Genomic DNA, 57,671 nt, shown 5'->3' with positions numbered 1-57,671 from the left:
GTTGGCCCGAAAGGAGATCAGCCCCATCACTGACAGCGTGTTCCCGCTCGCGGAGGCGGCCGACGCGCAGCGGCACCTGATCGAGGGCGGTCCGTTCGGCCGTGTCCTGCTTGCCGTGTAACGGTGACGCAGCGTCCACAGTGCACACGAAAGGCTTAACCTGACGGCCGATACGTGCAGTTCGCCCGTGTCCGGGTAGGCCTCGGTGAACGACAGAAGCTCTAGCTTCCTGGAGGTCACCATGTCCAACCCCGGTCGGCCGGTCGTCCTGCTCTCGGCCCTGCTGCTGGTGGCGGCCGCGCAGGCCACCGCCAATGCCGCCCCCGAGGATGGCGATCACGAGATGGGTTCGCAGATCGCACTGGTGGAGGGCCGGGCGATGCCGGCATCCCAACCGCTGACCGCGCAGGTCGCGCAGACGCCCGGCATGGACGTCAGCAGCCACCAGGGCAACATCGACTGGAAGGCGGTGGCCGGCAAGGGCGGCAAGTTCGTCTATGTCAAGGCGACCGAGGCGACGACGTACACGAACCCGAACTTCGCCCAGCAGTACACGGGCGCGTTCGGCGCGGGCCTCCTGCACGGGGCCTACCACTTCGCGGTGCCCAACCAGTCCAGCGGCCAGGCGCAGGCCGACTACTTCGTCGACCACGGCGGTGCCTGGTCGCGTGACGGCATGACGCTGCCGCCGGCGCTGGACATCGAGTACAACCCCTACGGCGCCAACTGTTACGGCCTGAGCCAGGCGGCGATGGTGGCCTGGGTGCACGCGTTCAGCGACCGGGTGGTGGCCAGGACCAAGCGGTACCCGACGATCTACACCAGCACCAAGTGGTGGACCCAGTGCACCGGCAACAACGGCGGGTTCGGCGCGAACAATCCGCTGTGGACGCCGTTCTACGGCAGCTCGGTCGGCGCGCTGCCGGCCGGCTGGGGCTTCCTGACCGTCTGGCAGTACGCGGACAAGGGCACCTTCCCCGGCGACCAGGACCGGTTCAACGGCGCCTACGACCGGCTGAAGGCGCTGGCCAACGGCTGACCGGCACGGACGACAGCGAGGCCCGCTCGGCCATCACCGCGAGCGGGCCTCGTGTTCTATCTGCTGGGCGTAGCGCAGGGCTTCCAGTCGGATGCGGTTGGCCTCGTCGCACACCAGACGCAGCAGCCGACTCGGCACGTCCGGGCCGCCGGCGCCGGCGGCGAGGCGCTGGTAGGCGCCGATCAGCTGGCTGCGCAGTTCGGACACCTCCTCCGCGAGCTCGTCCCGCTCGGCCTTCAGCGCCCGGACCTGTTGGCGCAGCTCCCAAACTCGTCGCGCCGGCACGCGGCCGGGGACGGCATCGAACGCCTCGCTGACGGACATGCTGCAGCGTGCCCCAACCGCGGCCGACTACTCCGCGCGACCCGCAAACCACTCGATCGAGGAGTGCTCGGTTGTTTCCGCACGCAACCGCCGGGGGATTTCACAAGAGAGGAAAGGGGGCTGCCATGCGGCGTCCGTGGTTGGTGACCAAGCTGATCGTGGCCTGTGTGGCGGCCGGTGTCTGCCTTGCCGGACTGGCGTTTCCGGCCGCGGCCGGCCTCGGGCTGCTGTCCAACGCGACCGGGGACGCGGTGCATTCGCTGGCGCTCGCGCTGGAGAGAGGCAGACCGCCCTACGCCTCGATCCTGGAGGCGACCGACGGCACTCCGATCGCCTATCTGTACGACCAGTACCGGCTGGACACGCCGTCCGAGCGCATCTCGCCGAACATGAAGGTCGCCATGGTGGCCATCGAGGACAAGCGCTTCTACAGCCATCACGGCATCGACCCGGCCGGCACGATGCGGGCGCTGGTCAGCAACGGCGCCGCGGGCGAGACCACCCAGGGCGCCTCGACACTGACCCAGCAGTACGTGAAGAACTACCAGATTCTGGTCACGGCCAGGAACGACAAGAAGGCGCAGGAACAGGCCCGAGCGGTGACCGCCGTGCGCAAGGTGCGCGAGGCGAGGGTGGCCGTCGAGCTGGACAGCCGGCTGACCAAGGACGAGATCCTCACCCGCTACCTGAATCTCGTGACCTTCGTGGGCAACGTGGACGGCATCGCCGCCGGCGCGCAGGTGTTCTTCGAGACCACCCCGGACAAGTTGACCGTCACGCAGGCCGCGCTGCTGGCCGGCGTGGTGAACAATCCCGTCGCCTACAACCCGTGGAACCACCCGCAGGCGGCAACCGTGCGCCGCAATGCCGTGCTGGACGCCGAGGTGTCGATCGGCAAGCTCGACCAGGACGTCGCCGACCGAGCCAAGAAGCAGCCACTCGGCATCGTCGCCGAGCCGCGGATCCCGGCCAGCGACTGCGTCGGCGTCCAGCCGGGCTACGGCTTCTTCTGCGACTACGTGCGGGATTACCTGCTGTCCAACGGGTTCACCCGAGACCAGCTGCAGACCGGCGGCTACCGGATCCGCACCACGGTCGACGCCGGACTGACCGGCCTGGCCAAGCGGGCCGTCGACGAGAACGTGCCGCGGCGCACGCCGGGCATCGCCAACACCATGGTCGTCATCCGGCCCGGCAGCCAGGCGCACGAGGTGGCCGCGATGGTGGCCAATCGCGAGTACGGCGTGGACGCCGGCCAGTCCATGACCAACCTGCCGGTCGAGGTCAGCGATCCCTTCGGCGCGGGTTCCATCTTCAAGCTGTTCACCACGGCCGCGGCGATGGAGCAGGGCAAGGTCGGGCTGAACACCCCACTGTCCAATCCGAACAGCCAGTGCTTCATGCCGCCGATCGTCAAGGACTACACCGTCTGTCACACCGTGCAGAACGACTACGTCGGCTACCCGAACCCGATCACGCTGGAGAACGCCCTGGCCACCTCGCCCAACGTGGCGTTCACCGACCTGGAGCTGCGGGCCGGGCTGCCGCAGGTGCTGACCATGGCCTACCGGTTGGGACTTCGCCGCACGCTGGCCGCCTCCGAGGCGGGCAGCCCGCCGACCACCGACCCGTCCGACGAGCGCGCCACGAAAGCCGAGTACAACTCGCCTCAGCGGGAGTACTTCAACAACAACCCGTCCTTCACGCTGGGTGTCAGCGCGGTGAGCCCGCTGGAGCTGGCCAACGTGATGGCGACCTTGGACGACGGCGGCAAGTGGTGCCCGCCGACGCCGGTGCGGCAGCTGTTGGATCACGACGGGCACCCGGTCGCGCTGCCCCACCAGCAGTGCGAGCAGGTCGTCGCGCCGGCGCTGGCCGACACGATGATGCGGGGGCTGGCCAAGGACACCGTCTCGGGCACCTCGGCGACCTCGGCGCTGAAGGCCCACTGGAAGCGCGAGCTCGCCGGCAAGACCGGGACCACGGAGTACAACGAGTCCGTCGGCTTCGTGGCCGGCCTGCGGAACTACGCGGTGTCCTCGCTGGTGTTCGCGGACGGGTCCGCTCCGGCGCCGATCTGCGCTTCGAAGCCGCCCCGACTCGACTCCGACGACAGCGGATGTGCCGGCGCCTTCGGCGGTTCGCTGGCCTCGCCGCCGTTCTTCGCGGCGTTCGCGAAGCTGCTCGGCACTGCGCCGGACCTGGGACTGCCGGCCGCGGATCCCGGCTACCTCGACGCGAGGCCGCACGGGCCGACCGTGCCGTGGGTCGTCGGCAGCGGCATGACGGCCGCGCGGGACACCCTGCGACAGGCCGGTTACACGCGAGTGGATGTGACCGCGCAGGAGTCGAACAGTCCGAACGGGACGGTGCTCGGTCAGTCGCACGCCGGGGCGTTCCCCACCGACACGGGGATCACCCTGATCGTCAGCGCCGGCCACGACGTGCCTCGTTGACCACCCACATGGGTGGCATGCGCGCGGGTTTGACGGGGAAACCACCTGGTGGACGAAGGAGCCCAAGATGCTGATCGACGAGGTATCGAAGCGACAGCCGCGTGTTTTCCGGGTCCGGTTCCGGGGTTACGCCCGCGACCAGGTCGACGACGAGATGACCGCGGTGGACGACGAGCTGCGCACCGTGCGGGCCGACCTGGAGGCGACCACCCGCCGCTGCGAGCACCTGACCGAGACGCTGGAGCAGACCCGGTCCGACCGCGACGCCGTGCTGCGGCAGTACCAGGAGCTGGCCCAGCGGGCCGAGCAGATGCAGTCCGAACTGGACCGGCTGCGCCCCGACCCGGACAAGCGGCGGGCCCAGACGCCGGCCGCGCAGCACATGCAGGTGATGCTGGAGAACGCCGAGCAGGAGGCCAACCTCATTCGCAAGGCGGCCATCGAGCAGTCCGAGCAGCTGCGCGACCGGGCCGAGCAGCTGCTGCGGCAGCGGGTCGAGCTGGTCGAGCAGACCGAGCAGGAGACCCAGCGCTGCCTGGCCAAGGCGGCCGAGCAGGCCGGCCAGATCGTGCAGCAGGCGGTCGAGCAGTCGCAGCTGCTGCTCAAGGAGATCCAGGACCGGCAGCAGGCGTTCGACGCCGGCTACTCGACCTTCGAGGCGCCCGAGGTGCCGGCGCAGCGGCAGGACCAGGAGCTGCCGGTCGACGCGTGACATCGCGGTGACGGGCCGACGCGGGCCGCGGGTCCGGCCGCCTCTCTCGTGAGGCGTGCCGGACCCGGCCGGTCACCGGCGGTTCGGTACGACCGTGATGTGCGCGGACAGCGCCTGGAGGAAATCGGGCGCGTCGAAGATCTGGCCGGCGGAGGCGACGCCGGTCGCCTTGGTCTGCCCGTCGAGGATGCGCTGGACCGCTTCCACCGCGAGCGGCGCGGTGACGGCGTAGATGTCCTGGCCGCTGGCGACAACGCGTCGTTCCGCGTCGCCGGATCGCACGACGACCTCGACGAGGAAGGTCTGCGCGGACCGGCCGCGTTCGTCGATCGCGGTCGGGGCCGAGGTGTCCGGAGCTGACAGGTCCGTGGCCGCCTCGGCCGTCATGTACGTGCGCACCTCGGGGATGGACAGGTGGCTGGGGATGGTGACGACGTCGCTCATCGTGAACTCGCCGATGACGGTCCGGGTGCCCAGCGGGGCGGGGAACGTCCACTCCAGGGTCGGCGGGGCGTCGTCGCGGTACTCCAGCTGTCCGTTGGTGTAGCGGATGCGCCGGCCGTTGCGCCGCTCACGGGAGACCTTGCCGGCCAGGCGCGTTCCGGCCGTGGGGCGCCAGCTGCTCAGCCCGTACGCGATGTGCGCCTCGTCGGCCGTCGTCCAGTCGCCCATCGACGCGGTGACCAGCAGGTCGCCGAGGCCGCCGTAGAAGGCCATCGCGGGGACCACCACCGCGCCGGCGGCGTGGGCCCGGTCCGCGAAGTTGGCGAACGTGTCGATGTTGGCCTCGATCTCGGCCGCCACATCCACGTACGGGACGGCGGCGCGCAGTGCCGCCTCGATCACCGGGGCCGCGGTCGCCGCGAAGGGCCCGGCGCAGTTGATGACGGCCGCCGCGCCGTCCAGCGCGCGGTCGAGGGCGGCCGGGTCGTCGACCGGCGCCGGCCGGATGTCGAGACCCGGGTGGCACGCCGCCAGCTTGGCGGCGTCGCGACCGGACGCAACCGGCACGAGTCCACGCTCGCGCAGCTCGGCCACCACGAACCGCCCGGTGTGCCCGTAAGCGCCGTACACCACCACCTTCTGGCCCGATCCGCTCGGTTGCACCGCCGTGCTCAAGTGATCCACAGTGGACATCCTGACGATGGTGGCCGCCCGGCGCGAGTGTCCGGAACGCCAAGATGCGTACAATTCCGGACATGAGCACTGTCGCGCTGGCCGCCGCCGACGGGATGCGGCACCTGGAGCTGGCCGTGGCGTGCGAAGTCTTCGGCGCCGACCTGTCCGGGGTGGTCGCCCCCTGGTACGAGGTGGTCGTCTGCGCCTCGGACACCGTGCGGATCGGCCGGTTTCGACTGGAGCCCGACCACGGGCTCGACCGGCTGGCCCACGCCGACACGGTGATCGTTCCCGCGCTGGCCGACGTCGACGCCGACCCGCCCGCCGACCTGGTCGACGCGGTGCGGGCGGCCCACGAGGCGGGCGCGCGGGTGGTCTCCCTGTGCACCGGCGCGTTCGTGCTGGCCGCCGCCGGCCTGCTGGACGGGCGGCGGGCGACCACGCACTGGGCTCACACCGGGGCACTGGCCGCCCGTCATCCCCGGGTGGAGGTCGACCCGGACGTGCTCTACGTCGACAGCGGCAGCGTCCTCACCTCCGCCGGCAAGGCCGCCGCGATGGACCTGTGCCTGCACCTGGTCCGCTCCGACCACGGCTCGGCGATCGCCAACACGATCGCCCGCAGCCTGGTCGTGCCGCCGCACCGGGCCGGCGGCCAGGCGCAGTTCGTCACCGCCCCGGTGCCCGCCCAGGACAACCACCCCTTGGCCGAGCTGTTGCCCTGGGCGACGCAACGGCTGGACCAGCCGATGACCGTGGAGGACCTGGCCCGCCGGGCCAACATGAGCTCACGGAACCTGGGGCGTCACTTCCGGTCCGTGACCGGGGCCACCCCGCTGCAATGGCTGCTGACCCAGCGGATTCGCCACGCCCAGGAGCTGCTGGAGACCACCGACGACAGTGTCGACGCCATCGCGGCGGCAGTGGGCATGGGCACCGCCGCGACGCTGCGCCGGCACTTCAACCGCACCGTCGGCGTGCCCCCGGACGCCTACCGCCGCACCTTCCGCAGCTCGTCACCGTCCTGAGGCTGGGCGGCATTCTCTGCCCACGCCGTGCCCGCCTGGTCACGGGGTTTCCCGCTGGGAGTCACCATCAGTGCCACCGCGGCTGACGATGTGTGCCAGGGCTCACTTGACCGAGTGAACAGGTCTGTCTAGTCTCAGTCCCAGTCGATTGAACAGACCTGTCTACTCATTCACGGAGTGTGTGCCATGACCCAGGCCATCACGCGGACCCGCGCCGATCGCCGCACGGTCGACGCGGCGGCCCGATCGGGGACACGGGGCCGCCGCTCCGGCACGGCGACGCTGCTGCTGCTCGCCTCGCTGGTCGTGTCGCTGCTGGCCGCGTCCAGCGCGCCGACCCCGATCTACGCCATCTACCAGGCCGAATGGGGCTTCTCGCCGATCACCACGACCATCGTGTTCGGGGTGTACGCGGTCTCGGTGCTGGTCTCGCTGCTGATCTTCGGCAAGCTGTCCGACCACGTCGGCCGCAAGCCGGTCCTCCTGGTCACGCTGGTCGTCGAGGCGGCCACGATGATCGTGCTGGCCACCGCGGGCGGCGTCCCGGCGCTGCTGGTCGCCCGCATCGTGCAGGGCCTCGCGACCGGCGCCGCGGTGGGCGCGATCGGGGCGATGATGCTGGACATCGACGCCAAGCGCGGTCAGCTCGCCAACGCCCTCACCCCGGGCATCGGCACCGGATCCGGCGCGCTGCTCTCGGCGCTGCTGGTCAGCTTCCTGCCGGCGCCCACCCACCTCGTCTACTACGTGCTGGTCGCCCTGTTCCTGCTCCAGGCGTTGGGCGTCACCTTCATCCGTGAGACGGTCACCCGCGCCCCCGGCGCGCTGGCCAGCCTGCGGCCGGAGATCGCCCTGCCCCGTTCGGTGCGGGCCCACCTGATCGCCGCGGCCCCGGTGCTGTTCGCCGCGTGGGCGCTGGCCGGCCTGTACGGCGCGCTCGGCCCGGCCCTGCTGGGCAAGCTGCTCGGCGGCAACAACACCATTCTGGCCGGTGTGCTGCTGGTCGCCTTCGCCGGCGTCGCCAGCGCGATGGTGCTGGTACTGCGTTCGGTCAGCGCGACGGCGGTGATGCTGACCGGTTCGATCACCTTGTTCGCGGGCGTCGCCGTCACGCTGGCATCGCTCGGACTCGGCTCGGTGGCGCTGTTCTTCGTCGGCACCGTGATCTCCGGCGCGGGCTTCGGCGCCGGCTTTCCAGGGCGGCATCCGGATCGTGGTCCCGCAGGTCGCGCCGCACGAGCGGTGCCGGCACGCTGTCTCTGCTTGTACGTGGTGTCCTACCTCGGCTTCGGGGTGCCCGCGGTGGTCGCCGGCGTGCTGACCGTGGACGGCCCCGGCCTGTTCGGCGCGGCGACCGCCTACGGTGTCGCCGTGATGGTGCTCGCCCTGGCCACCGATCTGCAGCATTGGTGCGGGCACGTCGGACCAGCGTGGGTAAACTGAACAGATCTGTCTGGTATGAGGGAGTGGATGTCAATGCCGACGACCACGGGGCGTGTGTCAGCGCGTGAGCGTCTGTTGGCGGCGGCCGACGAGCTGTTCTACAACGAGGGTGTGCACACGGTCGGCATCGACCGGATCATCGAGCACGCCGGTGTCGCCAAGGCCTCGCTGTACAACACGTTCGGCAGCAAGGACGAGCTGATCCACGCCTACCTCAAGGGCCGCCAGCACCAGGTCGCCGAGCGGATCCAGGTCGCGGTCGACGCCGCCGACACGCCGCGGGAGAAGGTGCTGGCGGTGTTCGAGGGCCAGATCGCCGTGTACGCCGAGTCCGGCTACCAGGGCTGCGCCTTCCACCGGGCCAGCGCCGAGTCCCGCCCCGGCGACCGGATCGACCTGACGACGCGGGAGTACCGGGCCTGGGTGCGCAGCCTGTTCACCGAGCTGGCCGAGCAGGCCGGCGCCCCCGACCCGGTCATGCTGGCCACTCAGCTGCACATGGTCTTCGACGGCAACGGCATGGCCACCCGCAACGACCGCGGCCCGGACAGCATGCCCATCGCCCGGGCCGCCGCGACCATCCTGCTCGACGCCGCCCTGAACTGAGTCGCCGCGCCGGAGAAGATCCCGTCAGCAGTCGCGGGCGAACTGCCACGCGCCTTCCTGGTTCGCGCCGGGAACGGCGTTGTAGTTCCACCACTTCGCCACCCAGAGATGGCCGTTGTAGGCCACGATCGAGCCGCCCTCGTACGCCGTGTCACGCCGCCATTCGGTCGTGACGCACCGGCGGGTGGTCGTCGGCCGGGGCGTGGTTGTTGTTGTCGTGACGGCGTGTGTCGTCGTCGTGGTGCGGGTGGTCGTGGTGATGCGCCGCGGCGTCGTCGACGTCGGTGCTGCCGTCGTCGTCGTTGTCGTCGGTGGGGGAGCGGTGGTCGTTGTCGTCGTGGTGGTGGTGATCGTCGACGAGGCGGCCAGCGGCAGGGCCGTGGTGGGCGCCGGCTCCGCGACGGGATCGGCGTCGAAGAACGAGTTCGTCGCCAGGAAGATCAGCGCGGAGCAACTCAGCGCGCCGACGGTCGCGGCCCAGACCAGTAGCCGGTCGTGCCGGTGGGAGTCGCCGCCCGGGGGCTCGGGATCCAACGGGTCCATCGGGGCGGGAGCATACGCTCGGGGTCGCGGCGTCCCACGGCCGACTCGCCGGTGACGATCCGGCCGACCGCGGCCGGAGTTGCGGTAACGGCCGTCACGTGCCCGTCCAAAGGGGTAGTCGAGACAACCTCACGCGTACCTGGCGCCTAGGTTGTCGTGATTGCCGCCATTAGCGTCGGACTCGGAGTTTCCCCCGCGAAGGAGTCCGAAAATGAAGCGCAGACTTGCCGGCCTCTTCGCCAGCCTCACACTGTTGGCGACAGCCCAGACCGCTTATTCGGCACCCGGTTCCGACCTTGCGGATCAGGCCAATGCCGGCTGGTTCGCCGCCACCGCCCAATTGATTTCCGTGCAGCCGCACGCCGTGGTGAAGACCGCCGGCGGCAGCGCGCTCATGGTCAGCGGATTCGCCCAGCCCCGGGCCAACGGTGTGTTCGGCATCGCCAGTAATCCCGATCCGGCGCAGTTGGCCCGTTTCGCCGACGAATTGCCGTCCTTCAACCAGCCGTGGGTCCTTCGCGTGCGCGGCGACGTCTCCGCCAACCCGGTCGCCGCCGCGCACGGGCTGAACACCGTCGACCACCGTTCCCTCACGGCGCTGCCGGCCACCGAATACCGTCCGCTCATCGGCTCGCCGGCCGGCGTCACCGTGCGTCGCGTCGACGGCTCGGCCGCCTCGACCTTCCTCGACATCGCCGTCGCCGCCACCGGTGTCCCCGCCGACAGCGTGCGCAACCAGTTCATTCCCGCCGTCTTCGACTCGCCGGCCGCCAGCCCGTACCTGGTCTACGTCGACGGAAAGCCTGTCGCCTCGGCCCTCGCCGTCCGCGGCGGCAATGCCGTCATCACCAGCTACCTGTTCACGCTGCCCGCTTACGCCGCCCACGGCTACAACGTGCTGGCCGCCTCGGCCGCCCTCCGTGACGCCTTCATCCACGGCGCCAAGCTCGCCGTCGCCCCCAGCGACCCCGACGTCCAGCCCGTCCTCGACGCACTGCACTTCCGCGCCGTCGACACCTGGACCACGTTCTCCTGAGCCAGGAGTGGGGAAGCGCCGGCGGTCCTCCGCCGGCGCCTCACTCGACTCAGTGCTCGACGAACATCTCGAAATCGTTGTGCCCGTCGCAGAGCACCCGCCGTTCCGGCTGGTTCACCAGTTCGTGCCAGTAGTTGTTGGTGTCCAGCGCCCAGATGCCCTCCCGGTTGATGGCGACGCACTTCTGCCGCCCCGGCGGGGTGTTGGGCGTGGTGACCGTCAGCGTGAGGCTGGTGAGCTGGTCCCAGTGGATGTGCTGGCCCGGCTTGGGGCCGCCCAGCAGGTTGACCCTGGTGTAGGTGTTCTGGAAGTCGCCCCAGGCCTGCAGGTGCGTCTGGTCGGCCTCGCAGCCGTTGTTGTTGGTCCTGACCAGCTGCGTCCAGGTGTCGCTGCCCGAGCCCGGGTCCCGGTAGCGCGCGGTCACCCAGGACGGGATGCACGCGTTGGTGTTGGACAGCTCCCCGATGTCGAACCACATGGTGAACTCTTTGAAGTCCTCGCTGCCCGATAGCGCGGTCTTCGCGTTGCCGGCCCCGGCCGGCTGCGCCGACGCCGATGCGGCGCTCGCGATGCCGGTGAACAACAGCGCCATCGCCATGACCACCGACGCCGCCCGCTTGCTGCCCCTCATGATCTCCTCCGTCCGCGCGCCTGATCGATGCGCATGATCGAGAATTCGTGTTCCTCGACGGTAGGAACGAGGCCGATAGGACGGCATCGGGCGTGCTACCTTATTTTTCTTAGGGGCCGCCAACCTGGGGGCGGGTGGGGTCGTGGTCAGCCACGTCAGGGTCGGCAGCCCGCGTTTCATCGGGCGTCGCGAAGAACTCGACGCGGCGCGGGAATTCACCGAACACGTGCGGCGCAGCGGCCGCGGCGGCGTGCTGTTGATCAGCGGTGCCGCCGGCGTCGGCAAGTCCCGTCTGCTGGCCGAGATCTGCGACGAGCACGTGGCGTCCGGTGGCGTCGCCCTGCGCGGTGCATGCCCGCCGGTGGGTGACTACCCGATCCCGTACGCGCCCATTGTCGAGGCGCTGCACGGACACGTGGCGGAACTGCTGTCGCCGCCCGGCCACGAGCTGCGGCTGGATCCGCAGGCCCGGTCCGAGCTGTTCGAACACGTCGCCACCGTGTTGGTCGATGCCGCTCCGGTGCTGTTGGGTCTGGACGACCTGCACTGGGCCGATCCGTCCACGGTGAGCCTGCTGGGTTTCCTTTCCGTGCGGTTGCGGGCCACGCCCGTGGTGTTGGTGTGCGTGTACCGCGACGACGAGTTGGACGCCGGCCATCCGACCCGCCGGCTGCTGGCCGAACTGGTCCGTCACGACCAGGCCGCCACGGTCGCGCTGCACGGCCTCACCCTCCGCGAGACCGGGGAGCAGGTGCTCGACCTGCTCGGCCGCACCCCGGGGCCGGTTGTTGTGCGCCGGATTTTCGAGCGCTCCCAAGGGAATCCGTTCCTGACCGAGGTACTGGCCGGCATGGACCCGCCCGGTCACGGCGACGTGCCGCCCTCGGTGGCCGACCTGGTTCTCCGGCACGCGCACCAACTCTCGGAGTCGGCGTTGTCCGCGTTGCGCATCGCCGCCGTGGCCGGGCCGACGATCAGCGACGACCTGTTCGCCGCCCTGTGGGAGGACCACGCGGCGGTGCGGGAATGCGTGCGGTGCCACCTACTTGTGCGAACAGACGGCGGATATCGGTTCCGGCACGGGTTGATCGCCGAGACGATGTACGCGGACCTGCTGCCGGCCGAACGCCGGCGGATCCACGCCACGTTGGCCGAATTGCTGAGCTCGAATTCGCAGTGGGCCGACGATGCTCCCGCCGGGGCCGCAGCCCAGATAGCCCGGCACTGGCATGCCGCCGGCGACCGTCCGCGGGCTTTGACCGCCGCCGTCCACGCCGCCTTCGCCGCGGCCGAAGTACACGCGCATGAGGAAACGCTGCGTCACCTGGAGCACGCCGTCGCCCTGTGGCCGGAGGTCCCGGATGCCGACCAGCTCGTGGGTCTGGACTGCGGGCATTTGTTGCAGCAGGCCGCTTTGTACGCCGATCGGCTGGGCGACGGGAAACGGGCCATCGAGCTGATGCGGACCGCCATCGCCCACGTGCCCAGTGTTCGTGAACCCGAACGCATCCTGCGCATGTGCCTGTTGCTGAGCGACTATCACTTGTGCGAGAGCCAGGAATCGGAGGCCGTAGCCACGCTCGACCTGGCCGAGCAGCTCCTGCCGAGCGATCCTCCCGCCGCGTGGCTGGCCGAGCTCGCCGCCAGCCGGGCCTGGCTGGCGATCCGCCGCGACCAGCCGGCCGAGGCCCGTCGCCTCGGCGCGGAGGCGATCACCCTCGGCCGGGCCGGCGGCGTCTGGCAGGCCGAGCAGATGGGGCATCTGGCGCTGGGGCACGGTTTGGCCGAGGACGACCGTCACGAGGAGGGGATCGCCTCGTTGCGGACCGCGGTGCGGATGGCCGCCGAGCTGGCCGTGTCGCCGGATGCCTACGGCGAGCACCTGTACCTGACTTCCGCGCTGCGCCATGCCAATCGGCTCGACGAGGCCGTGGCGGCGGCCCTGGCCGGGCGCGTGGAGCTCGACGCCGTCGGGGCCGGTGCCACCGGCGGCGCCAGTCTCCTCAGCAGCGCCGCCGACATCGAGATTCTGCGTGGCAACTGGGATTGCGCCGACCGCTTGCTGGTTGAGGCCGATGCGTGCGATCCAGGTTCGTACGTCGCGGCCGCGCTCGATCTGGTCCGCGTCCGCTTGGCCGTCCTGCGCGGCGATCTGGTTGGCGGCCGAGCGTTGCTCTCGCGCCTCGACGCCGTGATCAGCCTCGACACCGCGCGTCCCTCCACCGTCGCCCGCGTGTTGGGTCTCCAGGCCGAACTCGCCGGCTGGGAAGGAAAGTTCACCGTTGTGCGAGGGCTGGTCGACACCGCCCTGACCCGGCTGGCCGGCACCTCCGCCGAGCGTCGGCTCGGCGGTCTTCTCGTCCTTGGCCTGTGGGCCGAGGACGAGTTGTCCGTCGTCGCCGGCCGCTGTGAGCCGGTCCATGCCGACCGCATCGTCGCCGCCGTGTCCAAGCTCTGCGCCGAGCCCGAGCAGCAGGCCCACGCCGCCCTCTGCCACGCCTTGGCCGCCGACGTCCGCCGCTCTCCCGACCCCGACACCTGGTCCGCCGCCGTGAGCCGTTGGCAGCATGTCGGTCAGCCCTTTGTTGTTGCCTTCGCCCAGTGGCGCTCCGCCGAGTCCTTGCTCGGCCAGTCGTCGAGCGACCGCAGCGCCCTCCTCCTCCGCGACGCCCACCGCTCCGCTCAGGCCCTTGGCGCTTCTGCCTTGCAGGCGGCGATTGTGCGTACCGCCGGCCGGTATCGGATCCCCCTCGCCGAGGTGCTGCCCCCTCCCGCTGCCTCCCACGCCGGCTTGACCGCCCGGGAACTGGAGATCCTGAGCCACCTCCGCGCCGGCCGCTCGAACGGCGAGATCGCCGCCGCCCTGGTCATCAGCCCCAAGACCGTCAGCGTCCACGTCACCAACATCCTCCGGAAGCTCAAGGTCTCCCGCCGTGCCGACGCGGCCAAGGCCCTCGATCTGCTGGAAGCCGACCGTTAGAGGCCGTGCACGGCCTGGTGGGTGGCGGCGTCGATGACGCGGCGGTTGGCCAGCTCGTCGGCGCCGAGCAGGGGGGTGGCGGCGGTGACGATGCCCTGGATGAGGCGGGCGCGTAGGTCGGGGTGGTCGATGCCGAGGTCGGAGAGGGCGGAGACGAGGGGAGCGAACAGGCGGGCGTGCTCGGCCATGATGCGGTCCTGGGCGGCGGGGCCGAGGGCGTGGCCGGCGAGCACGACCAGGGCGGTGTGGCGGCCGTCGGAGAGCATGCGGAGCTGGGTGTGGACGAAGGCGGCGATGCGGTCGGCCGGCGCGGAGTGGCGGTGGACCTCGGCCTCGAGCTCGGTGATCCAGCGGGGGAGCTCGTCCTCGACCATGGCTGCGACGAGGTCGTCGCGAGAGCGGAAGTACTCGTAGAGGCTGGGCCGGGAGAGACCGACCTGGGTGGCGAGGGCGGACAGGGTGAGCGCGTCGGGGCCCTGCTCGGCGACCAGCACGCGGGCGGCCTCCAGCAGCGCGCGCAGCCGCTGAGCACGGTGTTCGGCGACGGTGGGGGCGCTGATCTTAGGCACGAGACCGAGTCTACCGGGTGTTGCCTACGTCACGTCGGAAAAGCGGGCACGGGTTCCCGACGCCGTGTTGGAATAGTTGCCGACAAGGTGTCGGAAAGAGGTGCTCATGCGGTTTCTCGCCTGGCGGGAGGTGCGCCACGCGCCGGTCAGGTTCGGCCTGATCGCGGGCCTGGTCGCGCTGACGGCCTTCCTGGTTTTTGTCCTGACGGGACTGACGGTCGGCCTGGGCGCGGCGGACGTGTCGGGCCTGCAAAGGCTGCCGGTCGACGGTGTCGTGTACGCCAAAGGCGCGGACGGGGATCTCTCCCGCAGCAGCCTCCCGACCAGCGACAAGGCGCTGATCGAAGGCGTCGACGGCGTGACGGACGTGCAGCCGCTCGGGTTCACGATGGCCTCGCTCACGGCGGGTCAGCGCAGCGTACCGGTGGCACTGCTCGCCACGGACAACGCCGAAAGCGGTGTGGTGCTGGACAATCAGGCCCGCGACAAGGGCCTGAGCCCCGGTGACGAGGTCCGGGCGCAGCCGGGCAACGTGCCGCTGAAGATCACCGGCTTCGCCGACCTGGGCAGCATCCAACATGCGGCGGTGGCCTCGCTGCCGCTCAAGGACTGGCAGCGCCTGCGCGACGCGGCCGGAGTCAGCGCCTACATGGTGTCCACAAAGGACGACGAGACCCTGGCGGCGATCGCGAAGGCGTTGCCGGACACGGAACCGCTGACCAAGGCGGCGGCGATCGACGCGGTCCCCGGCTACCAGGCGGAAACGGGCACGATCGGCATGATCAGGACCTTCCTGTACGCCGGGGCGGCGCTGCTGATCGGCGTCGTGTTCTGGATCCTGACCCTGCAGAAGGAAGGCCCGCTCGCGGTGCTCCGGGCCACGGGGGCGTCCCGGCGGCTGCTGGTCGGCGCGTACGTCACGCAGGTGCTGGCCACGGCCCTGACCGGCGTGCTCCTCGGCGCGGCGGCCGGCGTGGCCATGGGTGCCGTGATGCCGTCGAACGTCTTCGTGCTGCCGCCGGGCGAAGCGGCCGCCGCCGGCGCGTTGCTGCTGGTCGTGGCGCTGGTCGGCGCGGCGGCCTCGGTACGCCGGCTGTTCACCGTGGATCCGCTGCTCAGCCTGGGAAGGACCGCCTGATGGGCGCCAACGCCGCCGTCCTGCACGACATCCGCCACGGCTACGGCGACGTCGAGGTGCTGCACGGCATCGACCTCGACCTGCCGGCCGGCCAACTGGTCGCCCTGCTGGGCCCGAGCGGCTCCGGAAAGACGACCCTGCTGGCCATCGCGGGCGGATTGCTCACCCCGACCGCCGGCGTCGTACAGATCAAGGAGTCGCCGCTCTACGTGAACGGCAAGGTGAATCGGAAGGCGGCCAGTGACACCGCCTATGTGCTCCAGGCGTCGGCCCTGATCGGTTTCCTGACGGTGATGGACAATCTGCTGGTTCGGGACATCACCGCCGGCAGAAGAACGACCGACGCCGATCGTGAACGGGCCGAAGAGTTACTCGAAGCCGTGGACCTCAAAGCGAAAGCGCATCGCTATCCGGGGCAGTTGTCCGGTGGTGAACGGCAGCGGGCGGCGGTCGCGGCGGCGCTCTACACGCGGGCTCCGGTGATTCTCGCGGACGAGCCGACGGCGGCGCTGGACCGTGAGCGGGGTCGTGCGGTGATGTCGCTGCTGGCCGCCCACGCCCACGAGCGCGGGGCCGCGGTGCTGGTCGTGACCCACGACGAACGGGCCCTCGACCTGGCTGATCGGGTCGTGCGCATCGAGGACGGCAAGCTGAACTGACAAAGCTTTGTTCGGCTTCGTCCCGGATTTGCCAGACAAGCAGCCCCTGTTCAACGATCGAGGGCAACGAACATCGGGGGGTGTCTGGCCATGCCACGAAGCGAGCGGCCGCTCGACCCGGGCGACACGCCGCTGCTGCGGTTCGCCGCGGATCTCCGCAAACTGCGGGAATCGGCCGGCAGTCCGGTCTATCGGGAACTGAGCGTTAAAGCGCATTACTCGGTGGCCGTGTTGTCGGAGGCGGCGAGCGGCCGGAAACTGCCCTCGCTCTCGGTGACCCTGGCCTATGTCGACGCCTGCGCCGGCGACCTGGCCGAATGGGAGCGGAAATGGCGTGACGTGGCGGAGGCACAGGAAGCCCCCGCCGATCCGGACGGCGGACAGCCGCCCTATCTCGGCCTGTCGGCGTTCCAGATCGAGGACGCGACGAGATTTCACGGCCGGGGCGCGCTGCTGGCCCATTTGTCGAACCAGATCCTCAATCGCCGGCTGGTGGTGGTGTTCGGCGCCTCCGGCGCCGGCAAGTCGTCGCTGCTGCGGGCGGGACTCGCCGCGGCCGGCCTGCGGGACGGCGTGGACGGCCTCGGTCCGCAGCCGACCGTCGTCTTCACGCCCGGCGCGCACCCGATCGACGAGTGCGCGCTGGGCCTGGCCGGGCCGATCGGCGCACCGGCCACCGAGCTGCGGGCCGAGCTGCGGGCCGATCCGACTGCGCTGCACCTGAGGCTGCGGCAGGTCGTGGCCGAGGAACCCGCCGGCCGGGACGCGCTGGTCATCGTCGACCAGTTCGAGGAGGTCTTCACCCTCTGCGTCGACGAGGAGGAGCGGCTGCCGTCATCACCGCCCTCATGCACGTGGCCGCCGCGCCGTCCAGCCGCGCCCGGCTCGTGTGGGCGTCCGCGCCGACTTCTTCGGCCACTGCCTGCAATATCCGCAGCTGCGCCAGGTGCTCGGCGAAGGCCCGGTGCTGGTGGGCGCGATGACCTCCGACGAGCTGCGCCTGGCCATCACCAAGCCGGCCATCGACCTCGGTTACACCGTCGAGACGGCGCTGGTCACGCGCCTGGTCGCCGAGGTCACCAACCAGCCCGGCGTGCTGCCGCTGATGTCGCACGCCCTGCTGGAGACCTGGCGTCGCCGCCAGGGCATCACCCTCACCGCCGCCGGCTATGACGCCGCCGGCGGCATCAGCCATGCCCTCAGCCGCACCGCCGAATCCGTCTATAGTGGACTCACCGAGGCGCAGCAAGCCGTTGCCCGTCAAGTGTTCCTGCGCCTGACCGCGCTCGGTGACGGCACGGAGGACACCCGCCGCCGCGTCGACCGAACCGAACTCGAACACGTCGAGGGCCTCGACGAGGTGCTGGACGCCCTGGTCGCGGCCCGGCTGATCACCGTCGACCGGGACAGCGTCGACATCGCCCACGAGGCCCTGATCAGCCACTGGCCGCGGCTGCGGGAGTGGCTGACCGAGGACCGCGACAGCCTGCGCGTCCACCGCCAGCTCACCGAGGCCGCCGAGATCTGGGACGGCCTCACCCGCGACGACGGCGCCCTCTACCGCGGCGCCCGCCTCCAGCTCGCCCGCGACTGGGTCCGCTCCTGCACCCCGTCGCTTTCCCACCGCGAGCAGGCCTTCTACGACCGCAGCGTCTCCGTCCGCGAGCAGGAGCTGCTGTCCGCCCAGCGCCAGACCCGCCGTCAGCGCCGGTTCATCGCCCTGCTGGTGGTGCTCCTGGTCGCCCTGTCCGGCACGACGGCCTATTCGCTGATCAGCCAGCAAACCGTGGCCAGGCAACGCGACGAGGCCGTCGTCCGAAACGTCATCGACCAGATCTCGACCACCGCGCTCAGCGACCCGCGTGGGGCCGCCAAGCTCGCGCTGGCCGCTTATCGCAGCGAGCCGTCGCCCCGCACCCGCGGCCTCGTGCTGAGCTCGTTCACCAACAGCCTCCAGTACGCCTCGGCCGGGCAGTCCGATTTCGCCGAATCCCTGGACGTCGCGCTCAAGCGCCATGCCTACGCGCAAGGGGACGCGGTCGAAGTGGAGGAGCTGAGGCCGGTCGGCGGGAGTTCGGAGTGGGCGAAACTGCCCAGGCCGCCGGAGGTCACCGGGAAGATCACGTTCTGCGTGCTGTCGCCCGACGGCCGCCGCGTCGCCGTGGTGTATGCGGCCAGCGAGTCCGCCAACACGGTGTCGCTGTGGGACGTCGCCAGTATGGCCCACCCTCAGATGCTTCGGATCTATCGGACGGATGCGGCGGTCGGGGTCGCCTTCAGCCCGGACGGCCGCCTGCTGGCGATCGGCAGCCTCGGCGCGACCGAGATCGACCACCAGACCGGTGGCAAGACGGGGCACGGACCGGACGACCAGCGCACGTTCCTGTGGGACACCACGAACGCCGCCGCCGCCGAACCGCTGGCGGTGCTGCCGATCTCGCCGTCGGCCATGCAGTTCTCCGCCGACGGCCGCACCCTGGTCACCGCTCCGGTCGCCGTTCCCGCACCGGCCGGCCACAAGTCTTGGGAGCCCGACATCATCGCGGCCCCGGCCAAGGTCTGGGACGTGCCGCAGATCCTGAGCGGCAAGCCGGCCAAGCCGATTGATCTCGACGGTGTCGACCTGCACGACGCCGCGGCGGTGTCGCCGGACGGCCGGCTGATCGCCGTGGCCCACCGCGAGGGACAGGACGGATACGTCACGCTGTGGCGGCGCACGCCGGAAGGCGCGATCACGAAGATCCGCGACGTGGCCACCGCCATTGCTCCCGCGCTGCCGGTGTTCAGCGCTGACGGCCGTTACCTGGCCACGGCGGAAGGCGACAACACGGTCGTGTTGCGGGATGTCAGCGATCCCACGCGGCCGGTGGACTATGCCGTGCTGCCCGGGCCGGAAACGGGTGCCCACGTGCTCGCTTTCGGCACCGAGAACCGCATCGCCGCCGCTGCCGGCACGGTCCTGATCCGAGGCCTCGACGTCGACCTCGCGGCCAAGGAGATCTGCACCCCGCCGCGGGTGATGGGTCCGGGGGAGCACGGCGGGTTTCCGTCGCCCGATCTGCCCGATCCCTGCCCGTCCGGAGGCTAGCCCTGCCACTCCCAGGAAACGCGGGGTGCATCCACCACGCTCGTCGTCGCGGCAAGCTGGAGAAGCAAGACGGAGACGACGAAAGGGAAGAGCGATGAGTCTGGGCGGTGGCACTTTCACGCCGGCGGAGGGCCTGACGCTGACCCGCATGGGGTACGGCGCGATGCAGCTGGCGGGGCGGGGGGTGTTCGGCCCGCCGAAGGACCGCGGCGCGGCGGTCGAGGTGCTGCGCGCGGTGGTGACGGCGGGCATCAACCACATCGACACGGCCGACTTCTACGGGCCGGTGGTGACCAACGAGCTGATCAAGGAGGCGCTGCACCCGTACGGGGACGGCCTGCACATCGTGACGAAGGTCGGCGCCCGGCGCGCGGCCGACGGCGGCTGGGTGCCGATCCTGCACCCGGCGGACCTGAAGGCGCAGGTGCACGACAACCTGCGCAACCTGGGCCTGGACGCGCTGGACGTGGTCAACCTGCGGGTGGCCGGCCACGATGAGTCGGACGACGAGCCGATCAGCGACCAGTTCGGGGCGCTGGCCGAGCTGCGCGAGCAGGGCCTGATCGGGCACCTCGGGCTGAGCGGCGTCAATGCCCGCCAGCTCAAGGAGGCGCAGGCGATCGCGCCGGTGGTGACGGTGCAGAACCTGTACAACATCGCCGACCGCCGGCACGAGGCGCTGCTCAACCAGTGCGAGCAGGAGAACATCCTGTTCGTGCCGTTCTTCCCGCTGGGCGGCTTCTCCCCGTTGCAGTCGGACGCGCTGACGGCCGTGGCCGAGCGGCTCGGGGCGTCGCGGCAGCAGGTGGCGCTGGCCTGGCTGTTGCAGCGGTCGCCGGCCATCGGCGTCATCCCGGGCACGTCCTCGGTGGCGCACCTGCGGGAGAACATCGCCGCCGCCGACCTGCGCCTGGACGCCGAGGTCGTGGCCGAGCTCAACGCGATCGGGGCGTGACGTGACCGCGGTGGGCTTTGTCGGCCTCGGCGACCAGGGCGCGCCGATCGCGCGGGCCATCGCGGAACGCTTCGAGCTGCACGTGTGGGCCCGCCGGCCGGGTGCTGGCCGGTAAGAGGACCCGGATGCCCTTGAGGTGGCGGTGAACGGCGGCCTGCTGGCGGCGATGCGGCCCGGCACCGTGCTGGTGCAGCACGCCACCGGGCTGCGTCGATCGGCGTTGGCCAAGGACCTGGACCTACCGATGGATCTGTTCGCCGGCGCGGTGGAGTCGTTGGGGGACAAGGCGAAGGCTGTGGTCCGGCAGGCCGTGGACGGCGCTGGAGGGCCTGCCGGAGCTCACCAGGGTGATCGGCTAGCGCTGCACGGTGAACTGGTCGACGGCGGTGCCGTCCTCGGTCAGCGACCGGACGGTCATCTTCGCCGGTGTGGTCGCCGTCGCCGGCACGACGTCGACGGCGACCAGGCAGTAGCCGGTGTAGCGGACCCGGGACCAGGACACCTTGACCGTCTTGTCGTGACCGTCCTCATCGGACACCTTCATCGGCTGCGTGCCGTCGTTGGCGGTCTCGTGGCCCATGTAGGTGTCCGAGCCGGGGAACTTGTAGATGCCGCCGCCCCCGCCGCCGGCCACCACGTAGGTGGTGCCGTCCTTGGCGGGGGTGACGGTGTCCCCGGAGGCCAGCTTGCGGGTCGGCTTGCCGGCGCGGATGGGGTCGGTGCGCTCGTAGATGTGGTTGTGCCCGTTGAGCACCACGTCCACTTTGTACTGATCGAACAGCGGGGCCCACTGCTGCTGCGCGCCGAGTTCGGCCCCGTTGTCCTGGCACGTGGAGTACAGGCACTGGTGGAAGTACACCACGATGAAGTCGATGGAGGCGTCGGCCCGCATCGCCTTGAGCGTGGCCTTCAGCCAGGACAGCTGCTTTCCCTTGGTGTAGTTGAGGTTCGTCGGCGTGTTGTAGCAGATGTCGTTGCCGTCCAGGCTGATCAGGCCGACGTTCTGGTACCGCCACGAGTAGATGCCGGTCGAACCGCTCCAGGCGTTGTCCGGCATGGTGAACCGGGCCCGCACGCCGCCGTAGCCGTCGGCCGCGTACCACGGCTCCATCTCGTGGTTGCCGATCGCCATCATCCACGGGATCTGCGCCGCCGCCGGCTCGTTCTGGTTGAAGAAGGTGTCCCAGATCCGGGCGTCGTAGGAGTCGGTGGTGTCCCCGCCGCCGCTGGAGTTGGCGTAGCTGAGGTCGCCCATGTGCAGGTGGAAGGCGGGGGACAGGCCGGCGATCAGGCCGGTCGTGGCCGTCGCGTTGTAGCCGACGCCCTGGTCGCCGAACGCCGTGAAGCCGAAGCCGGCGCCCTTGCCGACCGCCGGCGCCGTGCGGAAGGTGGCGACGCCGTCCAGCCGGCCCGCCGGGTCGTAACCCTGGTGGCCCAACACGTAGTAGTAGGCGGTGTCCGGGACGAGGTGGTCCAGCCGGGCGTGCAGGTAGTACTGCACCACGGTCTTCGGCTTGACCAGTGGCTCGTCCTCGGTCGGCTTCTGCCAGGACAGCTGGCTCGTCAGCGTGCGCACCTCGACCGGCAGGGCCGCGCCGAGATCGGTCGGGCTGGTGCCGATCCGGATGAACGGCGCCGTCACCGCGGCCGGCACCTGCCAGGACACGACCACCTGTTGCGACGGGTCCGCGCCGAAGGCGATGTGCCGCCCGAACGGCCGCACCGCCGAGCCCGAGACCTTGTCCGTGGCCTTGGTCATCGGCACGTTCGTGGCGGCCGAGGCGGTCGCGGGCAGCACTCCGCCCACCGCCAGCGCCGCCCCGCCCACCGCCCCGGCGCGGAACAGCGTGCGCCGTGAGTACCGAGCCGTGTACTGCTCATGTTGCTCGGCCAACGTGAGCCGACGTCCAGTTGTCTCCCGCATGATGAAAAAGTTAGGAAAGTTTCCTATTTAGTGTCAAGGGTCACATCGGCCGGCCCGATCGGCCGTTGGCCGCCCGGAGCAGCCCGGAACCGGTGCCGAAAATTCCTGACGATGGTCACGCTTGATCGAGTCCGCGCTGACCTGGGCCGATGTCGGGTTGGCGGCCGTTGTGGGATCGGCTTTTCTTTCCGTGGTAGCGATTGTCGGTCGAACGACGACGGCCGTGAGCCGACGAAGCCGGCAAAGCTACGATGTCCGGCAATGCCAGGGCCGTAGCGCAGAGGCAGGCGCATTGGACTGCGGATCCGAAGCACGCCGGTTCGAATCCGGCCGCCCTGGCAGGTCGCGGTCTCATGATGCAGGGAAGGACGCCTTACCCGCGTTCAACGAGGGTAAGGCGTCCTTCCCTGCATGAAGAGGGGGGAGCATGGTCAGCGAGGGGGAGTTGAAGGCGTTCCACGACACCGTGGCGCGGCTGCGGGCGCTGCCGGCGGACGATCCGGTGCGGCTGAAGGCGGAGCGGGTGGCGGAATCGTTCGCCCGTGACGGCAAGCAGCGCCGCAAGAAGGTGCGTTCGGCCGAACGTGCGCAGGCGGATGCGGCGATCGACGCCACGACGGCGACGGGCGGTACGGACCGGCGTGAGGACGCGCCGCTGAGGCACGATCCGGAGGCGCCGGCCATGCCGCTGGCGCGAACCCGCCGCTGCTACATCTGCAAGGAGGCCTACCAACTCGCGGATGCCTTCTATCACCGGCTTTGTCCGGATTGCGCGCGGGAGAACGCCTCAAGGCGCAGCGCCCGGGCCGATCTGACCGGGCGGCGGGCGCTGCTGACCGGCGGCCGGGTGAAGATCGGGTTCCAGCTGGCGCTGATGCTGCTGCGGGACGGGGCAGAGCTCCTGGTCACGACCCGCTTCCCGCGCGATGCGCGGCGGCGCTTCGAGGAGGCGCCAGGCAGCGCGGACTGGCTGGACCGGCTCACGCTCGTCGGCATTGACCTGCGTGATCCACGGCAGGTGCTCGGGCTGGCGGAGTCGCTGCGCGAGGACGGCCGGCCGCTGGACATCCTCGTCAACAACGCGGCCCAGACCGTGCGCCGGCCGCCCGAATCCTACGCGGCGCTGATCGGCGGCGAGGTCGGTGCGTTGCCGTCGAACGTCATGGCGGCGCCGGGATTCAGCCCCATGCTCGCGCTGGGCCAGAGCCACGGCGCGCTGGCGCTGGCCGAGATCGACGAGGCGGGGCTGCTGCCGGACACCGCGCCGGTGAACTCCTGGTCGGCTCGCGTCGGCGAGCTCGACGCGGCCGAGGTGCTGGAGACGCAGCTGGTCAACGCGTTGGCGCCGACCCTGCTGTGCGACCGGCTGCTGCCGTTGCTGCTGGCTTCGCCGCGGCCACGCCGCTACGTCGTCAACGTGACGGCGGTCGAGGGACGGTTCGCCGTGCGGAACAAGACCTCCGGGCATCCGCACACCAACATGGCCAAGGCCGCGTTGAACATGCTCACCCGCACCAGCGGGCCCGAGCTCGCGGAGCGGGGCGTGTACATGTGCTCGGTCGACACCGGCTGGATCACCGACGAGAACCCCGCTCCGAAGAAGGCCCACCTGGCCGACAACGGCTTCCGCACGCCACTGGACATTGTGGACGGTGCGGCCCGGGTGTACGACCCGGTCGTGCGGGGCGAGCGGGGTGTCCCGGTGGCCGGCGTGTTCCTCAAGGATTACAGGGAGGCGGCGTGGTGAGCGAGCTCGAACCTCTGCTGGCCTGGCTGCGTACCGGCACGGCGACCACGGAGCGGCTGGACTTCCCGACCGGCACCGCGCTGCCCGACGGCCGGCTCGATCTGTGCAAGCAGGCGCTGGGGCCGGACGGCGCGTCGCTGGTGGCAGAGGCGCTGCAACCCGGCGTGGTCCGGCATCTGCTGTTGGGCACCGACGGCTTGGGGGACGGGGCGGCCGAAGTGGCGGCGGAGGCCGTCCAGCACGAGGTCGAGACCCTGTACCTCGGCTGCAACGGCATCACCGCCGGCGGCGCGTGCCGCATTGCAGACCAGCTGAGGATGTCGCCGCAGGCCAGCGCCGTCACCGGCATCTGGCTCAAGCGCAACCCCATCGGCGACGGCGACGCGGCGGCCGCGATCATCGAGTCCGCACGGTCGCTGCGCACCATCGACCTGGTGCAGACCAACCTCGACGCCGACGCCGTCGGCCGTGTGGTCGACGGCATCCTGGCCGCCACCACCGCCGGCCGTCGGATCGAACGTCTTTATGTCGGCGGCAATCCGCTCGGCCCGGCCGGTGCCGGACACCTGGCCGCGTTGGTGGCCGCCGATGCCGTGAGCGAGCTGTACGTCTCGGCCGCCCAGCTCAGCGACGAAGGCGCCTACGCCATTGCCGGTGCGTTGCGGCCCGGCCGGCTGCGCAGGATCTCCTTGGCCAGCAACGGCATCGGCCCGCAGGCGGCCGCGGCGCTGGTCGTCGCGGCCGCTCAGGCCGGTGTCGAGACGTGCGATCTCGGGCGCGTGAAGGCCGCCGGGGTCCTTGGGGCTCAAGGAAACCGCCTCGACGAGGCCGCCACGACCGCCATCGCCGATGCGCTTTCTTCGAGCCCACATCGCCTGCGGCACCTCGTGTTGAGCAACACCGGCCTCGACAGCCGCGCCGCGCACCGCCTCCTGGACGGTGCCCGGATGATGTCTGTACTTCCCCACTTTTTGGTTGGCAAGGGGATCGCCACCAGCGTTCGTCGCAGGCTCGACGCCCTCAGCCTCGCGATCCCCGAACGGCCTTCGGTGTCAGCCGATGTGGTGGCCGTGCGTAGCGTGCACCGACAGTCGCGGGCTTAGCGCGGCATGTTCCCGAACACCTCGATCCAGAACCGCTGCCGGTCCTCGGCCACGCCGACCAGGTAGGTGGCCCGGAGTTTGGGCGGCAGCAGGGCGACCAGCCGTGGGACGACCTTGCGGTGCCGGCGCAGCTGGGACAGTTCGGCGTTGGCCAGCACCTGGTGCACGACGTCGCCGGCGTCGCCGCCCTCGGGCGACGCCGACTCGGCCCGCAGCCGGGCCTCCCAGCCGTTCACGTCGGCGGCCAGCTCGCCGAGGCCGGTTACCTTGCGGTTGGCCAGCCGTTCGATCAGGGCGGTCAGCGGAACCGGCGCGTACTCGCCGTCGCCGAGGTAGATCGTGCCCAGCTCCAGCGGCAGGCCGCGCTGGTGCAGCTTGACGAACCGCTCCAGGGTCCGCTTGGTGATCCACTCCCGGCCCTCGTCGTCGATGTCGTTCTTCCACCACTCCAGCACGGTCTCGGCCACGCCGCCGTACCGCTTGATCAGCCACTCGTTGGCCGGGATGTCGGCCGGCTCGACCTGGAGCGACACGGTGAAGCGGGTGGCCTGGGCGATGTTGTTGCGAGACACCAGAAGCTTGCGCCCGAGGTGGTACGGCGGATTCTGGATCGCGACCTGGGCCCGCAGGTTGCGGATCGGCTGCCCGGCCAGCGACCACTCCTGGGTGACCTCCATCAGCCGGGCGAAGGCGGCCTTGTCCTTGGGCCGGTTGTACTCGTCCCACACGATCGCCTTGGGCTCGCCGCCGGTGAACGGCCGTGACAACAGGTTCTCCAGCGTGCCGTCCGCGGTCGGCAGCGGCACGCACAGATCCTCGACATTCGTTACCGGCAAAGAGAAGTACAGTGGTTCGCGGCCGAGCTCGGCCCGGATCGTCTCACGTACGAGCTCCGTCTTGCCGCAGCCGGGCGGCCCCTGCAACAGCACGCACCAGCGGTTGCGCACCGCGGCCCGCAGCACCTGCCGGACCGGATCCGGGATGGTGTCAGGGTTTCGTACGCCGAGCGCGGCGGCCAGCCTGTCGAGGATCTCGGCGGTGCGGTTGACGGTCCGCCGGCTGTGCGTGTCCTCCAGCCGAAGCCGCTCGCCGTTGACGAGTGGAAGCGCCCAGCGCAACGGGAATCCCTCGCGGGCGTTGGCCAGGATGTGCTCCATCGTCCGTGGCGACAACAACTCCCGCAGCTCCGGGCCGAGCGAGTTCCACACGGCGAAGAACGGGCCCAGGTCCCAGTCGCGGTGGCGGGCGGCCAGCGTGGTGCGCCATGCCGTGTCGTTCGCGGTCATCCGCACGGTCACCATGCGGTCGAGGATCGCGAGGTCTCCGCGCCGCGCGGAGGTCTCGGCCAGGGACTCGTTGTCGGTCAGGAAGACACCTATACAGCCGAGTTCACGCAGATCGTGCTCGCCCAGCGTCCAGTTGCAGGCGATCTGCATGAGCTGCGACTGGATCGTCTCGCCGGCCTGCAACGAGTCGTCGATCAGCAGCACGAACGGCTTGCCCGGCCGCAGCTGGCTCATCACCAGCTGCCGCAGCACGAGCTCGCCGTCCTCCCGCACCGGGGCGTTGACCAGCAGGTCGTCCGGCGTGAGATTGGCCGCGGGCACGAACACCAGCGCCGCGTCCGGATGGGCCTCGGCGATGTGCGAGAAGAAGGTCGCGGTCTTGCCGATGCCGTGCGGGCCGAAGATCTGCCCGGTCTGTCCGATGTCGATCATCGTGTCGATGAACGCGGCCAGCCGGGACGGGTCCTCGGGCGGGGTCCGGTAGGTGGCGTTCTGCCGGGTGGTCGTCATCGGTCTCTTCCGTTCACGGGCCGCACTCGGTGGCAGGCCATGGCTGGGGTGTGCGCGTCGGGCCAGTCGTCGCCGCCCTCGGTGATCAGCCAGATCCACTTGTCCGGCTCGGCCGGTGTCACGTGTCCGCCATGGCCGTCGGTGAGCACGATGACGGCGTCAGGCCGCTCCTCGAAGTGCTTTCCGTCCACTGTGGACCGCCCCTCGACGTACTCCATCACGGCGTAGAAGCTCGTGCCGCCACCGCCGCGCACCTGATCACCGGGCTTGAACGGCATCACGACCCAGTCGAACGACAGCCAGTGCGCCTGCACGCCGTCGATCCCGCCGACCAGCTCGACCATCCAGTCCACCACGCTCTGCGGCATCGACCCGGACGTGTCGAGGGCGATGACCAACACCTTGTCCCGCACCGGTCCGCTTCGCGACAGCATCGGCTCATGGCCGAGCATGGCCAGCACCGCGCCACGCTTCTTCGGATACACCAACCGTTCGCCGGCACGCAGCTTGGACCCCAGCACGTCAATCAGCCACCGTTGCCACCAGTCGACCTTGCCGGTGCGAGCAGTCTCGCCGCGCAGCATGCCGGCGCCGAGCTTGCCCCAGATCTTGCTGGCGGTGTCCTCGGTGCGCCCCATCAGGTCGAGCATCTCCGACTCGGCCCTGCTGTTGCCGCGACGGGCCGCCAGCAGCGAGTTCAGCAGCACCGACTGGACAACCCCGTCCACCGTCTGCTGATCCTGCTGGAGGTCGTGCGTGACGTGGACGCACGATGTGTCCGGCACCGGCGGTTGTCTCATGCGCTTGAGTTCGGCGTAGACGGTCATGTCGGTGCGGACGAAGTCCTCATAGGACAGGGGATCCAGGTGCTGCGCGGTCAGATCCGCTTCGTACATCGCATGGATGCCGTTCGGGTCGATGCCGGTGGGTCTCCGGTTCACCGTCGGCAGGCCGCGACCCAGCCGGGTCTTCACGACGTGGTTGATCGACACCTCGGCCGCGAGCGTGAAGACCGGGTCGTCCCGCAGTTCCCGGTCCGTGAACAGGTGGCGGTGCACGAGGTGCCGCGCCTCGTGGAAGAGCACGAACTTGACGCCGTCCAGTCCGATGCCGACGAAGAAGTCGGGGTTGAACAGCAGCAGACAGGCGCCGTCGCCGGAGGCGACGACCGCGGCGGTCTCGATCGCCGTGGTGACGATCTGGTGCCGGCACTTGGCGAACAGCCACGAGCCGACCACCGACTCGGCCAGCCCGAAATCGAGCAGCGCGGCCTCCTTGAGCCGCTCCGCCTCGGCGATCACCTCGGGCGCGGCCGGCTGCCAGTCGGCCAGCGCCCGTCGATCGCGCAGGTCGACGACCGGCAACCGCTTGCGGTGCTCCATTTCTCCCTCTGTAAGATCGATGTCGACGGGTCGTAGCGCAGAGGCAGTCGCACCACTACGGCATGGTGGCCACGCTGGTTCGAATCCAGCCGCCCGTCCTCACACCGTCGCCACGGCGCCGCTCGTGCTGATCAGCTCCGGCGCCGTGCCGGCGAACGTCGGCAACAACTGGGCCAGCACCGCCCACGCGTCCAGGTTCGTCCCGATCTCGGCCCGCACCAACGGGGCCAGCAGCGCGGCGGCCTCGGCCGCCCGCTGCGGGAACAGTTGGGTGCCGCAGTGCAGCACGCCCAACACCTGGCGCGGCGGTCGGCCGCGTTCGACATAATCCCGCAGCTCGACGATGCCGGCCTGACGCAGCCGGTGGACGAACTTGGGGTGCTGGCCGAACTGCGCACGCAGCTCCGGCGGGCAGTCGATCCGCACGGCCAGCGCCCAGCGGGCGTAGCCGGGGAGCGGCTGCTCCCGGTCCGCCTCCGCGACCTGAGCCCAGAGGCTCCAGTCGACCGCGCGCGCCGCCACCCGGCCCGCCCCCATCGTGCTCGCCTCGCGCAGTTCACCGATAACTCCGCGCCGGCCGACCGGGATCACCGGTTCCTCGTGCAGGCAGCCTCGTTGCCCGCAGTGCGGCAGCCGCCGCCGCAGTAGCCGCGGCTTCGTGCCGCCGAACGGCTGTCCACGCAGGATGTCCCGTTTGAGCACATCGGGAATGTCGTGCCGGTGGAACACCAGCTGGTTGACGGCCGGATCGTTCTGCTCCATCATCCACAGCCACGCCGACCGAGGTGCGCTCAGCCGTTCGAGCTGCCACAGTGCCATCTCGCCGCTCTGGGTCCTCGACACGCCCAACCCGAGCCGCCGCCGCACCGCCGCCGCGTCCTCCGGCTTGATCAGCGAAAGCAGGAAGTGAACCCCCGCCTGGTCGTCCCCTCTGTTCACGGCGGCGATTATCGCAGAGCGCCCGCCGCCGCCACGCCGGATTTCCGCCACCGGCGGCGTTTGAGCAGCGTCGACGGGGTACCCGATGGGCATGACGAGCCCACCTGACCCGGACCTGACCACCAGCGAGCAGCTCGACGAGGACGAGCTGGGCAAGGATCCGCTGGAGGAGGGCGTCGAGCCGCCCGAGGACTGGGCGGCGGCGGACCGGTTCGGCATGACGCCCCGCGAGGAGCGCGAGGGGGAGACCCTGGACGAGCGGCTCGCCGAGGAAGAACCCGACGTGTACGGCAACCCGAGAGAGGCAGTGATGTCCGAGCAGCTGCGCGGCCGCACGGTCGCGATTCTCGCCACCGACGGCGTCGAGCAGGTGGAACTGACCGAGCCCAAGGCGGCGGTCGAGCGGGCCGGCGGCAAGGCCTTGCTGGTGTCGTTGGAGGACGGAGAGATCCAGGCGATGAACGCCGACGTCAACCCGGCCGACACGTTCGCCGTCGACGTGACCGTGGACCGGGCCGACGCGGACGACTTCGACGCGTTGATCCTGCCCGGCGGCACCACGAATCCCGACAAACTGCGGCAGAACGGCCTGGCCGTGTCGCTCGTGCACGATTTCTTCGAGGCCGGCAAGCCGGTCGCGGCGATCTGCCACGGCCCGTGGTTGCTGGTCGAGGCCGACGTGGTGCGCGGGCGGACGCTGACGTCGTACCCGAGCGTGCGCACGGACATCCGCAACGCCGGGGGAACAGTGGTGGACAAGGAAGTCGTCATCGACGGCGGCCTCGTCACCAGCCGGAACCCCGACGACCTGCCGGCGTTCTGCGAGGCGCTGGTGCGGGAGTTCGCGGAGGCTCAGCCATGACGGACCTGGACGGCCTTCACGGCCGGCCGGTGACCCTGCGCCTGCGTATCGGCTGGCGCCGGGTGCTCGGAGCCGAGGCGATGCGACAGGCCCGTAGCGGAGGCGCGTGATGGCCCGGTCGATCTGGAGCGGCTCCATCAGCTTCGGGCTGGTGACGATCCCGGTCGCGCTGTTCAGCGCCACCGACGACCACACCGTCCACTTCAACCAGTTCGAGCGCGGCACCTCCGACCGGATCCGCTACCAGCGCGTCAACGAGCGGACCGGCAAGGAGGTCGAGTACGCCGACATCGTGCGCGGCCACGAGGTCGGCGACGGCGAGTACGTGCTGGTCGAGCCGGACGAGCTGGCGGCCATCGCGCCGGGGCGGTCCAAGTCGATCGAGATCACCGGCTTCGTCGACCTGGACGAGATCGACCCGATCCACTTCCAGAAGACGTACTGGCTGGCCCCGGCCAAGGAGGAGTACGGCCGTCCCTACGCGCTGCTGACCGAGGCACTGGCCAAGACCAACCGGGTCGGCATCGCCTCGTTCGTGATGCGGGGCAAGCAGTATCTCACGGACATCCGGGCCGATGACGGCGTGCTGGCGTTGGACACGCTGTACTACGCCGACGAGATCCGTGACCCGCACGACATGCTCGACACGCTGCCCAGCGGAAATCGACCACATGCCAACGAGTTGAAGATGGCGACGCAGCTGATCGAGTCCATGGCCATGCCGTGGCGGCCGCGGGACTTCCGCGACACCTACACGCGCAAGGTGAACAAGCTCATACAGGACAAGCACAAGGGCCGCAAGATCGTCGTCGAGGCCGAGCCGCCGGAGCCGACCGGGACGACGGACCTGTTGGAAGCCTTGCGTCGCAGCGTGGAACGAGGCCGGAGGCCCGCCCGTTCATCGTCGCAGGTGGACGATTCGAGCAAGGCCGAGCTGGCGGAGGCCGCGCGCGAGCTGGGTATCAAGGGCCGGTCCAAGATGAGCCGGGACGAACTGGCGTCGGCGGTGAAACGGGCCACTCGCAAGGCGTCCTAGGGTTTGCCACCCCGTGTGGGCCGGGTAGGCGATCTTCATGACCGGAACGGAGGAGAAGCTGAGGCGGCCGCTGCTGTGGGCGGGTCTGGCCGTCGTGTTCCTGATCATGGTGAATGCCCCGGACGCCGGCCTGCTGCCGATTCACGATCGCCTGGTGGAGAAGGCGATCTCGCTGGTCGGTGCGCTGCTGTTCGTGATCGCAGGCGTGCTGGCCATCAGACGCACTGCCGGCTACGTCGATGCCCGGCTGAGCCGGCGCGGCATGGGCTCCGCCGGGTCGATCCTGGCCGTGGTGATCTCGGCCGCCGGCTACTGCGTGATCGTGCTGACGGCGTTGAGCGCGTTGGCGATTCCGTTGCAGCAGCTGGTGGTCGGCGGCGCGCTGACCGGTGTCGTCGTCGGTATCGCCGCGCAGCAGACGCTGGGCAACGTCTTTGCCGGGCTGATGATCCTGATGGTGCGGCCGTTTCGGGTCGGCGACACCATCGAGGTGCGGTCCGGCGCGTTGAACGGGCCGTTCACCGGGCGGGTGCGGGCCCTGGGGCTGACGTACGTGACCCTGGCCGCCGAGAACGGAACCCTGTTGCTGCCCAACGCGGGGGTGCTGGCCGCCGGTGTCACCGTCGGCCTGCACCACCCGCAATGACGTCAGGCCTGGGGGATCAGCCCGACCTGGCGGGCCAGTTGCAGGCTGTCGGCGTTGAGCCAGTACTCGACGATCATGCCGTCGACCAGGCGCAGGATGTCGGTGCCCGTGATGGAGACCGGGCCGACGGCGCTCGTGCCGCTCGCGTGCCAGCGCACGACCACGAAGTCCCGGTCGGCGATCGGGCCGACCGCGACGGTGAACTCCAGATCCCGGATCGTGGCGTGGGTGCCGGCGATCCACTCGGTGAGGCCGTCGCGGCCGCGGATCTCGTCGCTGCCGCTGTCGACCAGCGGGGCCGCGTGGGCGACGAAGTCGGGAGAGACGATCTTCTCGGCCAGGGTGAGGTCGTTGTTCCACAGCCGCAGCCAGGTGTCGATCAGGTCCATGTCAGAAGTCCTTTGCTGGTGGTGAGATTCAGAGGTCGGCGTCGGGGATCCACGAGCCGTGGATGCCGCCAGGCACGCGGTGGGGGAGCTCCACCGTGGCGACGGTGTCGAGCGTGCTGGCGTCGTAGACGATGAACTCGGAGGCGTGCCGGCGGGTGTCGCTGACGATGGTGAGCAGGTAGCCGTCGTCCTCCGCGGTGCCGTTCTCGGCCGGCACGAACACCGCCTCGCCGGGGATGTGGTGTTCGTCGCCGCTGGTCAGGCTCCTGGCGCCGGAGTGGTTGTCGTACTTGACGATGCCGTGCCGGTGCAGGCCGCCGCCGGGGAAGGCCACCGCGTAGCCGTAGCGGTTGGGGCGGCCGAGCACCTGGTTGTTGATCGCCGGGAAGTCCACGACCAGGTCGTCCACCGCTTCTTCCTTGGCAATGGTGGCAGCCGGGTCGAGGATCCAGCGGTGCTGCCTGATGCCGACCGCCGGCGTCTCCGGGTGCGCCGGTCGGCCCGCCCAGAACTTCGAGGAGGTTTCCCAGGCGCCGCGGTCGAAGCGCGGTCCGTCGAGCACGATCCGGCCGTTGTCCTCGTACGCGTTCGTCACGTGCAGCAGGACGCCCGGTTCCACCGCGTGCCAGGTCACTTCCGCCGGGCCCATGCGCGGCATGACGCCGATCCGCGGCGCGTAGTCGTCGTGCCAGCGGTAGGGGAGGCCGCCCGTCTCGGCCGCGTCGAAGATCACCGACATGTCGATCCACACCACGAAGTTCTCCGTGATGGCGAAGTCGTGCATCAGCGACGGGCCCGCGTCCTCGACGACCTCCTGCCTGGTGATCTCGCCCCGCGGCGAGGCCACGTAGTAGATCAGGTGCGGCGGGAAGGGCGAGTAGGCGAAGAAGTGCAGCTCACCCGTGACCGGGTCTTCCTTCGGGTGGGCCGTCATGTTCGTCTTCAGCCTGCCGCCGAAGTCGTAGGCCCCCACCGTGTTCAGCTCCGCGTCGATCTCGAACGGCAGGTTCGCCTCCTGTAGCGCCAGCAGCCGTCCCGCGTGCTCGATCACGTGCGTGCCCGCCACGCTCGCCGTCAGGTCCCCGTGGCCCTCCGCCACCCCCTCCAACAGCGGCGTCCGCACCCACCGGTTCCGGTACCACTCCGCGCGGCCCTCTCGCAGCCGTAAGCCGTGGATCATGCCGCTGCCCTTGAACCAGTGCGTCGGCGTCACCCCCGGCTTCGGGTTGTGCCCGTTGCGCAGATACCGCCCCTCCAGCTCCTTCGGCAGCGTCCCCCGCACCCTCAACTCCCGCGCCGTCCGCTCCTCCGCGACCGGGGCGTAGTGATCGCTGATGTACGGCAGTGACGTCAAGACGCCCTCCCAGGCTAAGGAGTGATTGACCACTCACTGATGCGATGGTGAGTAATAAACCACTCACACTTGATGCTGTCAACCCTCCCGACCTCGGAGGAACTGCGACGGTATCGTCTAGACGGCCTCGTCTAGTCCGGGTTGGAAGGGGGACACCGCTGTGCGGGACCTGTTCTCGATAAGCGGCAAGGTGGCGCTGGTGACGGGGGGCTCGCGCGGTATCGGGAAGATGATCGCGGAGTGCTACCTACGGGCGGGGGCGAGGGTGTTCCTGTCGTCGCGCAAGGCGGAGGCGTGTGCGGCGGCGGAGAAGGAGCTGTCGCAGTACGGAGAGGTGACGGCGCTGCCGGCGGACGTGTCGGAGCGAGGGCAGTGCGAGCGGCTGATCGGGGAGGTGGGGGAGCGGGTGGGGCAGCTGCACGTGCTGGTGAACAACGCGGGGGCGACGTGGGGCGCGGCGTTCGACGAGTTCCCGGATTCGGCGTGGGACAAGGTGCTGGGCCTGAACGTGCGGGCGCCGTTCGTGCTGACGCAGCTGGGACGGGCGCTGCTGGAGGCGTCGGCGACCGAGGACGACCCGGCCAGGGTGATCAACATCGGCTCGATCGACGGCCTGATGGTGCCCGGCTTCAAGAACTTCTCGTACTCGGCCTCGAAGGCGGCGCTGCACCACCTGACCCGGCACATGGCCGCGGAGTTGGCGCCGAAGATCCTGGTCAACGCGATCGCCCCGGGCCCGTTCCCCAGCAAGATGATGGACGCGACGCTGGACAAGCACGGGGACGCGATCCGCGCCAAGAGCCCGGTGGGCCGCGTGGGCCGCACGGAGGACGTAGGCGCGGCGGCGATCTATCTGGCCTCGCCGGCCACCACCTTCATGACGGGCGCGGTCATCCCGCTGGACGGCGGCCTGAGCACGACCGTCGGCATGGGTGTCGAAATCTGAATGGAAGCGCTGCCGCACCGGGAAAAGCTGCTGCGTGAAGGCACGCGCCGGCTCTACAGCCACGGCTTCCACGGCACCACGGTCGACGGCATCCTGGCGGCGACCGGCGTGCCGAAAGGCTCCTTCTACCACCACTTCGGGTCCAAAGAGGCCTTGGCCAAGGAGGCGCTGCGGCGCTACCTGACGTTCCAGCTGGACCTGCTCGAAAGCTGGACGGCCAAGGCGGACCTGCCGACCGCGGACGTGCTCGTCGGCTACTTCACCGACATGGCCGAGGCGTTCACGCGATCCGAGTACCAGCGGGCGTGCCTGTTCGGCAAGCTGTCGGCGGAGATGTCCGCCGGCTCACCGGAATTCCGGGCGGTGCTGGCCGATCACGTCAAGGAATGGCAGGTTCCCTTACGGGAACTGTTGCGGGCGCGGGCAAGAACGCGGGCGACGTCCGCGGCGGGCTCACCGTCGAGCAGTTGGCGGACGCGGTGCTGGCCCTGGTGCAAGGCGTGTTCGTGCTCGCGCTGGCGGTGCGGGACGAGGCGATGCTCGACGCCGCCCGCACCGCGTTGCGTGTGTTCGTGGAAAACCCTAAGCAGGTTGCCAGAAGTTGTGTCTGTAACCCCATGAGTTGACCTTGCCGCGAACGCGAAGAGCCCCGTCGGGTTGGATTGAGTTACCACACACAACCGACCCGACGAGGCCACCACCAGTATGCGCCCCGCGCATGTCTACGCCGACATAACCCCCGCCCAACACCTCGAACTGGTCGCCGCGCTGCACGGACCCTGCCGAGTCGCCACCCGCATCGTCATCGTCATGCTGTCCGCGTCCGGAATGAGCACGCCCGAGATCGCGCAACTCCTGCACTACGAGCCAGTCACAGTGCGCCGCTGGATCACACGACACACCAACGAAGGCATCAGCGGACTACCCGACCGAGCCCGCAGCGGACGCCCCCGCCTCGGCAGCCCCACCCTCGGGCAACGCATCCACACCCTGCTACAAACCCCGAAAGCCTGGACCACCGCACGACTCTGGCACGCCGCCCGACGCCCCGAGATGAGCCTGCGCACCTTCTACCGACGCCTCCGTGAACACGCCAGCTGGCGACGCCCCCGCCTGATCGCCAAAGGCGACCCCGACCACGACACCACCTGCGCCGCCATCGCCGCCCGCGTCGCCGCACTCCCCACCGGATCCATCGTCCTGGCCGAAGACGAAACCCACCTCGACCTGCTACCACGCGTCCGATCGTGCTGGATGCCCACCGGCCTGCGCCACCACATCCTGACCCCCGGCAGCAACATCCGCCGCACCCTCCACGGCGCGGTCAACCTCGCCACCGGCGCCTGGCACCACCACGTCTCCGTCAAGAACGTCTCCGTCGTGTTCTGCTACTTCCTGCACCAGCTACTCAACGCCTACCCCCACGCACCCGTCGTCGCGGTCATCTGCGACAACGGCAGCACCCACCACAGCGCAATCACCCGCCGCTGGCTGGCCAAGCACCCACGCCTGACCCTGATCGAGGGCGCCAAATACAGCCCGCAGGACAACCCCGTCGAACGCGTCTGGGCCGGCCTCAAACACCACATCGCCAACACCGCGCCAACCACGATGGCCGGCCGCGTCCGCCAAGCACACGCCTACTTCCGCCACCGGACCACCGAGCAGAACCTGATCACCGCCGCCCCCTGGACCAGCCCCTGGCTACCCGAAGGTTACGGACAAGACTTTTGGCCAGGTGCTTAGGGCAGCTCCGGCCTAGCCCGGCTGGTCCATTCCCGGATCCGTCGGAACACCGGATGTTGTTGCCGGACCAGGAGTTGCCGCCCACGCTCGGCCAGCAGCGGCGCCCGCACCGGCACGTCGACGCAGTCGGCGTACGCGGAGGCGCCGTGCTCGAACGGGAACAGGGCGATGACCTGCCCCAGCGGGCGCGGGGCGTCGAACAACAGATGGCAGGTCGGCGTCACCCGGGCGTTGAGCTCGATGAACCACGCGACGCCGTCCTCGCCGAGCACGAAGTCGAGACCGCAGAAGCCGCTGAGCCCCAGGCGATGCACGATCCGCCGGGCGGCCTCGGCCATGCCGGAATGATCGATCACCCGGACCACGGCCGACGGCCCCCGGATCTCCTCCGCGAGCACGACCTCCAAGCACACCAACGCCAACACCTCGCCGTCACGGCAAGCCACCGTGGCGATGGCGTCCTTGCCGGCGCGGAACTCCTGTGCGTTCACGGTCGGCCGCCGCCGCAACACGGTGGCGGTGAGGGAGTGCAGTTCCCGGTTCACCAGCGCACGCTTCACGGCCACGTGCGGCGCCGGCGGCCGCGAGATGCTTCGCCACGCCTGTGCCAGCGACGTCTGCTCCACAACCGCGACACCTCGCCCGCCGGAGCTGCCGTCGGTCTTGAGCACCGCCGGAAACGACCGCAGGACCGAAGGATCGGTGATCACGATGGTTGCCGGCGCGTCAACACCGGCGTCGTCGGCGATCTCGGCGACACCGGACCGGGACACCATCCGCGTCCACTCGCCGAGGGAGCGGGCCAGCAGCTCGTCGTGCGGTCGCCGGGAATGCAGGCGCCGCAACAGAACCAGCGACCGCTCGTCGTCACACACGACAAGATCCGGCTGTGCCGCCGCCATGGCCCGGGCGATCGACCGCAGCGGACGGGACTTGTGCAGCGGGTACGAGCCGGCCAACCCGTCCACCACCTCCAGCGGATGACCGGACGGCCGGCAGACCGACACCGTGAACCCGGACTCGATCATCGCGTCGGCCAGCCGGGCCGCCGAGAACCACCGCATGGTCGACACGATCAGCACCCGCTCGAACCCCGGCTCGGGCCGAACACCAGGGCCCTTGTTGAGGTCTCGTGCGATTCCGTCGGCCACCGAGGCCGCCGCGTCGGCGGCGCTGACGATCGTGAGGTGATCGCCGACGACCCGCCGCACGTACGTCTCACGGGCGAGCCCCTGCCAGCATTCGGCCGTGTCGCAGCCGAAATGCCGGTTGTCGGTGGCCGCCAGCACCGTCACCGCGCCGTCGTAGAACGACGGTCGGTAGCGCGGCATCGCCCGATACGCTCGCTGCCCCGCATCCGTCTCACCGGACGACACCGACGTCGCCTCGCCGCAGGCCGATCGCCGAGCCAACCGTCGCAGCAGTCGTTGCCCGCGCAGCCCGAACTCGGCGGCGGCTTGACGCGGCGGCAACCGGCGGATCCGCGCCAGCTGGTTGAGACCCCGCCGCCGCATGGCGACCAGCCACAGTCGACGGTTCCAGAACCGCTCGTCGAAGATCGCCTCGATCAGGAACACGTGTCCCGCGGGACGCCCGGAAGCCTTGAGCCGCTGGGCCATCTCCCACGCGATCAACCCGCCGAACGAATAGCCGCCCAGGTGATAAGGCCCGCCCAGCACCTCGTCCAGGGCGGCCACCATCAGCTCCGCCATCCGCTCGACCGTCTCGATGGCCTCGCCGTTGTCGTCGACGAGCATCGGCGCGGCACAGTAGACGGACTCCGGACCGGTGTAGCCGGCGATCACGCCGGCCAGCTCCGCGGGATCGCCCTCAAGGCCCGGCACCAGCACCAAGGTGCCGGCCGTGCCCTCGCGTTCGAGGTCGATCCGCACCCCACCCGCCTTGTGGACGATCAACGGACCAGCCACCGCCTCCGTCGCGAGCGGATGGCCGGCGCACCCTGGGCCAGGTGGTGGGAGATCCGCGGCGCCACGTACTCCGCGCCCACCATGAACCGCATCAGCGGGCCGAAGGTGTTCACCGCCGCGGGACCGACGAAGTACAGCCCGGGCACGGAACTCTCGAACGACCGCGACACCAACGGCATCCGGGCGTGGCTGCGGACCGACCGCCGCAGGTCGTCGGAGAGGAACTCCAGCCGGGCCAGGTCGGGATAGTAACCGGTCGCTGCCAGCACGTGATCGGTCGTCAGCGTCTCGCCGCCGAGGTTCAGCTCTACCCGGCCGTCAACTTCCCGCGCCGACACGATTTCCCGGCCCAGGTGCGTGCTGACGCCGGCGTCGAAGCGGGCCTTCATGTGCCACGGCGACTTCGGACCGAGGTGGCTGCGGATCAGCCGCAACCGCAGATTACCTGGCAGGAAACGGAACAGCGACGGCGTGGCCTCGCACAGCCAGTTCCGCAGGCCCGGTCCGACGCCGGAGGAGGGGCTGCGCAGCTTCTCCCACAGCCCCCGGGGCTCGGGCTTTCCGCCGAACTTCACCACGTTGCTGCGGGCCACGAGGGACACCGTGGCGCCGTTGTCGCCGAGCAGCACGGCGGTGTCCACGGCCGACGCGCCCGCGCCGATCACCGTCACGTGCCGGCCGGCGAACTTGGTCAGCTCGTGGTGGTCGTAGGCGTGGCTGGCCAGCTCCGGCGGCAGTCCGGCCAGTTCCGTTGGCAGGGCGGCGAAATGGCTGATCCCGACCGCGCACACGACACGGTCGGCGAGCACCTCTTGACCGTCCGTCAACTTCAGCAGGAAGCCGTTCCCGTTCCGTGTCAGGCTCGTGACCAGAACTTCCTCCAGGCCGGGCACGAACCGGCGCTGGAAGTCCGTCGCATAGTCGCTGAAGACGTCGAGCGGGACCGGGATGTCCGTTTCGTGGTACGGGATCCCGCGTTCCCGACAGTACTCGGCCAGGGTGCCGGCCGATTTGGGGTCGTAGACGTTGGAGGCGAACCCGTCGGACTTGAGCAGCATCCCGGCGGGCATGTGACTACGCCACGTGTCCAGCGGGATACCGAAAACACGTGTGTTCACACCGTAGTCGTGCAGATACGCGGCGATCGACAGCCCGTACGGCCCGGCCCCGATGACGGCAACGGATGTCACGCGACCTCCACTGTGGATGAGAGTTGCGCGTGAAGTCGTCGGCCACGATCTCCGCGTTACCATCCGGCAGGCAGTCGGTCGAGGGGACTTCCGTCCAGAGTCCCGGTTCGCTGCCGGCCCCTTCGGCCACTGGCGGGCGTCCGGGCGGTTGGTTAGGAAGGAGAAGTGTTCGATCCAGCCTTCGTGCGCGACCCGCACCCGACCTATGCTCGGCTGCGGGAGACCGCCCCGGTGTGCGCCACCGTCACCCCCAACGGCATGCGGGTGTGGCTGGTGACCCGGTACACCGACGTCCGGGCGGGGCTGGCCGACCCCCGGCTGAGCAAGGACGTCGTGACGGCCAGGGACATCCTCGGCGACGGCGGCGACGAGGGCAAGGCCCTGTTGGCGCTGCCGCCGTCCATCGCCGTCAACCTGCTCAGCATGGACGCCCCCGAGCACGCCCGGCTGCGCAAGATCGCCACCGCGGCCTTCACCGCTCGACGGGTACGTCACCTTCGGCCCCGCGTCGCGGAGATCGTCGACTCGCTGCTGACCGCGGTCGCCGGCCGTGACCGAATCGATCTCGTCACGGAAATCGCACGGCCGCTACCGATTCTGTTGATGTGCGAGCTGCTCCGGCTGCCGGTGGCCGACGCGGACCGGCTGCGCGGCTGGACCGAGACGCTGGTGTCGATGTCGACCCGGTCGGTCGCGGAGTACGGCGCCGCCGGGCACGCCCTGCACGACTACCTGACCGGGGTGATCGCCGATCGGCGGGTGTCGCGCGGGGACGATCTGGTCAGCGATCTTCTCGACGAGGATCTGTCCGAGCTGGACCTGGTCTCCCTGCTGGCGGTGATGGTCATCGGCGGCTTCGAGACCACCGCCAACCTCATCGGCACGGCCCTGCTGGCCCTGTTCGACCACCCCGGGCAGCTGGCGTCGCTGCGGGAGAATCCCTCGTTGCTGCCCAACGCCGTCGAGGAGCTGATCCGGTTCGACGGGCCGGTGCACATGGGAACCTTCCGCTACACCAGGGAAGACGTGGACTTCGGCGTGACGACCGTGCCGGCCGGGGAGGTCGTGATGCTGTCGCTGCTGTCGGCCAACCGGGACGAGCGGCAGTTCGCCGACGCCGACCGGCTCGACCTGAGCCGGGTCGCCGGCAGCCACCTCGGCTTCGGGCATGGGGCGCACTACTGCCTCGGCGCCGCGCTGGCCCGGGTCGAGTGCGAGGAGATGTTGGGCGCTTTGATCAGCCGCTTCCCGTCGATGAGGCTGGCCGTGCCGCCGGACGAGATCCCTTGGCAGTTCACACTTCTGACCCGTGGTGTCGACCGGCTGCCGGTGGTGCTGTCATGACCTCGCCGAAGCAGGTGTCCGACTTCTACGACGTGTACACGCACGTGCTCCTGAGTTCCTGGGACGTCAACTTCCATTACGGCTACTGGCTTTCCGACGACGAGCCGGTGGCCGTGGCCGTGCGGCGGATGACCGACGTGCTGATCGACCTGCTCGCCCTGCGACCCGGGGAACGGATGCTCGACGTCGGCTGCGGCATCGGCGAGCCGGCCCTCCGGCTGGCGTCCCAGGTCGACGCCGACATCACCGGCGTGTCGATCAACCTCGGCCAGGTGCTGGAGGCCAACCGCCGCGCCGACGCCGCCAGTGTGAGCGCCCGGATCCGCTTCGAAGAGGCCGACGCGCTCGAATTACCCTACCGTGACGGCAACTTCGACGCCGTCTGGGCATTCGAGTCGCTGCTGCACATGGACCGGGATCGGGCGCTGCGCGAGATCCGCCGCGTGCTGCGTCCGGGCGGACGCCTCGTGATCGCCGACCTGCTCCAGCGCGCGCCGCTCAGCCCCGACCACCGCGAGGCCTTCGACGACGCCCTGACGAAGTTCGCCCTCAGCGCGCTGCCGACCGTGGACGACTACCGTGCGCTCATCGGCGAGGCCGGTCTCGTGCTGGACCAGGTGATCGACGTCAGCGAGCACACCCGCCCGACGATGCGCCACCTGGCCGCCGGCGTCCGCGCTCGCCGGACGGAACTCGTCGAGCGGCACGGAGAAGCGGCCCGCCAGTTGATCGACGTGCTGCTGCATCCCGTGGCCGACCTGCCCGAGTACGGCTACATCCTGGTCAGCGCGCACCGCCCTTAGCTCACGCCGGTCTGGCCGACGCCGAGCGCCAGACGGCTGATGCCCTCGTTGATCTCGTCCAGGCCGGCGGTGTCGGCGAAGCTGAGGCGGAGGTGCGGTTCGGGGGCCTCGGCGGCGAAGTACGGGCGGCCAGGGGAGACGGCGACGCCGGCGCGGAGGCAGGAGGCGACGACGGCGGCTTCGTCGGTGCCGTCGGAGAGGCGAAGCCACAGGTAGTAGCCGCCGAGCGGGGAGCGGACGGTGAGTGCATGGCGGTGCAGGGCGGTGAGCATGGCGTCGCGGCGGTCACGGAGGCTGGGGGCGAGGCCGCGGAGGTGGCGTTGCCACGAGGGCATGCCGACGAGGTCGAGGGTGGCCTCCTGGAGCGGCCGCGGCACGAAGAAGGTGTCGACGACCTGGATGGCGCGCAGTCGTTCCAACACCGGGCCGCGGGCGATCAGGGCGCCGACGCGAAGGTTGGGCGAGGTGGGCTTGGTCAGCGAGCTGATGTGCACGACCGTGCCGTACGGATCGTCGGCGACCAGCGGCGGGCGGGAGCGGTTTTTTCCCCCGATTAAAGGCGAGGTGGGCTTGGTCAGCGAGCTGATGTGCACGACCGTGCCGTACGGATCGTCGGCGACCAGCGGCGGCGGGAGCGGGAGGCCGTGCCCGAGCCGGCGCGCGTAGTCGTCCTCGACGACGAAAGCGCCGGCGGCGTGGGCGATCTCCACCAGCCGGCCACGACGGTCGGCGGCCAGGACGGCGCCGGTGAGGTTGTTGAACAGCGGCTGGCAATAAAAGACGCTGCACCGGTGGCGGCGAAGCGTCTTCGAGCAGGTCGAGGCGCACGCCGTCCTGGTCCATCGGCACGGGGACGGGGCGTAGTCCGGCGGCCCGGGCGATGGAGAGCGCGCCGGGATAGTCGGCGACTCGACCAGCACGGGCGAGCCCGGCGGGGTGAGGGCGTGCAGGGCGGTGGCCAGCGCGGCCTGGCCGCCGGCGGTGATCAGGACCTGGGCCGGAGTGAGGCCGACCTCGCGGGCGAACCAGGCCCGCAGCGGCGTCAGGCCCTCCAACGGCGGCCGCTGCCAGGCCCCGGGGCGGCGCGCGGCGCGGGCGACGGCGGCCCCGAGAGCCTGCTCAGGTTGCAGCGAAGGGTGCAGGTAGCCGCCGTTGAAGGCGATCACGCCCGGCGGCGGCACGGCGAGGTTGGCGGTGATGCCGGTGGCGTCGGCGATGTGCGGCGCGGGTTCGCCGTTGAGGGCGATCTCCTGCCAGGAGGTGTCCACTGTGGTGGTTGGCCGGTCGGTTGTCGCACGGAAGGCGCCCGCGCCGGGACGGGTGACCACCAGGCCCTCGGTGACCAGCTCGGCCAGCGCCCGGGAGACCGTCACCGGGCTGACCCCGAAGCGTTCGACCAGTGCCCGGCTCGACGGCAGCTTTCCACCTTGTGGGTAGCGGTCGAGCTCATTTCGCAGGGTTTCGGCCAGCTGGGCCGAACTGCTACTCTCGGACATGAGAAAACAGAGTAGCGCTATCGCGCCGTCGACGGTAGCGGCTTCGGTCCTCGACACCGTCGGCAACACCCCCATGGTCCGCCTCGACCGGCTCACCGCCGACGTGGACGGCACGATCCTGGCCAAGCTGGAGTACTTCACTCCCGGGGCGTCCAAAAAGGACCGTGTCGCCCGGCGCATCATCGAGGACGCCGAACGTTCCGGCGTGCTGCGGCCCGGTCAGCCGGTCGTCGAGCTCACCAGTGGCAACACTGGGGCGGGTCTGGCGATCGCCTGCGCCGTCACAGGTCATCCCTTTGTCGCCGTGCTGTCGCGGGGTAGTTCCGCGGAGCGGGCACGGATGATCGCTGCGTTGGGGGCCGAGGTCGTCCTCGTCGATCAGCTCCCCGATTCCGTTCCCGGCCGCGTGTCCGGGGCTGATCTTGAGCTGGTCGAGTTGGAGGCGCAGCGGATCACCGAGGAGCGAGGTGCGTTCCGGTCGCACCAGTTCGAGAACCACAGCAACGTGGAGGCCCACTACGCCGGCACGGGATCGGAAATCTGGTTCCAGACCGGCGGTTCCCTGGACGCGTTCGTCGATTTCGTCGGCACGGGTGGGTGTCTGGCCGGCGTGACGCGGTTCCTCCGGGAGCGCGATCCGTCGATCCGTTGCTACGCCGTCGAACCCGCCGGCGCCGCCGCGCTGGCCGGCCGGCCGGTGTCGGAGCCCAACCACCCGATCCAGGGCGGCGGCTTCGCCCGTGCCGACCTCACGCACCTCCGAGGTCTGCGCCTGGACGGCCATCTCCAGGTCAGCGGCGACGATGCCCGCGCGACCTCGCGTCTCCTGGCCACGCGCGAGGGCATCTTCGCCGGCTTCTCCGCCGGGGCCAACGTCGCCGCCGCGCTCCAGCTGTTGCGGACCGACCTGCCCGGGGCGACGATCGCCGTTGTCGTCCCGGATTCGGGGCTGAAGTACCTGTCGACCGACCTGTGGCCTGGCTGACCTGGAGGACCACCACGCCCGCCATCGTCACCGTCGACGATCCTCGCCACCAGGTTGTTGGCCCTGGCCACGCCGCTGACCGTGTTGGAGCCGGCCGAACTGCGTGCGGTCATGCGTGAACGACTCCGGACACTGTTGGCTGGATTGGAGTCCACTTAGTGGACGCCCCGGCGGGATCGAGGCCGTCTCGGCGATGATCGGGGCATGACCGTCTCGTTCTCGGCGCTCGACAACCCGGTCTGGAGCTCGCTGAGCGGGCCGCACGCGCGGTTCGCGGAGCGGCACGGGCAGGTGCTGCGCTACCAGACCGATGTGGCGCCGTTCCTGGCGCTGCCGGACCGGCCGGACGAGGCCGCGTGGCGAGACCTGGCGGCCTTCGCCGGGCCCGGGGCCGAAGTGACGGTCACGGCCGGCGAGGTGACGCCGCCGGAGGGCTGGGAGATCGTCGAGGAGTTTCCGGCCGTGCAGCTCGTCGACGACGGCGTCGAGGGGGTCGAGGACCCAGAGGCGATCGCGCTCGGGCCGGCCGATGTGCCGGACATGCTCGATCTCGTGGAGCGCACGAAGCCGGGACCGTTCCTGCCGCGCACCATCGAACTGGGCACCTACCTGGGCATCCGCCGCGGCGGGGCGCTGGTGGCGATGGCCGGCGAGCGCCTGCACCCGCCGGGCTTCACCGAGGTCAGCGCGGTCTGCACCGACCCCGATCATCGCGGTCAAGGCCTGGCCGCACGGCTGGTCCTGGCCGTCGTCGCGGGCATCAAGGCCCGCGGCGAGATCCCGTTCCTGCACGCCACCCAGACCAACACGGGCGCGATCCGCCTGTACGAGTCGCTGGGCTTTCGGGTGCACCGGCGGCCGGTATTCGTGGTGGCCCGCGTGGCCTCGCTGGAGCAGGTCGGCTAGCGGGGATGTCAGGAAGGGGCCCTTCCTGACGTTCAACGCGAGGATCGGTCCCTTGATCTTGGGAGTCAGCGCGGCGGTTCGAGGCGGGCCAGCCACACGGTGAGGAGCTCCTCCAGCTTGGCCGCCTCGGCGGGGGAGAGGTCCTCCAGCAGGCGGCGTTCGTTGCGCATGTGCGCGGCGAAGGCCTCGTCGATGAGGGCGCGGCCGGCAGGCGTGAGGGCGACGACCCGCCCGCGGCCGTCGGCGGTGCTGGGACGGCGGGTGACGAGGCCGGCGGCTTCGAGCCGGTCGAGGCGCTTGGTCATGGCGCCGGTGGTGACCATGGTGAACGCCGCGAGCTCGCCGGGGGCCCGTTCGAACGGGGAGCCGGCGCGGCGCAGGGCCGCGAGCACGTCGAACTCGCCCTCGGACAGCCCGAAGCGTTGGTAGAGGGCCGTGAGCTGATCGGTGAGCAGGGCCCCGACGCGATGCAGGCGGCCGATGACGCCCTGGGGTGACACGTCGAGATCCGGCCGTTCGCGGCGCCATTCGGCCTGGATGCGGGCTACGTGGTCCCTGGGCTCGCTCACACCGCCACAATAGCTTCCCGGGAAGGTATAAAGTAGCTTCCATGGAAGCTACCGTGAAGTGGAGCCTGGTGACGGCGATCGCGCCGGTGGCCTGGGGGACGAACTACCTCGTCACGCACGAGCAGCTGCCGGCCGGATATCCGCTCTACGGGGCGGTGTTGCGGGCGCTGCCGGCGGGCCTGATCCTGCTCGCGGCCTGCCGAAAGCTGCCGAAGGGCCGGTGGTGGTGGAAGTCGCTGGTGCTGGGCGTGCTGAACACGAGCGTGTTCTTCACGCTGATCTACGTGGCGGCGCAGGCCCTGCCGACCAGCCTGGCGTCGATGATCATGGCGACGTCGCCGGTGGTGCTGATGCTGCTGGCCTGGCTGATCAACGCGGAGCGGCCGGCGTCGGTGGCGCTGGTCGGCGCGGTGATCGGGATCGGCGGGGCCTGCCTGATGCTGCTCACGTCGGCGGCCCGGGTCGATCTGTTGGGAGTCATGGCCTCCGTGGCGGCGATGACGCTGTCGTCGGTCGGCTACATCCTGGCCCGGCGGTGGGCGGGCGAGGTGGACGTGCTGGCGTCGACCGCATGGCAGCTGACCTGGGGCGGAGTGCTGCTGCTCCCGGCGGCCGTGCTGGTCGAGGGCGCGCCGCCGGCGCTCGGCGTGAACACGATCTTCGGCTTCGGGTACGTCACCGTGGTGGCGACGGCGATCGCCTTCGCGGCTTGGTTCGCCGGGCTGAAGCACCTGCCGGCGGGCACGGTTGGGTTGATCGGGCTGCTCAACCCGGTCACCGGCGTGCTGCTGGGCACGCTGGTCGCCGGGGACGGCCTGACCGGGCGGCAGGTGGCGGGCATCGCGCTCGTGCTGGTCGGTCTGCTACTGGGCCAGCCGCTGGTGAACCGGATTCATAGCGGGCGCAAGGCGGTTTCGAACCGGGCCGGGTGAGGATGGCCGGCATGGTGCGAGGTCTGGTGATCGCGCTGGCGCTGCTGCTGGCGATCACGCCGGAGGCGGCGGCGAGCGGCGTGAGCGTGTCCCAGTCGGCGGCGGCCGGCACGGAGCAGGTGCTGTTCAAGGCGGGCACGGCCGGCTACGGCTGCTTCCGGATCCCGGCGCTGGTCCGGACCGCACAGGGCAGCCTGCTGGCGTTCGCGGAGGGCCGGAAGTCGCCGTCCTGCGCGGACCGGGGCGACATCGACATCGTGCTGCGGCGCTCCACCGACGACGGCCGCACCTGGGGTCCGATCCGGGTCGTGCTGGCGGGCAAGGAGAATGACCCGTTCGCGGCGTTCACGCGGGGAAACCCGTCGCCGGTGGTGGACGAGACCACCGGCCGGGTGCTGTTGGTGTCGACGTCGAACGAGGCGAGCGCGTCGGGCCAGCGGTTGCCGTGGGTCCAGCACAGCGACGACGACGGGCTGACGTGGTCCGCGGCGACGCAGCTGCCGTCGACCTTCGACGGGACGAACAACGGCTGGTTCGCGACCGGCCCCGGCCACGGGATCCAGCTGCGGAGCGGGCGGATTGTCGTTGGCGCGCACCAGAAGCCCCAGGGTGGTGTGGTGAACGCCGGGGTGCTGTACAGCGATGACCACGGCGACACGTGGCAGGCCAGCGTGACGCCGAACTCCTTTATGGACGGAGCGATCAGCCCGGGCGAGATCGAGGTCGCGGAGCTGACCGACGGGCGGCTGTATGCCGCCGGGCGCAACGAGATCACGACGGGTGATCACCGCGTGGCGGCGGTGAGCGCGGACGGCGGCACGACCTTCCCGACCTTCTCCGTGGTGCCGTCGCTGGTCACGCCGAACGTTCAGGGCTCCGTTCTCGCGCTGCGCCAGACGTACAAGGGCACTCCCGGCGACACGCTGATCTTCTCCGGGCCGTCCGACCCGACCGACCGCACCCACCTCCAGATCCGCTACTCCACCAACAACGGCGCCAGCTGGGCGACACCCGCGCGCGGCCTGGTCACCAACGACCGCTCCGGTTACTCGGACCTCGCCGAGCTGGTCGACGGCGAGATCGGCGTGCTGTACGAAGGCGGCACTTCGTTCTCGGCCGACGAGATCCGGTTCAACCGGTTCACACCGTCGGAGATCGGGCTGCCCGGCACTTTCGTCGGCGACCCGTCGACGCAGCCCTCGCCGGCCGCCGGCCCGACGACCCCGGATTCGTCGCCCGAGGCCAACGACGCCTACCTGGGCGGCAACGCGACCGTCGACAACGGCCTGGTCCTGGACGGTGCCGGCGACTACGCGGACATTCCGCACAGCCGCACGGTCGACCCCGGCGCCGGCGACTTCGCCTATGACCTGACGTTCCGCTACACCGCGACCGCCACGAGTGCCGACCAGGCCCTGCTGTGGGCCTACGGGGTCGGCTCCGGCGAGCCGCAGGTCTGGCTCCGAGCCCAGCCGGGGCAGGACCAGCTGTACGCATGGGTTCAGGGCGCCACGGGCGCTCAGGTGGCGCTCAAGGACCCGTCGTCGGCGGTCGCGTTCGGCAACAACGTCGTGCACCACCTGACGCTGGCCAGGAACGGCGGCCAGATCAAGCTCACCGTGGACGGTGTTTCGGCTGCTGCGAGCGGCGTGACGGGTTCGGTCAGCGCTGGCACCTCGGGCATTCGCCTCGGCGCGAAGCAGGACACCGGGGCGAGCGATCCGTTCCACGGCACCATTGGCGACTTCCACTTCCACCGTGGCGCAACGGAAACCGCTCACCTGGCCTTCCAGATGATCGACGACGCGACGTCGCCGACCCGCACCTCTGTTGCCCTGTCGGATGACCTGTCGGCCCACTGCGCGGACGCAACCCTGCTTGGTGGCCTCGGATCCCTCATCGCCGGCCGGGCCGCCGGCACGACGGCGTTGCAGGTGAGCGCGGCGCATCCCGGTGCGGAAACCCCGTTCGTGCCCGGGCTCGACGTGGGCAGCGGCGACTTCACCATCACCGCCTGGTTCAAGTACTCCGCCACCCCCAGCAGCGCCAACCAGGCCCTGATCTGGGCCTACGGGGCGACAGCCGTCGAGCAGTCGGTGTGGGTGCGGGCCCAGCCGTCGCAGGACCGACTGTACGCGTGGGTTCAGACCGACACCGGCTCCGTCAGCGTCGCCCTGCCCGACACCACCGGCGCGACCGCGTTCGGCGACAACACCTGGCACGCGTTGGCCGTCACCCGAACCGGCGGCCAGGTCCGGCTCAGCATTGGCGCCCAGTCCGCCTCGGCGGCCGGGTTGACCGGGTCGGTCACCGCGACCAAGGCGGACTTGCTCGGTCTCCGCGCCGGCTCCAAGCCCGACGGCACCGACGTGTTCACCGGCGCGATCGACGAGACCCGGTTCTACCCGCGTGCCCTCACCGCCGCCGAGGCCGCCGGCGCGTACCCGGCTGAGCTGCCCGCCCTGTGGTGGTCGTTCGAGAGCCAGAACACCCAGAAGCACGACGTCGTCCGGCTGACCGACGGACCGTCCACACCGGACTATTCCAGCCCATTGCGGCGGCGCCTACGTTCGTGGCGGGGCCCACGCTCGGGGCCGGCAAGGGCCGGCAGCGCCCTGACCTTCGACGGCGTCGACGACACCGTGCAGATCCCGTACTCGGCCGCCACGAACCTCGGCGCCGAGGACTTCACCCATCACCACCTGGCTCAAGTACACCGGCACAGCCGACCAGGTCGTGCTGTGGGCCGGCGGCATCGGCGCCACACAACGGGGCCTGTGGCTTCGGGCGCAGCCCAGCCAGGGCCGGCTCCTTGCGTACGTCCAGACCGACGCCGGCGTCTTCTCCGTGACGGCCCCGTCCACTGGTGACAACGCCTGGCACCACATCGCCCTGCGCCGCTCCGCCGGCACCTTCTCGCTCCTCGTCGACGGCACCGGCTCAGACGCCACCAACGTCGCTGGTTCGATCACGTACGGCGATGCCTTCACCGCCACCGGTTTGCAGCTCGGCGCTCGGCCGGACGGCACCGGTTGGCTACACGGTTCCCTCGACGAGTTCCGGATCTTCCGCCAGGCCCTGTCGACGGCGGAGCTGACCTCGGTGCGGCAGAACAACACCGATCTGGGCGACGTGACCGCGCTCCGGCTGCCGTTCGACACCCTCTCGGCCACCCCACACGCCCGCATGTAACCGCATCACCCTGGCGCCGTCTCGGGCCGCCAGCCCGGTCAACCTCCTTCTACTGGTCACCAGCACCAGTGCCGACCTCCCCGGCAGCAGCGGCCGCACCTGATCCGCGTCGGCGGCGTTGTCCAGCAGCACCAGCACTTTCCGCTCCGCCAGCGCCGACCGATACAGCGCCGCCCGTTCCTCGGTGCGGTCGGGGACGCGGTCGACACCCAGCGCGTGCAACAGTCCCTTGAGCGCCGTGTCCGGATCGGCGTGGGAAAGGTCGACATAGAGCTGGCCGTCGGGAAACTCGGCCCGGACCTCCTGGGCCCAGCGGACCGCCAGGGCAGTCTTGCCCACTCCCGGCGGCCCGGCGAGCACCCGGATCCGCACGGAATCCCCGGCCCAGTCGGCGAGGTCGGCATCGAGCCGACGCAGTTCGTCGACACGGCCCGCGAACCCTTCGGGGGAGTGGGGAAGTTGGGCGGGGGTGGGGATGAGGGGAGGGGTGGGCCGGTGGGCGGGGCTTCGGGAGGGTTGGGGAAGTTGTGCGGGGGTTGGCCGGCCGGCGGCGGTGTCGGGTTGGGGCCGCTGGGTGCGGCCGGTGATGAGGTGCTGGTGGAGGTCCTGGAGACGGGTGTCCGGCTCGATGCCGAGTTCGGCGATCAAGCGCCGGCGGGTGGTGGTGTAGGCGGCCAGGGCTTCGGCGGTCCGGCCGGCGGCGTGCAGGGCGAGCATGAGCTGCTCGGCGAAGCGCTCCCGGTGGGGGTGCTCGGCGACGAGGCGGCGGAGCTCGGCGATGAGGGTGGCGGAAGGGGCCCGCTGTAGCTCGGTGTCGAAGAAGGCCTCGAACGCGGCCAGGCGGCGGTCGTCCAGGCGGACACTGTCCACAAGGGAGTCGGTGCAGCCGGACAGGGCCGGACCCTGCCAGAGGTCGAGGGCATCGCGGAAACGACCGTGCGCCACCAGATCGGTGAAGACGTCGAGGTCCAGTTCGCCGGGGAGGACACGGATCAGGTACCCGGTGCCCGAGCGGAGAATGGTGGCCGGGCCGAGCAGCTTGCGCAGGCCGGAGACGCAGATCTGGAGCTGGCTGCGGACGGTGGCGGGCGGGGAGTCGCCCCAGACGAGTGACCACAGCCGGCGGTCCGGGACAACCTGGTTGGCGTGCAACAGAAGTGCGGCGAGGACGGAGCGGGGCTTGGCACCGCCGAGGGGCCCGTCGGAGGCGGTGACATGGCCCAGGAGGCGGTACCGCATGGGGAATCTCCCAACGAAAAAAAGAGGGCCGGCCCCCGGGGAGCGAGGGCCGGCCCGATGAGGGCGCGGTCAGGCGCCGGGCAGCTGGCGGTCGTAGAAGCGGACCGCGCCGTTGGTGTTGCGGAAGGTGATCATCCAGGACTGGCCGTTGGAGTTGACGTACGGCGCGACGCTGGGGTCGGTGGCCGACGGGTCGGTGGCGGCGATGGTCTTGGTCCAGTCGCCCCAGGTGTTGCTGCCGACGGAGGTCTCCCACACGTGGTAGATCTCGTTGTCTGCGCCCCGAACCACGACGGCCAGGCGGCCGAGGGCGGGGTCGAGGATGGCGGCGGGGGAGCCGGCGGCGGCGAAGGAGCCGACGGGGGAGAAGTCGGCGGGCCAGGAGCCGTCGGCGTTGGCGAGCTTGGTGACGACGGTGCCGTCGGCGGCCCGGACGAACACCTGGAGCAGGTAGCCGGGCCGGACGACGACGGCGGGCTGGCCGGAGAGGCCGTCGCCGCCGAGGTTGGACCACGCCGACTGGGTGCCGTCGTTGTAGTACTCGATGGAGCGCAGCGAACCGGCGCCGTTGAGGCCGAAGACCCGAAGGCCGTCACGGACGGGGACGACGGAGAGGCCGGACACGAGGTCCTGGTCGCCGAGGTCCTTCCAGAACGGCACGGTGCCGCTCTGGGCGTAGGACCACAACTTGCCGTCGGCGTCCACGGCGAAGTCGACTACGGTGCCGTCGCCGAGCTTGGCGGTCACGGGCGGAGAGGCCATGGAGCCGCCGAAATCGGCCCACGGCGACCACGTCTGCGCCCCGGCGGCGGTCTGCGCGTCGCCCCAGATGTCACCGCCGTCGGTGTACTGGGCGGCGACCTGGATCTTGCCGCTGGGCAGCTGGGTGAGCGACGGCTGGCCGGTGAAGGCCTCGTTGCCGGAGGTCACGGTCCACTGCACGGAACCGAAGTTGTCCACATCGGACTGATGGCCCTCGACGACACGCCCGGCATTGTCCACATAGGAGTACTCAAGGGTGCCGACGGTGGCCCCGGCGACCGGGGCGGCCTGCATGGCGGTCATCCGGGTGTTCTGGGCGACCGGCACGGACGCCTGCGGGTCGGAGTACCAGCCCTGGAGGTCGACGATCAGGTGGATGGTGTCGCTGCTGCCGTTGCGGATGCGGATCTTGCCGTCGGTGCCCGGCTTGAGCACCATCGCGTTGGCCCGCCAGCCGCCGGCGTTGAAGTCCATCACGCTGATGGACGGCTCGGCCTGGCCCACCGGCCACGCCTTGAGATAGCCGGCGTCGACGGGCGTGGCGATCAGGGCCAGCGCCGCGCCGGCCACGCCGCGCGTCGGCAGACCGTTGGTGCCGGCCACCTGCACGTCGATGGTGGCGCCGGCGGCCAGCGGCTGCCCGGTGCCGGCGGTGCGGGTGTTCAGCAGCCGGGTCAGGGCCGGCCGGTAGCCGGCGCCCTGCGTTGGGCTGGACGAGTAGTAGCCCTCCACGTTGACCACGAGGTTGATCGCGGCGGTTCCCTTGTTGGTGAACGTGACCTGGCCGTTGGCCGGCAGCGACAGCACGACCCCGGACTGGGTGGAACCCTTCTCGTAGTTGAGGATGGGCCGCGCGGTGCCGCCGGCCGGCGTGGCCGTGAGCCAGCCTTCGACGCTCGCGCCGGGCACGGTCAGGTTGACCAGCGCGGCCGCGGAGCCGGCCGGGACCAGGCTGCCGGTGATCGTGACGGTGCGGCTGGCGCCGGCGGCGATGGTGCCGGTCGTGGTGCCGAGCCCGCTGCGCGTGTCGATCAGCCGGGTGTGGGTGAGCGGCACGAAGCCGCCGCCGGTGCCGCCCTGCTCCGCCTTGAAGTAGCCCTCGACCTCGACCACGGCGTCGGTCTTGCCGGCATTGTTGTAGAGGTCCAGCTTGCCGTTCGCGCCGACCTTGACCACGGCGGTGGTGGAGATCTGCTCGTTGGTCATCGCGGTGATCATCGTGACGTTGGGCCGCGACGTGCCGTCCGGCCACAGCTCCGCGAAGGTCGCCGCGGTCGGGCCGAGCAGCCCGATGCGGACCAGCACCGCGCTGACGCCGGTGGCCGGCACCTGGCCGACCCCGAGCACCGGGAAGCTGACCGTCGCCCCCGCGCCGACCGGCGCGCTGACGCCGCCGGTGCCGTTGCGGGTGTCCAGCACGCCCGGGGTGGACGGCAGCGGCACGAAGTCGCCGCCACGGCCGGCGGCATCGGCGTTCGCCACTGGAGCCGTGGTCAGGGCGGCCAGTGCGAACACCGCGGCCGCGAGTGCCGCGATCATCTTTCTGTGCACATCATTCTCCTTGAACGAGCGGCTACTTCATGGCCCCGGTCGGAACCGGATGGCCGTCCTTGAACCCACGGCCGAGGCTGTGCCAGCCCGGCGAGTTCACGCCCCAGATCTGGTTGGGGATCTCCCGGTGCAGGTTGATCGGCTCGACGCCCTTGGGCGCGGTGCCGACCGCGTCCATCTCGTACGCGTACGGCACGGTGCGGTGGCCGTCGTACAGCGGCGTCACCGTGTAGTCGACGACCTCGTCCTTCGCCACCGCGTTCTTCACCTGGGTCTCGAACCAGTACATGTTCGGCTGGAAGCCGGGGTCCTGCGCGGCCTGGGGATTGGCGTTGGTGGCCCGGCTGCAGGTGGACAGGTTGCGTAGGTCCGTGCCGCTGCCGCCGAGCTGGGAGGCCAGCAGGTGACAGTTGTTGATCCACAACTTGGGCGGCAGGCTGCCCAGGTGCGCGCCGTAGCGCCCGGCCCAGTCGTAGCCCGGAGGCCTGATGGTCTGGGTGGTGCCGGATCCGGTGCCGAGGTCGTCGATGGTGACGCAGGCCTCGACGCCGGTGGCCCGGTTGCCGTTGGAGGCGTCCCGCGGCATGTAGTTCGGCTCGGGCAGCCGCTCGCGGCAGTCCTCGTCCCGCCGGGTGTCGGTCTTGGTTTTCGTCTGGGACGCAAGGGAGACGACGGCGACCACGGCGCCGGTGGCGTCGACCGCGGCCTGGTAGATCTTCTGCGCCTGGGCCTTGTTGTCGACGACGACGTTCTCGAGCGTGTCGACGACGGCCGCGGCGGCGGCCGGCGTGGACGAGACCAGCGTGGGCAGGTTCAACACCGCAGTGGTGGCCGCGGTGCCGACCGCGATCGCCGTGTGCTTGGCGGCGTTCTCGGCCGCGTCACGGGCGGCTTCCGTTATGCGCAAAGCCCTTTCGTACGCCGCGCGACGGGCGGCCTCGGCGGCGCGCTCGGCCCAGTCGATGGGGCTGCCGCCACCGCCGCCGGGGTTGTAGCCACCGCCGCCACCGCCCCCGTGGTGCGAACCGGAACCGCCAGGGGCGTAAGGGTAGTTGCCGCCTCCGCCGCACTGGCTGGTCCACGAGTGGGTGTCGCAGAACAGATCGTGCACGGACTCGTGGTACTGGCTGTGGAAGTAGACGTCGCAGTCCATGCCGTACAGGCCGGTGCAGGAGTCGTCGCCGAGCGGGGTCGGCTTCACGATGTTCCACAGCATGTGAAGTTCGAGGTCGACCAGGTCGCCCTCGGGACCGCCGTGGCCGACGAGCTTCTTGCCCCACTTCCAGGCCGAGCCCCAGCCGAAGTGGCCGGTGGGGTCGGTCGCGTTGACCGGGTCGGCGTTGGCGTACAGGTAGCGGTTGGCGTTGTTGGACGGCTGCGGGCTCAGCGACCAGCTGTCCCGGCTGGTGAAGGCGCCGCTGGCCGGGTCGTACCAGCGCGCGCCCATGTCGACCTGGCCCGTGCCGGGATCGGTCCAGTCGCCCTGGTAGCCGAGGTTGCCGGTGTCGCCGGTGTGCCCGGTGACCTGGCCGAACGGGCTGTAGGCGGTGCTGCCGGACAGCGCGCTCAAGGTGGTGTCGGACGGGGCGAACGAGCCGACCACGTCGTTGTGCTGGTCGCTCAGCGTCAGCTGGTCGGATCCGTTGGCGCGGACGGCGAGCAGGCCGCCGGCCGGGCCGCGGGCGTAGGTCTCGGCGCCGTCGGACACCGGGTCGTTGCCCTGTCCCGAATACGTGAACGAGGAGCCGTTACGGGTCCAGGCTGTCGTAGCTGTACGACTGCCCGGGGGCGGCGGTGAGCCGGTCGAAGGCGTCGTAACTGTACTGAGCGGTACCGTTCGAGGCGAGGGTGCCGCGCGCCGTGTACGCGTAACTCGTGCCGCCCGCGGTCAGCAGGCGGTTGCGCTCGTCGTAGGTGGCGGTGGCATTGCCGGCCTTGGTCCGGTTGCCGGCGGCGTCCCAGCCGTAGGACGTGGTGACGCCGTTGGTGGTGTCGCTGGTCAACCGCCCGGACTGGTCGTAGGTGTAGCCGGTGGTGACGCCGAGCTCGGTCTTGTCGGAGAGCTGGTCGTTCACGTCGTAGTGGTATGTGGTGCTGGCGACCGGCTGCGCCGCCGAGTTGGCCAGCACGTCGGAGGACACCCGGCCGAAGTCGTCGTAGCCGTAGGTGCGGGTGCGGCCGGCGCCGTAGCCGACGGTCTTGACCTGCCCGGCGCCGTCGTAGCCCAGCTGCTCCTTGGTGCCGGTCAGGCCGTCGGTGACGGAGTCGAGCCGCGCTTTGACGTAGCCGTAGGCGGTGGTGCCGGCGGCGTCGGTGCGAACGGTCTGGTTGCCGTCGCCGTCGTAGCCGAAGCTGGCCGTGCCGCCGGGTCCGTTGCTGCTCAGGAGTTCGTCGCGGTCGTTGTACGCGTAGGTGTCGCCGCCGGCGGCCACCACGTGCCCGGCCAGGTCGTAGCCGAGGTGGCGGGGTGTCGTCGCGGCCTCGGCGCCGCTGCCGGTCGCGTCGGTGACGCGGTTGGCGGCGTCGAAGGTCTGCTGCTGCACCACATTGCCGGGCGAGGTGGTCCGGACAGCGTTGCCGTTGGCGTCGTAGCCGGTGGTCCAGGTGCGGTCGGCCGCGTTGGGCTGGGCCGCGGTCGCCGGGTCGATGGTCGACTCCGGCAGGCCGAGGCTGTTGTACGTGGTGATGGTGGCATTGCCCCGGCCGTCGGTGAACCGGGTGGCGTTGCCGGCCGCGTCGTAGCCGAACGAGCTGGTGATGGTGGTCTTGGCGTCCACCGGCTCGACCTGGCTGACCAGCTGGCTGGCGGCGTCGTAGGAGTAGGTCGTGGTGGCCTGCAACGGATCCGTCACCGAGGTGACGTTGCCGACCAGGTCGTGGCCGTACTTGGTGGTGCGCAGCGTGGTGCCGTCGGCCTTGAGGCTGGCCACCGCGACGGTCTGGCCCAGCAGGTCGTAGCTGGTCTGCGTGGTGCGGCCGAGGCCGTCGGTGCTGCGGACCTGCCGGCCGGCGTAGTCGTAGCCGTACTGGGCGGGAATGCCCGACGGGTCGGTTGTGCTGGTCAGTTCACCGACTGTGTCGTAGCCGTTGAGGGTCGACGCCCCGGTCGGGGAGACGACGCGCACGAGGTTGCCCTGGTCGTCGTACCGCATCGACGTCGTGTACGCCGCCGAGGCGGGCCGACGCTCGACCGCCGTGCCGGAGACCTGGCGGTCCAGATCGTCGTACGTGGCCTCGGTCCGCGCGCCGGTGGCGTCCACCGTGGACAGGACCTTGCCGGTGCGGGAGTAGGTGTACGCGGTGACGGCCCGGACGTCGTTGGTCGCCGAGGGCGCGTCGACGGTCGCGGCCCGGTCGAGCTGGTCGTACGTGGTGCTGGTGACGTTGCCGCGCGGGTCGGTGATCGAGGTGACGTTGCCGTTGCCGTCGTAGGCGTACCTGGTGGCCGGCGTGATCACCTGGCTGGTGCCCGGGGCCTGGTAGGCGGGCGCGGTCTGGGTGGTCATCCGGCCGGCGTTGTCATACGCCGCACGGGAAACGTTGCCCAGCTCGTCGGCCAGCTCGACCTGGTCGTCGTACGTGTCGTAACCGGTCTTGCGGGCCGGGGCCAGCTGCACCGCCGGGCTGCCGCCGGACTCCACGGCCAGCGACGGCCCGCTGGAGCCGGTCTGCCGGCCCAGCTCGTCGTAGGCCATGGTGGTGGTGAATGCGGCCTTGGTCGCGCCGCTGACGTTGCCGCGCGGGTCGGTCACCGAGGTCTGTAGGCCGCGCCGGTCGTAGGTGTACGACGTGGTGCGGGGCGTGGCGCCGTCGGTGACGGCCTCGGTCAGCACGTCTCCGGCGTCGTCGTAGGTGTAGTCGACGGTCGACGGCGTGGCCGGCATGATCCACGGCACGTTGGACGCCTTGCCGGACACCTCGGTGTGGGTGACGTTCCCGTTGGCGTCGTAGCGGAAGGTCGTGGTGCGGTTCAACCCGCCGGGATCGACCACGGTGGACACCGGCCGGCCGTTGAGGTCCGGCGTGTGCTGGGTGACGGTCGCGCCGTTGTCGGTGACCTGCTTGATCAGGTTGCCGGCGGCGTCGTAGGAGTCGTCCTCCAGCACGTAGTCCTTTGTGGACCCGTCCGCGTTGTGGAATCCCTTCAGCACGACTTGGTGCTTCAGACCGTCGCCGTAGTACTGGTACTCGATGCGGCGGCCCATGGCGTCGGTGTCGCTGGCCAGCCGGCCGGCGAAGTCGTAGCTGTAGGCGTGCAGCACCAGGTAGTCGTTCGGGGTGGCCGGCGCGCCCGGCGGGTCGCTGTGCCAGTTGCGCAGCCGCACCTCGGCCAGGCTGTTGCGCGCGGTGTAGGCGTAGTCGTAGCGGTTGCCGTTCGGGTCGGTCTCGGAGGTGACGTTGCCGAACTGGTCGTAGCCGTAACCGGTCTCGTCGCCGACGGCGTCGGTGACCCGGATCGGGCGGTCGTGCTCGTCGTAGTCGGTGGTCATGGCCCGGCTCGGGTCGCCGCCGACGACGTCGGACACCTCGACGCGGGTGGGATCGCCGTCCACGTCATAGGTCGTGGTGGTGCGGCGC

The 57,671-nt window shown here is 70.4% G+C and carries 45 protein-coding genes, 2 tRNA genes and 3 pseudogenes (1 of these 50 only partly in view); 31 read left to right on the top strand and 19 right to left on the bottom strand.

Annotated elements, in window-relative coordinates; translation table 11 throughout:
* Together KUTG_RS05745 and KUTG_RS05740 are read left to right on the top strand one after the other, a co-directional pair.
* Positions 1-121 carry the final stretch of a quinone oxidoreductase family protein gene (locus KUTG_RS05745; protein WP_043715447.1) on the top strand. The gene continues 872 nt to the left of window position 1, outside the view, so the window shows 121 of its 993 coding nt (coding positions 873-993); its start codon lies off the left edge, out of view; its stop codon occupies positions 119-121.
* Between the two features lie 120 nt (positions 122-241).
* Complete coding sequence (locus tag KUTG_RS05740; protein WP_043715446.1) at positions 242-1,039, top strand: lysozyme; 798 nt, start codon at positions 242-244, stop codon at positions 1,037-1,039.
* A gap of 33 nt (positions 1,040-1,072) precedes the next feature.
* Here the strand turns inward: KUTG_RS05740 and KUTG_RS05735 are convergent, their stop codons facing one another.
* The gene (locus tag KUTG_RS05735) at positions 1,073-1,363 is read right to left on the bottom strand and encodes a hypothetical protein (protein WP_043715444.1); all 291 of its coding nucleotides are present in this window, start codon (positions 1,361-1,363) and stop codon (positions 1,073-1,075) included.
* Positions 1,364-1,488: 125 nt separating this feature from the next.
* Between KUTG_RS05735 and KUTG_RS05730 the strand changes: the two genes are divergently transcribed.
* Complete coding sequence (locus tag KUTG_RS05730) at positions 1,489-3,819, top strand: penicillin-binding protein (protein ID WP_063753487.1); 2,331 nt, start codon at positions 1,489-1,491, stop codon at positions 3,817-3,819.
* Between the two features lie 67 nt (positions 3,820-3,886).
* A complete protein-coding gene (locus KUTG_RS05725) occupies positions 3,887-4,531 on the top strand; it encodes a hypothetical protein (RefSeq protein WP_043715442.1) in 645 nt (214 codons plus the stop codon).
* Between the two features lie 72 nt (positions 4,532-4,603).
* Here KUTG_RS05725 and KUTG_RS05720 read toward each other — a convergent pair whose 3' ends face one another.
* Positions 4,604-5,668, bottom strand: a complete 1,065-nt coding sequence (locus KUTG_RS05720) for a saccharopine dehydrogenase family protein (protein ID WP_052394056.1) — start codon at positions 5,666-5,668, stop codon at positions 4,604-4,606.
* A gap of 62 nt (positions 5,669-5,730) precedes the next feature.
* Here KUTG_RS05720 and KUTG_RS05715 point away from each other — a divergent pair, with 62 nt between their 5' ends.
* The 3 genes from KUTG_RS05715 to KUTG_RS05705 all read left to right on the top strand — a co-directional run bounded on the left by KUTG_RS05715 (position 5,731) and on the right by KUTG_RS05705 (position 8,727).
* Complete coding sequence (locus KUTG_RS05715) at positions 5,731-6,678, top strand: helix-turn-helix domain-containing protein (protein ID WP_043715439.1); 948 nt, start codon at positions 5,731-5,733, stop codon at positions 6,676-6,678.
* Positions 6,679-6,864: 186 nt separating this feature from the next.
* Complete coding sequence (locus KUTG_RS05710; RefSeq protein ID WP_157494351.1) at positions 6,865-8,121, top strand: MFS transporter; 1,257 nt, start codon at positions 6,865-6,867, stop codon at positions 8,119-8,121.
* 54 nt (positions 8,122-8,175) lie between these two features.
* Positions 8,176-8,727, top strand: a complete 552-nt coding sequence (locus tag KUTG_RS05705; RefSeq protein ID WP_043728408.1) for a TetR/AcrR family transcriptional regulator — start codon at positions 8,176-8,178, stop codon at positions 8,725-8,727.
* A 24-nt stretch (positions 8,728-8,751) separates the two neighbouring features.
* Here KUTG_RS05705 and KUTG_RS60800 read toward each other — a convergent pair whose 3' ends face one another.
* Positions 8,752-9,270 carry a carbohydrate-binding protein gene (locus KUTG_RS60800; protein WP_052394054.1) on the bottom strand — a complete coding sequence of 173 codons (519 nt, stop codon included), beginning with the start codon at positions 9,268-9,270 and terminating at the stop codon, positions 8,752-8,754.
* Positions 9,271-9,481: 211 nt separating this feature from the next.
* Between KUTG_RS60800 and KUTG_RS05695 the strand changes: the two genes are divergently transcribed.
* Entirely contained in the window at positions 9,482-10,306 is an 825-nt protein-coding gene (locus tag KUTG_RS05695) for a GNAT family N-acetyltransferase (RefSeq protein WP_043715437.1), read from the top strand.
* A gap of 49 nt (positions 10,307-10,355) precedes the next feature.
* Here the strand turns inward: KUTG_RS05695 and KUTG_RS05690 are convergent, their stop codons facing one another.
* The gene (locus KUTG_RS05690; RefSeq protein WP_043715436.1) at positions 10,356-10,937 is read right to left on the bottom strand and encodes a hypothetical protein; all 582 of its coding nucleotides are present in this window, start codon (positions 10,935-10,937) and stop codon (positions 10,356-10,358) included.
* A 142-nt stretch (positions 10,938-11,079) separates the two neighbouring features.
* Between KUTG_RS05690 and KUTG_RS05685 the strand changes: the two genes are divergently transcribed.
* On the top strand, positions 11,080-13,917 hold the full coding sequence (locus KUTG_RS05685) for a helix-turn-helix transcriptional regulator (protein WP_043715435.1): 2,838 nt from the start codon (positions 11,080-11,082) through the stop codon (positions 13,915-13,917).
* Here KUTG_RS05685 and KUTG_RS05680 read toward each other — a convergent pair.
* Positions 13,914-14,486: a TetR/AcrR family transcriptional regulator gene (locus KUTG_RS05680; RefSeq protein WP_043715433.1), complete on the bottom strand. Its 573-nt coding sequence runs from the start codon at positions 14,484-14,486 to the stop codon at positions 13,914-13,916. The two genes, KUTG_RS05685 and KUTG_RS05680, sit on opposite strands and share 4 nt — an antisense overlap.
* A 106-nt stretch (positions 14,487-14,592) precedes the next feature.
* Between KUTG_RS05680 and KUTG_RS05675 the strand changes: the two genes are divergently transcribed.
* The 5 genes and pseudogenes from KUTG_RS05675 to KUTG_RS05660 all read left to right on the top strand — a co-directional run bounded on the left by KUTG_RS05675 (position 14,593) and on the right by KUTG_RS05660 (position 20,326).
* Positions 14,593-15,624: an FtsX-like permease family protein gene (locus KUTG_RS05675; protein ID WP_157494350.1), complete on the top strand. Its 1,032-nt coding sequence runs from the start codon at positions 14,593-14,595 to the stop codon at positions 15,622-15,624.
* Positions 15,624-16,283, top strand: a complete 660-nt coding sequence (locus KUTG_RS05670; protein ID WP_043715428.1) for an ABC transporter ATP-binding protein — start codon at positions 15,624-15,626, stop codon at positions 16,281-16,283. The genes KUTG_RS05675 and KUTG_RS05670 overlap by 1 nt, the downstream gene beginning before the upstream one ends.
* Positions 16,284-16,373: 90 nt before the next feature.
* A pseudogene (locus KUTG_RS65980) lies at positions 16,374-17,099 on the top strand (hypothetical protein); the annotation flags it as partial.
* A gap of 73 nt (positions 17,100-17,172) precedes the next feature.
* A complete protein-coding gene (locus tag KUTG_RS05665) occupies positions 17,173-19,371 on the top strand; it encodes an nSTAND1 domain-containing NTPase (protein WP_052394050.1) in 2,199 nt (732 codons plus the stop codon).
* 94 nt (positions 19,372-19,465) lie between these two features.
* Positions 19,466-20,326, top strand: coding sequence for an oxidoreductase (locus tag KUTG_RS05660; RefSeq protein ID WP_043715425.1), 861 nt, complete (start codon positions 19,466-19,468; stop codon positions 20,324-20,326).
* A gap of 355 nt (positions 20,327-20,681) precedes the next feature.
* On the opposite strand, the gene KUTG_RS05655 is transcribed toward KUTG_RS05660, so the two are convergent.
* Positions 20,682-22,250, bottom strand: coding sequence for a purple acid phosphatase family protein (locus tag KUTG_RS05655; protein WP_043715423.1), 1,569 nt, complete (start codon positions 22,248-22,250; stop codon positions 20,682-20,684).
* A 265-nt stretch (positions 22,251-22,515) separates the two neighbouring features.
* Here KUTG_RS05655 and KUTG_RS05650 point away from each other — a divergent pair.
* The 3 genes from KUTG_RS05650 (at position 22,516) to KUTG_RS05640 (ending at position 25,100) form a co-directional block, all read left to right on the top strand.
* Positions 22,516-22,589 (top strand) — tRNA-Arg (locus KUTG_RS05650).
* A gap of 88 nt (positions 22,590-22,677) precedes the next feature.
* Positions 22,678-23,997 (top strand): SDR family NAD(P)-dependent oxidoreductase, encoded by a 1,320-nt coding sequence (locus KUTG_RS05645; RefSeq protein ID WP_043715421.1) that lies wholly within the window; start codon positions 22,678-22,680, stop codon positions 23,995-23,997.
* The gene (locus KUTG_RS05640) at positions 23,994-25,100 is read left to right on the top strand and encodes a leucine-rich repeat domain-containing protein (protein WP_232240679.1); all 1,107 of its coding nucleotides are present in this window, start codon (positions 23,994-23,996) and stop codon (positions 25,098-25,100) included. Before KUTG_RS05645 ends, KUTG_RS05640 begins: the two co-directional genes overlap by 4 nt.
* On the opposite strand, the gene KUTG_RS05635 is transcribed toward KUTG_RS05640, so the two are convergent.
* Both KUTG_RS05635 and KUTG_RS05630 read right to left on the bottom strand, forming a co-directional pair.
* On the bottom strand, positions 25,097-26,896 hold the full coding sequence (locus KUTG_RS05635; RefSeq protein WP_043715416.1) for an AAA family ATPase: 1,800 nt from the start codon (positions 26,894-26,896) through the stop codon (positions 25,097-25,099). The genes KUTG_RS05640 and KUTG_RS05635 overlap by 4 nt on opposite strands.
* Positions 26,893-28,278: a vWA domain-containing protein gene (locus KUTG_RS05630; RefSeq protein ID WP_043715413.1), complete on the bottom strand. Its 1,386-nt coding sequence runs from the start codon at positions 28,276-28,278 to the stop codon at positions 26,893-26,895. Before KUTG_RS05630 ends, KUTG_RS05635 begins: the two co-directional genes overlap by 4 nt.
* Before the next feature lie 25 nt (positions 28,279-28,303).
* On the opposite strand from KUTG_RS05630, the gene KUTG_RS58045 reads away from it, so the two are divergent.
* A tRNA-OTHER gene (locus KUTG_RS58045) sits at positions 28,304-28,376 on the top strand.
* Between the two features lies 1 nt (position 28,377).
* On the opposite strand, the gene KUTG_RS05625 is transcribed toward KUTG_RS58045, so the two are convergent.
* Complete coding sequence (locus tag KUTG_RS05625) at positions 28,378-29,217, bottom strand: hypothetical protein (RefSeq protein ID WP_043715411.1); 840 nt, start codon at positions 29,215-29,217, stop codon at positions 28,378-28,380.
* 310 nt (positions 29,218-29,527) lie between these two features.
* On the opposite strand from KUTG_RS05625, the gene KUTG_RS05620 reads away from it, so the two are divergent.
* The 3 genes from KUTG_RS05620 to KUTG_RS05610 all read left to right on the top strand — a co-directional run bounded on the left by KUTG_RS05620 (position 29,528) and on the right by KUTG_RS05610 (position 31,761).
* Positions 29,528-30,079 (top strand): type 1 glutamine amidotransferase domain-containing protein, encoded by a 552-nt coding sequence (locus tag KUTG_RS05620; RefSeq protein WP_043728406.1) that lies wholly within the window; start codon positions 29,528-29,530, stop codon positions 30,077-30,079.
* Positions 30,080-30,188: 109 nt separating this feature from the next.
* A complete protein-coding gene (locus KUTG_RS05615; RefSeq protein ID WP_043715409.1) occupies positions 30,189-31,115 on the top strand; it encodes a non-homologous end joining protein Ku in 927 nt (308 codons plus the stop codon).
* Between the two features lie 37 nt (positions 31,116-31,152).
* The gene (locus KUTG_RS05610) at positions 31,153-31,761 is read left to right on the top strand and encodes a mechanosensitive ion channel domain-containing protein (protein ID WP_052394048.1); all 609 of its coding nucleotides are present in this window, start codon (positions 31,153-31,155) and stop codon (positions 31,759-31,761) included.
* Positions 31,762-31,763: 2 nt separating this feature from the next.
* Here KUTG_RS05610 and KUTG_RS05605 read toward each other — a convergent pair whose 3' ends face one another.
* Complete coding sequence (locus KUTG_RS05605; protein WP_052394046.1) at positions 31,764-32,150, bottom strand: ester cyclase; 387 nt, start codon at positions 32,148-32,150, stop codon at positions 31,764-31,766.
* A 28-nt stretch (positions 32,151-32,178) separates the two neighbouring features.
* Entirely contained in the window at positions 32,179-33,504 is a 1,326-nt protein-coding gene (locus tag KUTG_RS05600; RefSeq protein WP_043715407.1) for a carotenoid oxygenase family protein, read from the bottom strand.
* Positions 33,505-33,703: 199 nt separating this feature from the next.
* Between KUTG_RS05600 and KUTG_RS05595 the strand changes: the two genes are divergently transcribed.
* From KUTG_RS05595 to KUTG_RS05585, 3 genes are all read left to right on the top strand, one after another.
* Complete coding sequence (locus tag KUTG_RS05595) at positions 33,704-34,450, top strand: SDR family oxidoreductase (protein ID WP_304413663.1); 747 nt, start codon at positions 33,704-33,706, stop codon at positions 34,448-34,450.
* Entirely contained in the window at positions 34,451-35,071 is a 621-nt protein-coding gene (locus KUTG_RS05590) for a TetR/AcrR family transcriptional regulator (RefSeq protein ID WP_198047032.1), read from the top strand.
* An 84-nt stretch (positions 35,072-35,155) separates the two neighbouring features.
* The gene (locus KUTG_RS05585; protein WP_043715403.1) at positions 35,156-36,196 is read left to right on the top strand and encodes an IS630 family transposase; all 1,041 of its coding nucleotides are present in this window, start codon (positions 35,156-35,158) and stop codon (positions 36,194-36,196) included.
* On the opposite strand, the gene KUTG_RS05580 is transcribed toward KUTG_RS05585, so the two are convergent.
* Both KUTG_RS05580 and KUTG_RS05575 read right to left on the bottom strand, forming a co-directional pair.
* Entirely contained in the window at positions 36,193-38,124 is a 1,932-nt protein-coding gene (locus KUTG_RS05580) for a thioesterase domain-containing protein (RefSeq protein ID WP_157494348.1), read from the bottom strand. The two genes, KUTG_RS05585 and KUTG_RS05580, sit on opposite strands and share 4 nt — an antisense overlap.
* Positions 38,109-39,314 carry an NAD(P)-binding domain-containing protein gene (locus tag KUTG_RS05575; protein ID WP_043715399.1) on the bottom strand — a complete coding sequence of 402 codons (1,206 nt, stop codon included), beginning with the start codon at positions 39,312-39,314 and terminating at the stop codon, positions 38,109-38,111. Before KUTG_RS05575 ends, KUTG_RS05580 begins: the two co-directional genes overlap by 16 nt.
* Before the next feature lie 165 nt (positions 39,315-39,479).
* Between KUTG_RS05575 and KUTG_RS05570 the strand changes: the two genes are divergently transcribed.
* Positions 39,480-40,658 (top strand): cytochrome P450 family protein, encoded by a 1,179-nt coding sequence (locus KUTG_RS05570; RefSeq protein ID WP_043715397.1) that lies wholly within the window; start codon positions 39,480-39,482, stop codon positions 40,656-40,658.
* Positions 40,655-41,461 (top strand): SAM-dependent methyltransferase, encoded by an 807-nt coding sequence (locus KUTG_RS05565; protein ID WP_043715395.1) that lies wholly within the window; start codon positions 40,655-40,657, stop codon positions 41,459-41,461. The genes KUTG_RS05570 and KUTG_RS05565 overlap by 4 nt, the downstream gene beginning before the upstream one ends.
* Here KUTG_RS05565 and KUTG_RS05560 read toward each other — a convergent pair.
* Positions 41,458-42,957, bottom strand: coding sequence for an aminotransferase-like domain-containing protein (locus KUTG_RS05560; protein ID WP_232240678.1), 1,500 nt, complete (start codon positions 42,955-42,957; stop codon positions 41,458-41,460). The two genes, KUTG_RS05565 and KUTG_RS05560, sit on opposite strands and share 4 nt — an antisense overlap.
* Between KUTG_RS05560 and KUTG_RS05555 the strand changes: the two genes are divergently transcribed.
* Both KUTG_RS05555 and KUTG_RS05550 read left to right on the top strand, forming a co-directional pair.
* Positions 42,956-43,942 (top strand): PLP-dependent cysteine synthase family protein, encoded by a 987-nt coding sequence (locus KUTG_RS05555; RefSeq protein ID WP_043715393.1) that lies wholly within the window; start codon positions 42,956-42,958, stop codon positions 43,940-43,942. The genes KUTG_RS05560 and KUTG_RS05555 overlap by 2 nt on opposite strands.
* 204 nt (positions 43,943-44,146) lie before the next feature.
* On the top strand, positions 44,147-44,848 hold the full coding sequence (locus tag KUTG_RS05550) for a GNAT family N-acetyltransferase (protein WP_043715391.1): 702 nt from the start codon (positions 44,147-44,149) through the stop codon (positions 44,846-44,848).
* A gap of 65 nt (positions 44,849-44,913) precedes the next feature.
* Here KUTG_RS05550 and KUTG_RS05545 read toward each other — a convergent pair whose 3' ends face one another.
* Positions 44,914-45,417 (bottom strand): MarR family winged helix-turn-helix transcriptional regulator, encoded by a 504-nt coding sequence (locus KUTG_RS05545; protein ID WP_043715389.1) that lies wholly within the window; start codon positions 45,415-45,417, stop codon positions 44,914-44,916.
* Between the two features lie 41 nt (positions 45,418-45,458).
* Here KUTG_RS05545 and KUTG_RS05540 point away from each other — a divergent pair, with 41 nt between their 5' ends.
* From KUTG_RS05540 to KUTG_RS65975, 3 genes and pseudogenes are all read left to right on the top strand, one after another.
* Positions 45,459-46,349 carry a DMT family transporter gene (locus KUTG_RS05540; protein ID WP_084578933.1) on the top strand — a complete coding sequence of 297 codons (891 nt, stop codon included), beginning with the start codon at positions 45,459-45,461 and terminating at the stop codon, positions 46,347-46,349.
* Positions 46,350-46,360: 11 nt separating this feature from the next.
* Positions 46,361-49,219, top strand: coding sequence for a LamG-like jellyroll fold domain-containing protein (locus KUTG_RS52970; RefSeq protein ID WP_198047031.1), 2,859 nt, complete (start codon positions 46,361-46,363; stop codon positions 49,217-49,219).
* Positions 49,104-49,385: pseudogene (locus KUTG_RS65975) on the top strand (LamG-like jellyroll fold domain-containing protein); the annotation flags it as partial. The gene KUTG_RS52970 and the pseudogene KUTG_RS65975, both read left to right, overlap by 116 nt.
* Here KUTG_RS65975 and KUTG_RS56000 read toward each other — a convergent pair.
* From KUTG_RS56000 to KUTG_RS65655, 4 genes and pseudogenes are all read right to left on the bottom strand, one after another.
* A complete protein-coding gene (locus KUTG_RS56000) occupies positions 49,386-50,780 on the bottom strand; it encodes an AfsR/SARP family transcriptional regulator (protein ID WP_084578931.1) in 1,395 nt (464 codons plus the stop codon).
* A 69-nt stretch (positions 50,781-50,849) separates the two neighbouring features.
* Positions 50,850-53,093, bottom strand: a complete 2,244-nt coding sequence (locus KUTG_RS05525; RefSeq protein WP_157494347.1) for a PLL family lectin — start codon at positions 53,091-53,093, stop codon at positions 50,850-50,852.
* Positions 53,094-53,115: 22 nt separating this feature from the next.
* Positions 53,116-54,801: an RHS repeat-associated core domain-containing protein gene (locus tag KUTG_RS52965; protein WP_052394042.1), complete on the bottom strand. Its 1,686-nt coding sequence runs from the start codon at positions 54,799-54,801 to the stop codon at positions 53,116-53,118.
* Between the two features lie 40 nt (positions 54,802-54,841).
* Positions 54,842-57,671, bottom strand: a pseudogene (locus KUTG_RS65655) (hypothetical protein); the annotation flags it as partial.

The organism is Kutzneria sp. 744, assembly GCF_000568255.1.
In the GTDB taxonomy this organism is placed as follows: domain Bacteria; phylum Actinomycetota; class Actinomycetes; order Mycobacteriales; family Pseudonocardiaceae; genus Kutzneria.
Note: the sequence above shows the minus strand (reverse complement) of the source record. Positions and strands in the feature narration are given on the sequence as shown.

Coding starts and splice junctions, on each gene's coding strand:
- KUTG_RS05645 (WP_043715421.1), top strand. CDS start 22,678: ATGGTCAGCGAGGGGGAGTTGAAGGCGTTCCACGACACCGTGGCGCGG.
- KUTG_RS05615 (WP_043715409.1), top strand. CDS start 30,189: ATGGCCCGGTCGATCTGGAGCGGCTCCATCAGCTTCGGGCTGGTGACG.
- KUTG_RS05610 (WP_052394048.1), top strand. CDS start 31,153: ATGACCGGAACGGAGGAGAAGCTGAGGCGGCCGCTGCTGTGGGCGGGT.
- KUTG_RS05540 (WP_084578933.1), top strand. CDS start 45,459: ATGGAAGCTACCGTGAAGTGGAGCCTGGTGACGGCGATCGCGCCGGTG.
- KUTG_RS05695 (WP_043715437.1), top strand. CDS start 9,482: ATGAAGCGCAGACTTGCCGGCCTCTTCGCCAGCCTCACACTGTTGGCG.
- KUTG_RS05555 (WP_043715393.1), top strand. CDS start 42,956: ATGAGAAAACAGAGTAGCGCTATCGCGCCGTCGACGGTAGCGGCTTCG.
- KUTG_RS05630 (WP_043715413.1), bottom strand. CDS start 28,278: ATGGAGCACCGCAAGCGGTTGCCGGTCGTCGACCTGCGCGATCGACGG.
- KUTG_RS05550 (WP_043715391.1), top strand. CDS start 44,147: ATGACCGTCTCGTTCTCGGCGCTCGACAACCCGGTCTGGAGCTCGCTG.
- KUTG_RS05585 (WP_043715403.1), top strand. CDS start 35,156: ATGCGCCCCGCGCATGTCTACGCCGACATAACCCCCGCCCAACACCTC.
- KUTG_RS05730 (WP_063753487.1), top strand. CDS start 1,489: ATGCGGCGTCCGTGGTTGGTGACCAAGCTGATCGTGGCCTGTGTGGCG.
- KUTG_RS05690 (WP_043715436.1), bottom strand. CDS start 10,937: ATGAGGGGCAGCAAGCGGGCGGCGTCGGTGGTCATGGCGATGGCGCTG.
- KUTG_RS05655 (WP_043715423.1), bottom strand. CDS start 22,250: ATGCGGGAGACAACTGGACGTCGGCTCACGTTGGCCGAGCAACATGAG.
- KUTG_RS05725 (WP_043715442.1), top strand. CDS start 3,887: ATGCTGATCGACGAGGTATCGAAGCGACAGCCGCGTGTTTTCCGGGTC.
- KUTG_RS52970 (WP_198047031.1), top strand. CDS start 46,361: ATGGTGCGAGGTCTGGTGATCGCGCTGGCGCTGCTGCTGGCGATCACG.
- KUTG_RS05590 (WP_198047032.1), top strand. CDS start 34,451: ATGGAAGCGCTGCCGCACCGGGAAAAGCTGCTGCGTGAAGGCACGCGC.
- KUTG_RS05635 (WP_043715416.1), bottom strand. CDS start 26,896: ATGACGACCACCCGGCAGAACGCCACCTACCGGACCCCGCCCGAGGAC.
- KUTG_RS05620 (WP_043728406.1), top strand. CDS start 29,528: ATGTCCGAGCAGCTGCGCGGCCGCACGGTCGCGATTCTCGCCACCGAC.
- KUTG_RS05710 (WP_157494351.1), top strand. CDS start 6,865: ATGACCCAGGCCATCACGCGGACCCGCGCCGATCGCCGCACGGTCGAC.
- KUTG_RS60800 (WP_052394054.1), bottom strand. CDS start 9,270: ATGGACCCGTTGGATCCCGAGCCCCCGGGCGGCGACTCCCACCGGCAC.
- KUTG_RS05740 (WP_043715446.1), top strand. CDS start 242: ATGTCCAACCCCGGTCGGCCGGTCGTCCTGCTCTCGGCCCTGCTGCTG.
- KUTG_RS05735 (WP_043715444.1), bottom strand. CDS start 1,363: ATGTCCGTCAGCGAGGCGTTCGATGCCGTCCCCGGCCGCGTGCCGGCG.
- KUTG_RS05720 (WP_052394056.1), bottom strand. CDS start 5,668: ATGTCCACTGTGGATCACTTGAGCACGGCGGTGCAACCGAGCGGATCG.
- KUTG_RS05565 (WP_043715395.1), top strand. CDS start 40,655: ATGACCTCGCCGAAGCAGGTGTCCGACTTCTACGACGTGTACACGCAC.
- KUTG_RS56000 (WP_084578931.1), bottom strand. CDS start 50,780: ATGCGGTACCGCCTCCTGGGCCATGTCACCGCCTCCGACGGGCCCCTC.
- KUTG_RS05670 (WP_043715428.1), top strand. CDS start 15,624: ATGGGCGCCAACGCCGCCGTCCTGCACGACATCCGCCACGGCTACGGC.
- KUTG_RS05660 (WP_043715425.1), top strand. CDS start 19,466: ATGAGTCTGGGCGGTGGCACTTTCACGCCGGCGGAGGGCCTGACGCTG.
- KUTG_RS05715 (WP_043715439.1), top strand. CDS start 5,731: ATGAGCACTGTCGCGCTGGCCGCCGCCGACGGGATGCGGCACCTGGAG.
- KUTG_RS05605 (WP_052394046.1), bottom strand. CDS start 32,150: ATGGACCTGATCGACACCTGGCTGCGGCTGTGGAACAACGACCTCACC.
- KUTG_RS05675 (WP_157494350.1), top strand. CDS start 14,593: ATGCGGTTTCTCGCCTGGCGGGAGGTGCGCCACGCGCCGGTCAGGTTC.
- KUTG_RS05560 (WP_232240678.1), bottom strand. CDS start 42,957: ATGTCCGAGAGTAGCAGTTCGGCCCAGCTGGCCGAAACCCTGCGAAAT.